We start from the raw sequence: 56,749 nt of genomic DNA, 5'->3' as shown, positions 1-56,749 counted from the left end.
ACCAGGCGCACCGGCTGAAGATGGGTAATCCGATCCTGGTGCGCGGCCGCGATGCGCCGATTGCCGAAAGCGAAGCCTATGCGACGGCACGCGGCAGGCTGATCGCGATCGGCGAAATCGGCCAGGGCGAGTTTCGACCGAAGCGGGTTTTCGCCTGAATCCGTACCACTGACGATTGTCAGGCGGTAGCGATACGATATCCTTGCCCTTGGGCCATGGTGGCTCGAGGGGAAAACCATGCGTAGAATCGCGAAAGTACTGACGTTCTTTTCGTTGTTCCTGATCGTTGCCGGCGCCCAAGCCACCGAACGATGGGCCGAGCTTCCCGCCTTTCCTTCAATGCCCACGCCGAAGACGAGCGGCATGGCTGATGTGAACGACATCAAGATGTATTACGCCGAATATGGTGAAGGCGATCCGATCCTCTTCATCCATGGCGGTCTTGGAAATGCCGACGTCTGGGGTCATCAGGTGGCGGAGTTTGCTCGGGATCATCTGGTCATCGTCGCCGACAGCCGCGGTCACGGCCGGTCGACACGTAGCCGGCAGGCTTTCGGCTACGATCTGATGACCTCGGACTACGTTGCCCTTCTCGACTATCTGAAGATCGACAAGGTGACGCTCGTGGGATGGTCGGACGGCGGCATCATCGGCATCGACATGGCGATGAACCATCCGGAAAAGCTGACCCGCGTTATCGCTCAGGCGGCCAACGTCACGACGGACGGCGTTAAGGGCGACGTTTTGGAGAACAAGACCTTCAGCCACTATATCGAGGTTGCCGGTGACCAGTACAGAAAGCTTTCGCCGACGCCGACCGAATACGAGGCCTTCGTCACCCAGATCTCTCAGATGTGGGCGACGCAGCCGAACTGGACGGCGGCGGACCTTGGAAAGATCACCGTACCCGTCACGCTTGCGATCGGCGATCACGATGAAGCCGTCAAGCTCGACCATACGGAGATGATGGCAAAGGAGATCCCGGGCGCAAAACTTGTCATCCTCAAGGATGCCAGCCATTTCGCCATGCTGCAGGATCCCGGCGGTTATGATGCGATGATCCGGGACGCCATGGCCGGCCGTTGAAAGCGGCTGCGGGAGCCCCCTCTTTCCATCGCTGCATATTTGGTTTATAGGCAGCGCCAGCGTCAGGTCCGCCTGCTCGCATTCACGGCCAAAGCTGGACGACATCCCGGCTTTTGGCGACGTCTTCTCCTCTCATAGAAAGGAACGTCCGATGTCGATCACTGCTGAGCGCAAGGCTGCGCTGATCAAGGAATACGCAACCGCCGAAGGCGATACCGGTTCTCCGGAAGTCCAGGTCGCGATCCTGACCGAGCGCATCAACAACCTGACCGAACACTTCAAAGACCACAAGAAGGATAACCATTCCCGCCGTGGCCTGCTGACGATGGTTTCGAGCCGCCGCTCGCTTCTTGATTATCTCAAGAAGAAGGATGAAGGCCGCTATTCCAAGCTGATCAACAGCCTGGGTATCCGCCGCTAAAATTATCCGGCGGGCGCTTTTAAGCGTCCGCCGGATCTGTTTCGGGACGACGCTCCCGATGAAATGTTCCGCCCGCGCCCTATCTCATGCGGTGGAACGACCGGCAGACCCGGATGGGCCGGTTCTGCCAAACCAACCGCTGACCTGTCATGGGGCAGGATTGCCGGATGCTTTCGGCCAAAGCTCTCCAAGGCTTTGGCCCAAGTTTCTCAGGAACTCTCACGTTCGAGAAACTGCCGATGAAAAGCCTCCCGTTGTCTTGCCCGTGATACGTCACATTGATTGCGGTCGACTGTGCGCTGCGCCCTGAAATCGGCGATGGCGCGTGCTCCCGCATTGAAGGACAAGATATGTTTGATACACACACAGTGGAAATCGAGTGGGCCGGCCGCCCGCTGAAGCTCGAAACCGGCAAGATCGCCCGTCAGGCCGACGGTGCGGTTCTCGCCACTTACGGCGAGACCGTCGTTCTTGCCACCGTCGTCTCTGCCAAGGCGCCGAAGCCCGGGCAGGACTTCTTTCCGCTCACCGTCAACTACCAGGAAAAGACCTATGCAGCCGGCAAGATCCCCGGCGGCTATTTCAAGCGTGAAGGCCGTCCGAGCGAAAACGAGACTCTCGTTTCCCGCCTGATCGACCGCCCGATCCGCCCGCTCTTCCCGGAAGGCTACAAGAACGACACCCAGGTCGTCGTCACCGTCGTCCAGCACGACCTTGAAAACAATCCTGACATCCTGTCCATGATCGCCTCTTCGGCGGCGCTGACGCTTTCCGGCGTTCCCTTCATGGGCCCGGTCGGCGGCGCGCGCGTCGGCTACATCAACGGCGAATATGTTCTCAACCCGCATCTCGACGAGATGGATGAGTCGAGCCTCGACCTCGTCGTCGCCGGCACCTACGACGCCGTGCTGATGGTCGAGTCCGAAGCCAAGGAACTGCCCGAAGACGTCATGCTCGGCGCCGTCATGTTCGGCCACAAAGGCTTCCAGCCGGTTCTCGACGCGATCATCAAGCTCGCCGAAGTCGCCGCCAAGGAGCCGCGCGACTTCCAACCGGAAGACTATTCCGAGCTCGAAGGCGAGATGCTGAAGCATTTCGAAGCAGAACTGCGCGAAGCTTACAAGATCACCCAGAAGGCTGACCGCTACGCCGCCGTCGACGCCGTCAAGGCAAAGGTCAAGGCGCATTTCCTCCCCGAGGAAGGCGAAGCCAAGTATACGGCCGAAGAAGTCGGCGCGATCTTCAAGCACCTGCAGGCCAAGATCGTCCGTTGGAACATCCTCGACACCAAGAGCCGCATCGACGGCCGCGACCTTGAAACCGTTCGTCCGATCGTTTCGGAAGTCGGCCTTCTGCCGCGCACGCATGGCTCGGCGCTCTTCACGCGCGGCGAAACGCAGGCGATCGTGGTTGCCACGCTCGGCACTGGAGAAGACGAGCAGTATGTCGACAGCCTGACCGGCATGTACAAGGAGCGCTTCCTGCTCCATTACAACTTCCCTCCCTTCTCGGTTGGTGAGACCGGCCGCATGGGGTCCCCGGGTCGCCGCGAGATCGGCCACGGCAAGCTCGCATGGCGTGCGATCCGTCCGATGCTGCCGTCGGCGGAGCAGTTCCCCTACACGCTGCGCGTCGTTTCCGAGATCACCGAATCCAACGGCTCGTCCTCGATGGCAACCGTCTGCGGCACGTCGCTGGCGTTGATGGATGCCGGTGTCCCGCTGGCGAAGCCGGTTGCTGGTATCGCCATGGGCCTGATCCTGGAAGGCGATCGCTTCGCCGTCCTCTCCGATATCCTCGGTGATGAAGATCATCTCGGCGACATGGACTTCAAGGTTGCCGGTACGGCCGATGGCATCACTTCGCTGCAGATGGACATCAAGATCGCCGGTATCACCGAGGAGATCATGAAGGTCGCTCTCGGCCAGGCCAAGGGCGGTCGCGCCCATATCCTCGGCGAAATGGCCAAGGCCATCACCGAAAGCCGCGGCCAGCTCGGCGAATTCGCTCCGCGCATCGAAGTGATGAACATCCCGGTCGACAAGATCCGCGAAGTCATCGGCTCCGGCGGCAAGGTCATCCGCGAAATCGTCGAAAAGACCGGCGCGAAGATCAACATCGAGGACGACGGCACCGTCAAGATCGCCTCCTCTTCCGGCAAGGAAATCGAAGCGGCGCGCAAGTGGATCCACTCGATCGTCGCCGAGCCTGAAATCGGCCAGATCTATGAGGGCACTGTCGTCAAGACCGCCGACTTCGGCGCCTTCGTCAACTTCTTCGGCGCCCGCGACGGCCTCGTTCATATTTCGCAGCTCGCTTCCGAGCGCGTCGCCAAGACGACTGACGTCGTCAAGGAAGGCGACAAGGTCTGGGTCAAGCTGCTCGGCTTCGACGAACGCGGCAAGGTTCGTCTGTCGATGAAGGTTGTCGACCAGGCCACCGGCCAGGAGATCCCGAACGAGAAGAAGAAGGAAGAAGCGGCCGAATAAGCCGCCTCCGCCAGCTTTAGAGCTTTTCCGGGCGCGGGGATCTTCCGCGCCCCTTTTCTATTCTAAATGAGACGAGACCGATGAGCCGCGAAACGTTGAAGACCCTATTCCATCCGTTTGCCAGCGGTACAATCCAGCCGCCCGGCGAAGGCGAGCGTGTGCTCTTTCTCGGCGCCGAAGCAGGCTTTGCGCTGCCGGAAGGTTTTGCCGCCTCGCTCAGCGCCATCCAGGGCTTCCGGCCGCTCTACCGCCAGCTGCTGGCGCAGCGGATCGAAGCCACACCTGAGATCGACGGCGAGGACTATGACGCAGCACTCGTGCTCTGCACCAAGCACAAAGGCGAGAACGAGGCCAACCTCGCCGCCGCGATCGCCCGCACGCGGGCCGGCGGGCTGATCGTCGTCGCCGGCGCCAAGGAAGACGGCGTCCAGCCGCTGCGCAAGCGGATGGAAGGTTTCGGCCTCGCCATCGACCACATGCCGAAATATCACGGCGTCGCCTTCTGGTTCGGACGGCCGGCCGAGGCCGGCGGCATCATCTCCAAACTGGCAAAGGCGCCGGTGCGCGTCGATAATCGCTTCCATGCGACAGCCGGCATGTTCTCGCATGATCGGATCGATGCCGGATCGGAACTGCTCGCCTCGCGCCTGCCGCAGGATTTTACCGGCGACGTCGCAGATTTCGGCGCCGGATGGGGCTATCTCTCGGTCGAGATGGCACAGAGATCGCGCGGGCTGGCCCGCCTTGACCTCTATGAGGCCAATCACGCGGCCCTGGAGGCCGCGCGGGGTAACCTGGCGGAGAACTGCCCGAACGCGCCAGCGCGCTTCTTCTGGCACGATCTGGCGGGCGAGCCGGTCAAGGACAAATACGACCTCGTCATCATGAACCCGCCCTTCCACGAGGGCCATGCCGCCGAGCCATCGCTCGGCCAGGCGATGATCAAGACAGCCGCCTCCGCCGTTCGCGGCGGCGGCAGGCTGATGCTGGTCGCCAATCGCGGCCTGCCTTATGAGCCTGTTCTGGCAGCGAACTTCAGGGAAAGCGGCGAAACCTGCCGCAATGCCCGCTTCAAGGTTCTGTGGGCGAAGAAATAAGGCTCAGGCCGCTTCGACCCCGAGTTCTTACCCGCAAAACAAAAGGCCGTGCGCAGAGGATGCGCACGGCCTTTGAATTTCAATCAGCGGCGTTTATTCGACGTCGGCGTTGCGCAGGGTCTCCAGCGTTGGCATCGAGGTGATGTTGAAGCCGGCATCGACGAAGTGGATTTCGCCGGTGACGCCGGCGGAGAGGTCGGAGAGCAGGTAGAGCGCCGAGCTGCCGACCTGATCGATGGTCACGGTCTTGCGCAGCGGCGCATTACGCTGGTTCCAGGAGAGGATCGCGCGCGCGTCCGAAATTCCGGCGCCGGCCAGCGTGCGGATCGGGCCGGCGGAAATGCCGTTGACGCGGATGCCGCGCGGGCCGTAATCGGCAGCGAGATAACGCACCGAAGCCTCGAGCGCCGCCTTGGCGACACCCATGACATTGTAATTCGGAATGACGCGCGTCGAGCCGTTATAGGTCAGTGTCAGCATCGCGCCACTGCCTTCCATCAGCGGAGCGCAGCGCTTGGCGATCTCGGTGAAGGAGAAGCAGGAGATGACCATGGTGCGGCTGAAATTCTCCCGCGTCGTATCGGCGTAGAGGCCCTTCAGCTCGTTCTTGTCCGAGAAGCCGATGGCATGGACGATAAAATCGAGCTTGCCCCAGCGCTCGCCGAGCGCGTCGACCACGGCATCGACGGAAGTGATGTCCTCGACGTCGCAAGGCAGCACGAAATCCGAGCCGACTTCGGCGGCCAGCGGCCGGACGCGCTTGCCGAGCGCATCGCCCTGATAGGTGAAGGCGAGGTCCGCCCCCTGTGCGGCGAGCGCTTTTGAAATCCCCCAGGCAATCGAATGGTTGTTTGCGACGCCCATGATGAGGCCGCGCTTACCCTGCATGATTCCAGTCATGTTGTTATCCGTTATAGCGCTGGAAGACGAGCGTGGCGTTCGTCCCGCCAAAGCCGAAGGAATTGGAGAGAGCGATATCGATCTTCGCATTGTCGATTCGCTTGCGCACAATCGGCACACCTTCGAATTCGGGATCGAGCTCGGCGATATGGGCGCTTTCGCCGATGAAACCTTGCTGCATCATCAGCAGGGAATAGATCGATTCCTGCACGCCGGCCGCACCGAGCGAATGGCCCGTCAGCGACTTGGTCGATTGGATATGCGGGATCTTGGTGCCGAACACCTCGCGGATGGCGCCGATTTCCTTGCTGTCGCCGACCGGCGTCGATGTGCCGTGGGTGTTGATATAGTCGACATCGCCTTTGACGGTGGAAAGCGCCTGGCGCATGCAGCGGACAGCGCCCTCGCCCGAGGGAGCGACCATGTCGTAACCATCAGAGGTGGCGCCGTAGCCGACGATTTCGGCGTAGATTTTGGCGCCGCGGGCCTTGGCGTGCTCCAGCTCCTCCAGCACCAGCACGCCGGCGCCGCCGGCGATGACGAAACCGTCGCGGTTGACGTCATAGGCGCGCGAGGCAGTATCGGGCGTGTCGTTATATTTGGAGGACATGGCCCCCATCGCGTCGAAGAGGTTGGACATCGTCCAGTCGAGATCTTCGTGGCCGCCGGCAAACATCATGTCCTGCTTGCCCCACTGGATCATTTCAGTGGCATTGCCGATGCAATGCGCCGAGGTCGAGCAGGCCGACGAGATCGAATAGTTGACGCCGTGGATCTTGAACCAGGTGGCGAGTGTGGCCGATGCGGTTGACGACATCGCCTTCGGCACGGCGAAGGGGCCGATGCGCTTCGGGCTGTGGTTCTTTACGGTGATCTCGGCCGCCTCGATGAGTGTGCGGGTGGACGGGCCACCGGATCCCATGATGATGCCGACGCGCTCGTTCTGTGCGTAGTCCGTCTCTTCCAGACCGGAATCGGCGATCGCCTGCTTCATGGCGACATGGTTCCAGGCGCCGCCCTGCGACAGGAAGCGCATGGCGCGGCGATCGACCAGTTCGCCAAGTTCCGCCTGGCCGAGCTTGGGGCTGCCCCAGACCTGGCACTTGAAGCCGTGTTCGGCGAAATCGTTGGAAAAGGAGATACCCGACTTTGCCTGGCGCAAGGATTCGGTGACTTCGGCCGCATCGCTTCCGATCGAGGAAACGATACCCAGACCCGTGACAACTACCCGTCTCATCTGATCAAACCTTTGTTGTTTTCGTCAGCCGCTCGAAATGCGGTTTCAGGCGGTCTTGTCTTTCGATAGACCGACGCGAAGGTCGGACGCCTGGTATATGGTCTCGCCATCCGCCTTCAGCCAGCCATCGGCCGTGCCGAGCACGAGGCGACCGCGCATGACGCGCTTGAAGTCGATGCCGTATTCGATCAGCTTCGTATGCGGCCGGACCATGCCCTTGAATTTCACTTCGCCGGTTGAAAGCGCCATGCCGCGACCTTCCTCGCCAAGCCAGCCCAGGAAGAAACCGGTCAGCTGCCACATGCCGTCGAGGCCGAGGCAGCCAGGCATGATCGGATTGCCTTCGAAATGGCAGGGAAAATACCAGTCGTCGGGGCGTACATCGTATTCGGCCCTGAGATAGCCCTTGTCGAAGGCGCCGCCCGTTTCGGAAATGTCCGTGATGCGGTGAACCATCAGCATGGGCGGCAGCGGCAGCTGCGCATTACCGGGTCCGAACAGCTCGCCATGGGCGCAAGCGATGAGTTCTTCATACGAGAAGCTGGACTGTCTGGTGGTCATAAAATTTCTTTTTCCCCCCGCGTGAAGCCGATGGATGTGAACGTGTAGTCCAAGTTCTTCAGAAAATGAAGCACAAGCAAGGCAGCTTCATTCATCGGTTTGGACCAGGCTTACGCCATTATTTGGTGGTCGCATACAGGAAGGCCAGAGCTGCGACCAGACCTATTTGCATCAAAAGCCCGTTTTTGCCGCGTTTGTCAGGCTCTTGTCCCCACTGAACTATTGAAAGGCTCCGATGCAAAAGTTATACCGCTTGAAGAAACATGATTGCTTTATGCAGGAATAATCGGAGTTGGTGTTGATGACGGGTGCACTCCCGATCGCAATAGAGGTAAGGCTGCGCCGCGCGGGCCTTCGCCCCACACGCCAGCGCGTCGCGCTCGGCGACCTCCTGTTTGCCAAGGGCGACCGGCATTTGACCGTCGAGGAACTGCATGAGGAGGCGGTTGCCGCCGGGGTGCCGGTTTCGCTGGCGACCGTCTATAACACGCTGCACCAGTTCACCGAAGCCGGTCTCATCCGCGTTCTCGCCGTCGAGAGCGCCAAGACCTATTTCGACACCAATGTTTCCGACCACCACCATTTCTTCATCGAAGGCCATAACGAGGTGCTCGACATTCCCGTCAGCAACCTGACGATCGGCAATCTGCCGGAGCCGCCCGAAGGTTTGGAGATCGCTCATGTCGACGTGGTGATCCGCCTGCGAGCCAAGCAAGGCTGACGGCGACCAAAAGGCTCACATCACATCGTCGGGATGCCGCCCGGGCTTGTGTTTGTAGATCGGGAAGGTCCAGCCGAACCAAAGGGCGCCGCCGCGAACGGCAAAGGCCGCCACAACGCCGCAGCCGGAGGCGAGATAGAGCGGCATTCCCAACGCATTGGCGAGCGTGAACACGCCGGCCCCGACCAGCGCCGCCGTCACATAGATTTCCGGCCGCAACAGCACCGAAGGCTCGTTTGCCATCAGATCGCGCAGGATGCCGCCGAAGGTCGCCGTCAGTGTGCCGGTGACGATCGCGATGGTCGGCGAGCCGGTAGCGGCAAGTCCCTTGGCGGCACCCAGAACGCAATAGGCGGCAAGGCCGATCGCATCCAGCCAGATCAGCAGGCGATAGCGCGATTCCAGCAGATGGGCGGTGAAGAAGACAATCACGCCCATGATGCAGCAGACGAGGATATAGGCAGGGTTCAGCACCCAGAAGACCGGTACACGGCCGAGCACGATGTCGCGCACGGTGCCGCCGCCGGTTCCCGTGACCATGGCAAAAAACAGAAAGCCGATCAGATCGAGCTGCTTGCGCGAGGCGGCGAGCGCGCCTGTCGCGGCAAACAGCGCAATGCCGGCATAATCGAGATAGACGAGCAAGGACATGCGGACCCCGGAGCCGGCGAACAGTTTCCGGAAAGAACCATGGCGGCAAGGGCGGCGCAAGGCGGCGCGGCGATAAAGCATCAGTCTTTATTCGATGTATGTCGTATCCCGAAACCGCTGCATGGTTTTAGGCGACATGCCTTGGCTTCAGAGCCTTTGTCCAAAAGAGGAAAGCCCGTGAAAACGCTGGTGCTCGCCGTTCTCAATATTGTCCTGCTGCTCGCCATGCCGGTAGCCGCGCTTGCCCAGCAATCGCTGATCTCCGACCCCGAAATCTACGAGAAGAAGCATTTCCAGGAACAGTGCAAAGCGGCCGAATTCGCCGACGGCTTCATCACCCGGCAGGACATCAACAATGACGGGCTGATCGACGCCGTGGTCAATGAGGGCGAGCTCACCTGCGACGGGCAGAAGGGGCCGCAATGCAACGACGACGGCTGCACCTATAATTTCTATCTGCAGGTCGCCGAAGGCGGTTATTTCATGATCGCGACGGCACAGATCTACGGCTACGACTTCGTCCAGCGCTTCGGCAACATGGTGCTGGCGATGAAGATGCATCCGCGTTTCTGCGACCGCACCGAAGGCGATCCCTGCATCGTGACCGCGCGTGTGCGCGGCACGAAATTCGTCACCATCTCGAAGAAATAAGCTTAGCGCGGATAAAGCTCCGACGTCCGGCCGGCGAGATAGTAGCCGACCAGGCCGTACCATTCGCGGACCGCAGTCGCCATATTCTGGGCGTTGAGGTTCGGCTGAGTGAAATCCAGGTTCAGCCGAACCTGCCCGTCGGTGCGATAGTCGGTCGGCCAGGGCACGATGTCGATGCCGAGCTTACGGAAGATGCCGACGGAACGCGGCATATGGAAGCCCGAGGTGATCAGCAGGCACTGGGAAAGGCCGTGGCCCGCGAGGACTTCTTTTGTATTGACGGCGTTTTCGAAGGTGGTGCGCGATTGCCGCTCCTCGATCAGGCGATCCTTGCTGACGCCGAAGAGCGGGAAGAAGCGCTCGGATGCCGCCGCATCGCCTTCGTAAATGCCCGAGAGTGAGCCGTCGCCGCCCGAGATCAGAATGCGCGACTGCGGAAACTTCTGCGCGAGCCGCAGCGCTTCGATGAAGCGGTCGGCGGCAGGATTGAATTCAATGCCGTGGCGCGCCGTATTCACCTCGTTTTCGAAGGCGCCGCCGAGCACGATCATGCATTGCAGGCTGTCGGGATCGGCGGCAGGTTTGGCGAAGCGCTGCTCGAGCCCCTGCATCAGAAGGTTGCCGGCCGTGGTGTAGAGCGTGATGAAGAGGATGAGGGCTGAAGCCATCGCGCCGAGGACGCTTGAGCTGTGCCAGCGCAGAAGTCCGGCGGCAAAGGCGAAGAAGACGAGAAGGAATGCCAGCGACAGCGGCTGGGCAAAAATCCAGACAAGCTTGGAAATGACGAACAAGACCTACTCCTTGAGGATGGGCGCGCGTCCTTCCTATCCGATTCGGCGGTAACAGGAATGCGAGGGTCCTATCGCTAGCGCAGGGCGCCCGTGTGATGCGGCGCGAGCTTCTGGTTGAAGCGCCGCTGAAGCGGCCGGGGAATGAACATGGCGACAAGCGCCAGCGCCATGGCAAAGATGGAGACCAGCCACAAGGCATGGGCGCCGGTCAACCGGGTCAGGACGGCACCGGCGATCGCGCCGAGCATCATGCCGCCCCAGGGGACGAGCTGGATCGTCCATTCGACACGGCGATCGCCGATAATCCAGCGGCCGATGCCGCGGCCGAAACGCGACAGTGCGCCTGTGACATAAGTCAGGCCGATCGGCAGGCCTTCGATATGTTCGACGGCGGCGTTCACCATGCCCATGGAACAAACGATCATGTAGAACCGCACCAACATCAGGCTCTCAGCCGTCGTCATCGAAGCAAGCGCCAGAACGGCCCCGACGCAGCCGAGAACGACGAAGATGCGCCGCTCGGAGACATGGGCGATGACGATACCGGTCGCATTGCCGAGCACGAAAACGAGAATGGCGGAGATCAGCACCGCCGCATGATAAAGATTGCCCTGGCCCAGCGCGAGTGCGGCCCGCGTCGTATTCCCCGTCATGAAGGAGACGAAATCGCCGGTCAGCAGCAGCCCGGTCGCATCGGTCATGCCGGCCAGAAATGAAATCGAACCGACGAGGGCGAGCCCGGTCAGGGTTCGTCGTGTACGAATGATACGGCGGCGTCTTGCTCTGGTCATTGGGGATCCTGAAGGCGAATCACTGAGATTCCTGCAGCAAGGATAAATCCTGTTCGTTGAGGAATTGGCAAAGAGGATTTGGCCGGGGCCACGCTTGCGCGAAAAGATTCTTTCGATCATAAAACGGCGTCGCTTCAGACCGAAGCTCCGTAAGCGTTTACGTCAATCAACGCGCAACCGCCGATCGGCGCTGCGCGATTGTTCGATCGGCATCTTACGGAGATCAAAATGCCCAAAGGCAAACTCCCCAAGCGCTACAATGCGATCGTCATGCCGCTCATCCTCTCGCTGCTAATGACATCAGTCGTCTCCGCAATCAGCATCGTCAGAGCGCAAGGCCTGACCGCAGTTGCACTTGCCATGTGGCCATCCGCTTGGGTCCTCTCCTGGGCCATCGCCTTTCCGGTGCTGTTATTGGTGCTGCCGGTGGTGAAACGGGTGACGGCAGCGATCGTGGAGATGTGAGGCGGAAGGCGCCGGCAGGCTGTGGGAACGGTCTGCCGGGGGTGGCGTGAGCGCGGCTAGAGTCTTTTCTTTGCGAATGCTCTGCCGGAAGCCGACTTCAAATACTTCTCAAAGGCAAAGGCCTGCGCTTCGTCGGAGAAGGCGAGATAGGTCTTGAGAGACCAAGGGGCGTATTTCGAGGTATGAGAAACTTCTCCGGCATTATGTTTTGCCAGACGCGACTTCAGGTCGCCCGTCACGCCAACGTAATAGCGATCCGGAAGTTCGACACTATTGAGAATGTAGACATATTTCATGGAAGGATCACAGCCCGCCTACGTTGCTTCGCAACTACGTCGCGGCAGCCTCCGCCTCCTTCTCGCCCTCGTTCCGTCAAGCCTTCCGGCTTGCCAAGCCGAAGCTCGAAGAGCGTAGGCTGGTGGAGCTAAGCGGGATCGAACCGCTGACCTCTTGCATGCCATGCAAGCGCTCTCCCAGCTGAGCTATAGCCCCATCAAGGCGGTCCGGCATGGCCGGTCCTGGGATGCTCCGGAGGGCGTTCCCTCTGGAGTGGCGGCTTCTTACTTGCGGTTTTCGCAGATAGCAAGCCCAAAAAAACCGACCCGGAATTTTTTTGTTGTCCGGGCCGGCATTTGTCCGATCAGACTTCGTCTTCGTCGCCGGTCACGCCGATAATGTCGCTCATGTCGTCATCGTCGTCGTCTTCGTCGGGCGTGAGGAAAGTGTCGTCATCGTCGTCGCCTTCGATTTCGACATCGTCGTCGCCCATGTCCGGAATGTCGTCGCCAGAGGCGCCGTCGTCGGCATCCTCAAGCGAAACCAGTTCGACTTCGGTGTTTTCGGTATCGACTTCCGCGACCTCGTCTTCTTCGGCAACCTCAGCGATCGCCGAGGTTTCCTCGAAGAAGGACAGGGGATAGGACTTGCCGGTATAAGGGGAAACGATCGGATCCCGGTTCAGATCATAAAACTTCTTGCCGGTTTCCGGATCGGTGCGCTTGGTTCCAAGTTCCGCTTTCGCCACTATAAGCCTCGTGAGAATGGCCGAATCCGCGATTCGGCAAAATGCCGTGCAAGCCGGCGTTCCATCGGAATTTATAAGCCGGTCCCCTTAATCGCTGTGGCTTCCCATGTCAAAGCCAAACTTTATCATCTCGGCGCGGGCGTTTTGGCCTGCAGACGGATGACCGCTCATGGTGTTTGTGGTAACGAGCCGCGGCAGTAGAAGAAGCGGGCGAAGGCAGCAGCCGGCCAGGCCGACGCTTCGGAAGAAATGTGCTGCAGTTACAGAGGATTACGGGATGCATGGCTCTGCGCCGCAGCCCACCGCCAGCTTCCAGCTGTTCCAGCCGCATCCGCGCAAGACGACCCCTTTGGCGCCATACGGCGCATCATTGCAGGATTGATCCCATGGCAACAAAGAGTTTCACCATCGCCATCGACGGCCCGGCGGCGGCCGGCAAGGGGACGCTTTCGCGTCTTATCGCTGAACGATACGGCTTTCACCATCTCGACACGGGGCTGACCTACCGCGCAACGGCCAAGGCGCTGCTCGATGCCGGCCTGCCGCTCGACGACGAGGCGGTGGCCGAAAAGATCGCGCGGGAGGTTGAACTCGCCGGACTGAATCGCGATATACTTTCCCGACACGAGATCGGTGAAGCTGCCTCGAAAATCGCCGTCATGCCGGCGGTGCGCCGGGCGCTGGTCGAGGCGCAGCGCCGGTTTGCGGCAAAGACGCCGGGCACGGTGCTCGATGGGCGCGATATCGGCACGGTCGTATGCCCGGATGCGCCGGTCAAGCTCTATGTGACGGCGTCGCCGGAGGTGCGCGCCAGACGCCGTTACGACGAGATCCTGGGCAAGGGGGCGACGGCGGATTTGGAGGCGATTTTCGAAGACGTCAAGCGGCGCGACGAACGCGACATGGGGCGGGCCGACAGCCCTTTGAAACCAGCTGATGATGCGCACTTGCTTGATACGTCGGAAATGAGTATAGAGGCCGCGTTTCAAGCCGCTCAATCGATCATCGATGCGGTCTTGAACCGAAATGCCTAAATTCAAGCGATTTTGCATGCTCAGACGCATGGATCGCTTTAATGCAGCCTGAAATTCCGTCCAAGCGCCGGATTGCCTTCGTCAGAGAAGGCGGACTGGGTTCAGGCCCATTCAACACGAACCAACCGGCGCATACGTGGGCCTTGACGCTATCGAAGGCCACGCAGGAGATTTTATGTCAGTAGCAACTCCCTCTCGCGAGGATTTCGCGGCCCTTCTCGAAGAGTCCTTTGCCAAAAACGATCTGGCTGAAGGCTATGTCACCAAGGGCATCGTCACGGGCATCGAAAAGGATGTCGCCGTTGTCGACGTCGGCCTCAAGGTCGAAGGCCGCATCGCGCTCAAGGAATTCGGCGCACGCGCCAAGGACGGTTCGCTGAAGGTCGGCGACGAAGTCGAAGTCTATGTCGAGCGCATCGAAAACGCGCTTGGTGAAGCCGTTCTGTCGCGCGAGAAGGCTCGCCGCGAAGAAAGCTGGATCAAGCTCGAAGCCAAGTTCGAAGCCGGCGAGCGCGTCGAAGGCGTGATCTTCAACCAGGTCAAGGGCGGCTTCACGGTCGACCTCGACGGTGCGATCGCCTTCCTGCCGCGTTCGCAGGTCGACATCCGCCCGATCCGCGACGTGACCCCGCTGATGCACAACCCGCAGCCCTTCGAAATCCTCAAGATGGACAAGCGCCGCGGCAACATCGTGGTTTCGCGCCGCACGGTCCTGGAAGAGTCCCGTGCCGAGCAGCGTTCTGAAATCGTTCAGAACCTCGAAGAAGGCCAGGTTGTCGACGGCGTCGTCAAGAACATCACCGATTACGGTGCGTTCGTCGACCTCGGCGGCATCGACGGCCTGCTGCACGTCACCGACATGGCATGGCGCCGTGTGAACCATCCGTCGGAAATCCTGAACATCGGCCAGCAGGTCAAGGTTCAGATCATCCGCATCAACCAGGAAACCCACCGCATCTCGCTCGGCATGAAGCAGCTCGAGTCCGATCCGTGGGATGGCATCCAGGCCAAGTATCCGGAAGGCAAGAAGATCTCCGGTACCGTTACGAACATCACCGACTACGGTGCGTTCGTCGAGCTGGAGCCGGGCATCGAAGGCCTGATCCACATCTCGGAAATGTCCTGGACCAAGAAGAACGTTCACCCCGGCAAGATCCTGTCCACGAGCCAGGAAGTCGAAGTCGTCGTTCTCGAAGTCGATCCGTCCAAGCGCCGTATCTCGCTCGGCCTCAAGCAGACGCTGGAAAACCCGTGGGCAGCATTCGCCCGCAGCCATCCGGCCGGCACTGAAGTTGAAGGCGAAGTCAAGAACAAGACCGAATTCGGCCTGTTCATCGGCCTCGACGGCGATGTCGACGGCATGGTGCACCTCTCCGACCTCGACTGGAACCGTCCGGGCGAACAGGTCATCGAGGAGTTCAACAAGGGTGACGTCGTCAAGGCCGTCGTTCTCGACGTCGATGTCGAGAAGGAACGCATCTCGCTCGGCATCAAGCAGCTCGGCAAGGATGCTGTTGGTGAAGCAGCAGCTTCCGGCGACCTGCGCAAGAACGCCGTTGTTTCCTGCGAAGTCATCGCCATCAACGATGGCGGCATTGAAGTGAAGCTCGTCAACCACGAGGACATCACGTCCTTCATCCGTCGCGCCGATCTCGCCCGCGACCGCGACGAGCAGCGTCCTGAGCGTTTCTCGGTCGGCCAGGTCGTCGACGCCCGCGTCACCAACTTCTCCAAGAAGGACCGCAAGATCATGCTGTCCATCAAGGCCCTGGAGATTGCGGAAGAGAAGGAAGCCGTCGCTCAGTTCGGTTCGTCCGACTCGGGCGCTTCGCTCGGCGACATCCTGGGCGCAGCCCTGAAGAACCGCGGCGGCGAATAAGCCTCGCAGTCACGTCTGAAATGCGGAACCCGCCGGAGCGATCCGGCGGGTTCTTCATTTTCAGGTGATGAAAGCCGCTATTCCCAGCCGGCCATGCGCTGATAAAGCGCGTAGACCGGATCGGCTGCAGTGTCGGGCCGATATGCCGACGGCTCGGTATCGATCATCCTCGGCGTCCTGCGCTCGGGTGCCGCCTCCGCCCCTTCAGCATCGGGTTCGGCATCCTCGCCGCCGGATTGCGCCTGCTGCTCGTCCTGCGGCGCACCGTCCTGGTGATGGTGATGCTGGTGGCTCGTTTCACCGGCCTTTTCGTTCGACGGCGTATCCTTGGCGAACTGATAAGGCAGCTGAGCATAGGCAAAGCCCTCCGCCACCTTGGCCGCGAGCGGCACATAAGAGGCCTCCGCCATGTCGGGCAGCGGCATCGGTTGCGGCTGTGCGGCAATTTCTTTCGGCTGGCGGGCAGCCGCAGCCGTGGCCCCGGGTTCCATCTGAGACAGGTGGGGCATTGGGGACTGTCGAGCATCGGCAGCGGCCAGATCTGCCGGCTGTCTCGTCAAGGTCTCCTTCGCTTCGCTGATGACGGCCTCGTCGAGAATGGCATCGACCTCCACCGCCGCCTCGACGGGACCATCCTCCTGCACCGTTTCGACGTCCTGCTCACGGATGATGGTTACGATCATCTCGGAGACCGCTTCGGTCATGGAGGCGAGGATTCCCGTCCAGTTCCGGGGAATGAGAGGATCGGCTTTTTCCGACGTTGCGAGAGGCTGAATGACCGGCGGCTCCGTCACCTCGGCCGTGTCGTCACCCGCACGCGGCTCTGCCGGCACTGATTGCCGGGCTTCGACCTTCGGGGCAAGCTCTGCTTTTGTCACCGAAGCGGAGCGAATCCAGTTTTCAGACTGCGAAATTTCAGGATCCGCGGCTTCCACGGCTAAGGCGCTCACCGCTTCCTCGCTTGCCGCAAGCAGGGCGGTCTCGATCAATTTGCCGGCTGGTTCAGATTGCGTTTCCGCCGGCTGGCGGATCGCGGCGAGCAGGCTGGCTTCATGCAGCTGGATCTCGGGCCGGGCTTCGGCGCGCATCGGCGAAGCATCGTTCTGACCATAGGATCGGACGACGGCGCGGGCAGCGAGATCACGGTCCTTGTAGCGCACGATTTCCAGATAGGCGATGATACGCGCCGCCTCAGGCCCTGTCGGATTCTTCAAGGCTTCCGCGATCGTCCGAAGCGGCAGACTGTGCCCCTGCGCGCTCAGCTGGCCTTCGACCTCATCGATCCTGGCGGTCGGCAGCCCGCGGATGGCATCGGCGAGCCGGGAGGCGAAGGCGGAATTGCTCTCGTCCTCGCCGCGATCGAGCGAGATCGAGCGGCCAGCCGCATCGATGACATCGAAAAGGGCTTCAACCATGCGCTCGCGCGCCGCAAGGAGCAGGATATTGAGCTTGCCGGCAATGGCGGAATTCAGCTCAGTGGCCTCGATCGCGTTGACGGGCGCGGGGGCAATCACCGAACGGTCAGGACTGCCGGCCACGATCGCCGCAGTCTGGCCCTGGGATGAAAAGCTTGCATTGGACGCTGCACGAACGGGGGTCAGCATGGCATGCCCTTTCGTAAAGTGACGATGAAAGCAGGCTCCATGAAAGGACCGCGCTCATCCGGTCCCTTGCATCCCGAGCAGATCCTCCTGTCCGCATGACGCAAGCGGCGCCATCGAATGCCTAAAAATTAAATCGAATATTAAGAAACAGAGATTAACGAATCGCTAACGTCGGCGGATCAGTTCACCCGCGACCGCAGACAGTGAAGATTGACGGCAATTCGCTCAGCTGTGAGCGAAGATATCGGCCTCTTCCCAGCCGAGCAGGTCGAGCTTGGCGCGGGTCGGCAGGAATGCGAAGCAGGCCGTGGCATGATCGAACCGGCCGTCGCGGATCAGGCGGGCCGTCAGCTTGTCGCGAAGCGCGTGCAAGTAAAGCACGTCGGAAGCGGCATATTCGAGCTGGGCCGGCGACAGCGTCTCGGCCGCCCAATCGGACGATTGCTGCGCCTTGGAGACATCGACGTCGAGCATTTCCTTGAGATTGTCCTTGAGGCCGTGGCGATCGGTGTAGGTGCGGCAGAGGCGCGAGGCGATCTTGGTGCAGAATACCGGGTTCGTCGTGACGCCGAAGGTATGGAAGAGCACGGCAATATCGAAGCGGCCGTAATGAAAGATCTTCTGGTGCGTGGGATCTTCGAGCAGAGCGACGAGATTGGGGGCCTCTTTCTGGCCGGCCGCGATGCGGATGATGTCGGCGGTGCCGTCACCCGGAGAAAGCTGGACGACGCAGAGACGATCCCGCCGCGGCACCAGGCCCAGCGTCTCGGTATCGATCGCGATCGCGCCGGTGTAGCGGGCCGCGTCGGCCGCGGAAATATCGCCTTCGTGATAACGGATGGTGGCGGCCATGAGACTGTCTTTCGTTCGGATATTCTCCACTCGCGCTATAGCGCAAAGGCACACATTGCGAAACTGCTTCCTGCTGCGGCTGGTTCAGAATGTCGGCGGCGTGTTGATCCAGAGAAGCACGGTTTCGCCATCGTGGCGGTTGCGCCAGGAATGGTAGCGGCGGCTTTCGAAATACAGTGAATCGCCCGGGCCGAGATCGAAGAACTGATCGCTGTCGAGCACCAGTTCCAGCCGGCCGGACAGGACATGCATGAATTCCTCGCCTTCGTGGCGATAGGCGCCCTCGCTGGCAGCGCCCGGCGCCAGCACGAAACGATGGCAATCCATCATCCTGCGGCCTTCGGCAAGCAACTGCACCGTAACCCCGGGGGTCGTTTCCGGCCAGGTGCGCCACTCGCCGGCGCGTATCACTGCCGGCACCTCCACGCTTTCCTCGCCGGAGAGGCGGGAGACGGTGGTGGCGTAATATTCGGCGAGGTCGTGCAGCGTCTTGAATCCGACGCCTTGCGAGGTGCGCTCCAGCGTCGAGAGCGTCGACGCGGTGATGCCAATATCACCGGCCACCTGATCGAGCGTCTTGCCTGCGGCGTGGCGGAGGCTCCGCAGTTTCCGGCCGAGGCCGGAATCCTGGCCGGGTTCGGCACTGTCCGCGGAGGGTTCCTCGCTCTCCAGCGCCTCTCGGATTGCTGCCGGATTGAGACCGCGCTCGACCCGGTACCAGGAGATGCGCTTCAGCCGCGCCACGTCGTCGGCGCTATATTGCCGATGGCCGGTTTCGGAGCGGCCGGGAACGACCAGGCCCTGGCTTTCCCAGAGGCGCAGCGTCGAGGCGGAGACCCCCGCCAGCCGCGCGGCCTCCGCTACCTTGTAGCGCACAGGCCCGTTGTCACTCATCAGCCAATACCCCGATTCTCGTTGCGCGAGCATTCATCAAATCGCGTGATGTTTGAAGCAAAAAATGCCGCTTGTTTTCTTGCAGAAAAAATGTAGGAATTTCCAGAGAATCTTACAGAACTTATGCAAGATAATTCCAAAAACCTTCAACACGGGAGCAGATCGATGACCGCGACAAGCCTTACCGACCGGAAGAACGCCGCGATTTCACGCGGCGTCGGCATGACTACCCAGATCTATGCGGATCGCGCAGAGAATGCCGAAATCTGGGACAAGGAGGGCCGCCGCTATATCGATTTCGCCGCCGGCATCGCCGTGCTCAACACCGGCCACCGCCACCCCAAGGTCATTGCGGCGGTCAAGGATCAGCTCGACCGCTTCACCCATACCTGCCACCAGGTGGTGCCCTACGAGAACTACGTCAGCCTCGCCGAGCGGCTGAACGCCCTGGTGCCCGGCAATTTCCAGAAAAAGACCATCTTCGTCACCACTGGCGCCGAGGCGGTCGAGAACGCCGTCAAGATCGCCCGTGCCGCGACCGGCCGCTCGGCCGTCATCGCCTTCGGCGGCGGCTTCCACGGCCGCACCTTCATGGGCATGGCGCTGACCGGCAAGGTCGTGCCCTACAAGGTCGGCTTCGGCGCGATGCCCGGCGATGTCTTCCATGTTCCTTTCCCCGTCGAACTGCATGGCGTCTCCGTCGATCAGTCGCTTGCGGCGCTGAAGAAACTCTTCGCCGCCGATGTCGATCCGCAGCGTGTCGCAGCCATCATCCTCGAGCCGGTGCAGGGTGAAGGCGGCTTCTATCCGGCGCCCGCAGCCTTCATGAAAGCCCTGCGCGAACTTTGCGACCAGCATGGCATCCTGCTGATCGCCGATGAGGTGCAGACCGGTTTTGCCCGCACCGGCAAGATGTTCGCGATGGATCACCACGAGGTGGCCGCCGACCTGACGACGATGGCGAAAAGCCTCGCCGGCGGCTTCCCACTTGCTGCCGTCACCGGCCGCGCCGAAATCATGGACGCGCCGGGGCCGGGCGGGCTCGGCGGCACCTATGGCGGCAATCCGCTCGGTATCGCCGCTGCCCATGCCGTCCTCGACGTCATCAAGGAGGAGGATCTCTGCAACCGAGCGAACCTGCTCGGCGGGCGGCTGAAGCAGCGGCTGGAATCCTTGCGTGAAAAGGTGCCGGAGATCGCCGATATTCGCGGACCGGGCTTCATGAACGCCGTCGAATTCAATGACCGGAGGACGGGATTGCCGAGTGCTGATTTCGCCAACAAGGTGCGGCTGACAGCGCTCGACAAGGGGCTGATCCTGCTCACCTGCGGCGTCCATGGAAACGTCATCCGCTTCCTCGCGCCGATCACCATCCAGGACGAGGTCTTCGGCGAGGCGCTCGACATTCTCGAGACCTCGATGCTGGAGGCGAGTGCCGCCAGCTAGCGCCGATCGAACCCGGATTTCAATGGCGCCGGCGATCGGCAGCCGCTCCCAAGGAGATATGATATGGCTTTCACTACCGCACTGACCAGGCACATTGCCTTTTCCTCGCCGCTGTTGCGCGATGCCGGCTATATCAACGGCGTCTGGACGTCGGGCGACGCCGCAAAGACCTTCGACGTTCTGAACCCGGCAACCGGCGAGCTGCTCGCCTCCCTCCCCGATATGGGCGCAGCCGAAACGCGGGCGGCGATCGATGCGGCCTATGCTGCCCAGCCGGCCTGGGCTGCCCGCCCCGCCAAGGAACGCAGCCAGATCCTGCGCAAATGGTTCGACCTGATCGTCGCCAATGCCGACGCGCTCGCGGCGATCCTGACGGCCGAAATGGGCAAGCCCTTCCCCGAAGCGCGCGGTGAGATCCTTTATGCCGCCGCCTATATCGAATGGTATGCGGAAGAGGCCAAGCGCATCTACGGCGAGACGATCCCGGCGCCTTCCCAGGATAAGCGCATGATCGTCATCAAGCAGCCGGTCGGCGTCGTCGGCACGATCACACCGTGGAATTTCCCGGCGGCGATGATTGCCCGCAAGATCGCCCCGGCGCTTGCCGTCGGCTGCACTGTCGTCTCGAAGCCGGCCGAGCAGACTCCGCTGACTGCGATTGCCCTCGCCGTGCTCGCCGAACAGGCCGGCATTCCCGCCGGCGTCTTCAATCTGATCGTCGGGCTCGACGGGCCGGCAATCGGCCGAGAGCTCTGCGGCAATGAGAAAGTGCGCAAGATCAGCTTCACCGGCTCGACGGAAGTCGGCCGCATCCTGATGCGGCAATGCGCTGACCAGATCAAGAAGGTGAGCCTGGAGCTCGGTGGCAACGCGCCGTTCATTGTCTTCGACGATGCCGATCTCGACGCCGCCGTCGAGGGCGCGATCGCCTCCAAATATCGCAATGCCGGCCAGACCTGCGTTTGCGCCAACCGCCTCTATATCCAGTCCAGCGTCTATGACGCCTTTGCCGCGAAGCTTGCCGCCAAGGTCGCCGAGTTGTCGGTCGGGGACGGGTTCAAGCCCGGTGTCGAGATCGGGCCGCTGATCGACGAGCAGGGTCTTGCCAAGGTGGAGGACCATGTCGGCGACGCGCTGGCCAAGGGCGCCAAGGTTCTGACCGGCGGCAAGCGCATCGACGGCGCCGGCACCTTCTTTGCGCCGACGGTGCTGACCGGCGTGACCCGCGGCATGACGGTGGCGCGCGAGGAAACCTTCGGGCCGGTGGCGCCGCTCTTCCGCTTCGAGACGGCCGAGGACGTCATCGCTCAGGCCAACGACACCGAATTCGGCCTGGCCGCCTACTTCTATGCCGGTGACCTGAAGAAGGTCTGGCGGGTGGCGGAGGCGCTGGAATACGGCATGATCGGCATCAATACCGGGCTGATGTCATCCGAGACGGCGCCCTTCGGCGGCATCAAGCAATCCGGTCTCGGCCGCGAGGGCTCCCGCCATGGCGCCGACGATTATCTAGAGATGAAATATCTCTGCATTGGCGGCGTCTGATCGGCCCCCGTACCGAGAGCACGCGGCATTCCGCCGCGTGTTTTCAATAATGCGGCGGACGAGTGATGGCCGGCGCGTCCAGCGACTGCTCCTCCAGCGACAGGAAGCGTTCTGTCAACCGTTCGAGCTTGGTGCGCATCTGCTCCACGCTCTTCCATTGTTCGGCGAGCTGATCGGAAAGCTCCTCGATCGTCTTTGCCTGATGGGCCAGCATTTCCTCCAGCCGGGTGATGCGGTTGGTCTCGTCGGACATCGATCCTCCTTTGCCGACACCGGCAGAACAGATGGTTCTCCCAAACCGGAAATAGGCCGCCGCGTCAATGTTTTCGATCCCCGGCGCGGCCATGCGCAAAACTGAACCGTTTGGTTACTAAAAGACCTTGCCGTGCCCGATGTAGTGGGGTAGGCCCTAATCCATCAGGGAGGAATACTGATGGATGCAGGCAACGGCTTTCTTCATCCGGACCGGCTCTTTCCGGCCGACCCGGCGACACGGACCATCGCGCGAGACCTCTACGAGACGGTGCGCAATCTTCCGATCGTCAGCCCGCATGGGCACACCGAACCGTCCTGGTTCGCCGACAATAAGCCTTTTGAAGACGCCGCTTCGCTGCTGGTCATTCCCGATCACTATCTTTTCCGCATGCTGCACAGCGTCGGCGTCACCTTGGACGAGCTCGGTGTTCCCAGGCTCGACGGCAAGCCGGTGGCTGAGGGGCGGGCGATCTGGCGGACCTTTGCCAAGCATTACCATCTCTTCCGCGGAACGCCCTCGAGCCTCTGGGTTGATCATGCAATGTCGGCCGTGCTCGGCTGCACCGAACCGCTGACGGCGGATAATGCCGATGCGCTTTACGATCACATCAATGCCCAGCTCGCCCGTCCCGAATTCCGCCCGCGGGCGCTGCATCAGCGATTCGGCATCGAAACGATCGCGACGACCGAAGGTGCGCTCGACCCGCTTGTCCATCACCAGAAGATGGCGGCGGAGGGCTGGATCGGTAAGGTGCGCACCACCTACCGGCCGGACAGCGTCACCGATCCTGATGCCGTCGGTTTCCGCGACAATCTCCTCAAGTTCGGAGAAATCACCGGCGCCGACGTGACGAACTGGGACGGCCTGATCGAGGCGCATCGGCGCCGGCGCGCCTATTTCCGCAAGTTCGGCGCGACTGCCACCGATCACGGCGTGCCGACAGCCTTCACCGCTGATCTGCCGCTGGCCGAAAAGCAGGCGTTGCTCGACAAGGCATTGAAGGGCCCGCTTTCGGCTGTTGAGGCCGAGCTTTTCCGCGGCCAGATGATGACCGAGATGGCCGGTCTCTCGGCCGAGGACGGCATGGTGATGCAGATCCATGCCGGCTCGCGACGCAATACCGACAGCGGACTCTTTGCCACCCGCGGCCCCAATATGGGCGCCGATATCCCGACACGCACGGACTGGGTCGGCGGCTTGAATGCGCTGCTTTCCAAATATGGCCATGCGCCGGGCCTGCGCATCCTGCTTTTCACGCTCGACGAGACGACCTATGCGCGAGAGCTGGCGCCGATGGCCGGCCATTGGGCCTGCCTGATGGTGGGCCCGCCCTGGTGGTTCCATGACAGCCCGCTCGGCATCCGTCGCTATCTCGACCAGGTGGTAGAGACGGCCGGTTTCGCCAATATGGCAGGTTTCAACGATGACACGCGGGCGCTGCTGTCGATCCCGGCCCGCCACGACGTCTGGCGCCGTGAAGTCTGCCGCTTCCTCGCTCAACTCGCAGCCGAGCACCGGATTTCCGGGAAGGAAGCCGAGATCGTGGCGCGCGAACTCTCCTATGACAATGCAAAGAAGGCCTACAAGCTGTGAGCGACAGACTGCAGAACGTGACCGGCCTTGCGCCGACGGCGAAGCTTCCCGCCTATAACAGGAATGCGCTGAAGGCTGGCATCCTGCATCTCGGCCCGGGCGCCTTCTTCCGCGCCCATTTCGCGCCCTTCACGGATGCTGCACTCGCAGCAGCCGGCGGCGACTGGGGCATTGAGGTGGCGAGCCTGCGCACGCCCGATGTCGCGGACAATCTCTCCGCCCAGAACGGGCTTTATACGATGCTGATCCGCGATACATCAGGCACGACGGCCGAAGTGATCGGCTCGATCCTGAAGGCGCATGTGGCGCCACGCGATCCGGCCGGCCTGCTGGCGCGGCTCGAGGACCCTGCCATCCGCATCGTCAGTATGACGGTCACGGAAAAGGCCTATGGCTTCGATCCCGCAACCGGCGGCCTCGACCTCAAGCATCCCGATGTCGTTGCCGACCTCGCCAATCGGCATGCGCCGCGCGGCGTCATCGGCTATCTCGTCGAAGGACTGGCGCGCCGACGGCAGAAGGGCATCGCCCCCTTTACGCCGCTCAGCTGCGACAATCTGCCGAGCAACGGCGCCGTGCTGAAACGCCTCGTGCTGGAATTCACTTCGCGCATCGATGCCGACCTGCATCGCTGGATCGAAGCGAATGTGCCCTTCCCCTCGACGATGGTCGACCGCATCACGCCGGCAAGCACCGAAGCGACCTATGCCGATGCCGAGCGGCTGACGGGCCGCACCGACATGGCGGCGGTCGAGACGGAACCCTTTACGCAATGGGTCATCGAAGACCATTTCGCCAATGGCCGTCCGGCCTGGGAAAAGGTACGCGGCGCGCTGATGGTCGAGGAAGTCTCGGCTTACGAAAAAATGAAGCTCAGGATGCTGAACGGAGCCCATTCGCTGCTCGCCTATCTCGGTTATATCGGCGGCTATGAATTCATCCGAGACGTTATGGATGATGCCGGCCTGGCGGCGCTTGCCTACCGCCACATGCACGCGGCGGCGCGCACACTGGACGCGGTGCCGGGCATCGATCTCGATGACTACGCCAATGAATTGATAGCACGCTTTGCAAATAAGGCGATCGCGCACCGCACCTATCAAATCGCCATGGACGGCACGCAGAAACTGCCACAGCGGCTGCTGGAGCCGGCATGCGAGGCGCTTGCCCTTGGCGACCGGGCGGAGACCTACGCGATCGCCGTCGCGGCGTGGATGCGTTATGCGACCGGCGAACATGGCAATGGCGAGCGCTATGAGCTGCGCGATCCCCGCGCTGCTGAGATCGCCGCGCTGATTGCCGACGTCCCGCGCACCGGCCCGGCGATTTCGGCGGCGCTCTTCACCCTCCCCGGCCTTTTCCCGGCGGCTTTGACCGGACATCGGGCCTGGACGCAGGATGTCTCGGACAAGTTGGAGATCCTAATCCAGGACGACCGGCTGCCGCTGTTTTAAGAAGTGTGAGTCTTTTCGGCAAAAGAGAGGGTGTGCCACACGGCATACCCTCTCCTCCGTCATCGCTGTGCTCGTCACAGGGATCCAGTGCGCCCAAGTCCCTGGGCGCGGGGAACTCTATTCAGGCCGTAGGAATCCAGCCACCGCGCAGACGCGCGGTGGCTGGATTCCTGCGACGAGCACAGGAAGTTCAGGGTTGCTCTTTCTTCTCCGCCATACCGCATGGTCAAGCCTTCACCCGCGTCATATCGGGATCGTAGAGCGGCGCCAGCGACACCTTGCAGGGAATGCGCTCCCTGGCGACATCGAGTTCATAAGTGCCGGCGAGAACGAAATCCTCCGTCACGCCCTCCGGGTCGCGGACATAGCCGTAGCCGATCGCCTTCCCAAGCGTATAACCGAAGCCGCCGCTCGAGAGCCAGCCGACACGTTTGCCGTTGCGATAGATGGTTTCACGGCCGAGCAGCACGGTATCGGGATCGTCGGGAACGAAGCAGGCGAGGCGCTTCTTGACGCCGTCTGCAAGCTGCCGCTCGATCGCCTCGCGGCCGCGGAACGGAATGTTCTTCCTGATCTTCACCGCCCAGCCGAGGCCGGCTTCAACCGGCGTGTGGTCGGGGCCGATATCGGAGCCCCAGGCGCGATAGCCCTTTTCCAGGCGGCAGCTCTCGATGGCGCGATAGCCGGCATTGACGAGGCCGAATTCGCCGCCTGATGCCATCAGCACGTCATAGACCGTGGTCGCATATTCAATGGGAACATGCAGTTCGTAGCCGAGCTCGCCGACATAGGTGATGCGCAATGCTCGCACCGGGCAGCCCGATATGCCGATGGTTCTGACCTGACCGAAGGGGAAGGCGGCATTCGAGACATCGCTGCCTGTCACCTTTTCCAGCACCGCGCGTGCATTCGGTCCCATCAGCGACAGCACGGAATAGGCCGAGGTGACCTCGACCAGCTCGGCATGCATCTCCGCCGGAATATTGCGGGCGATCCAATTGAAGTCGTGGGTGGCGAAACCGGTGCCGGTGACGATGTAATATTCGTCCTCGGCGATGCGGGCGACGGTCAGATCGCATTCGATTCCGCCCTTGTCGTTCAGCATCTGCGTGTAGATGAGCGATCCCACGGGCCTTGCAACATCGTTGGCGGCAATCCAGGAGAGTGCCGCCTCGGCATCCCTGCCCTTCAGCACGAATTTGGCGAAGGAGGTCTGGTCGAAGATGACGGCCGCCTCGCGCACCGCCTTATGCTCGCGACCGACGGCATCGAACCAGTTCTGCCTGCCGTAGCTGTAGATATCCTTCGGCTCCTCATTGGCGAAGAGATCGGCAAACCAATTCGGCCGCTCCCAGCCGAGCTTTTCGCCGAAACAGGCGCCTTGCGCCTTCAGCCGGTCATAGAGCGGCGATTTGCGGCAGGGGCGGCCGCTCGAATGCTCCTCGAAAGGCCAGGCCATGGTGTAGTGCTTGCCATAGGCTTCGAGCGTGCGGGTGCGCACCCAGTCGGTATCGAAGTGCGGGCGACCGAAGCGGCGGATGTCGACCGGCCAGAGATCATAGGGCGGCTCGCCCTTCGTCACCCATTCGGCGAGCGCCATGCCGGCGCCGCCGGCCGAGGCAATGCCGAAGGCGTTGAAACCGGCGCCGACGAAGAAGTTCTTCAGCTCCGGCGCCTCACCGAGAATGAAGTTTCCGTCAGGCGTAAAACTTTCCGGGCCGCTCAGCAACTGCTTGACGCCGACATCCTCCAGCGCCGGAACGCGGCCGAGCGCTTGTTCCATGATCTGCTCGAAATGGTCGAAATTGCTATCCAGCAGCGTGTAATGGAAACCCTCCGGGATGCCCTGCTTCGCCCAGGGAATGGGATTGGGCTCATAGCCGCCCATGATGATGCCGCCGACCTCCTCCTTGTAATAGGTCAGGCGATCGGGATCGCGCAGCGTCGGCAGGTTGGAGGGCACGCCGAAGGATTCGGTGATGATATATTGGTGCTCGACCGAGACCAGCGGCACGTTGACGCCGAAACGCTGGCCAAAGGCGCGCGTCCATTGGCCGGCGCAGACGACGACGCGCTCGCATTCGATACGTCCCTCGGCGGTCACAACGGCGCGGATTCGTCCCTTGTCGATCTCGAGGTCGAGGACTTCGGTATCCTCGAAGATCGAAACGCCTGCTATGCGGGCGCCTTTCGCCAGCGCCTGGGTGATATCGGAAGGATTGGCCTGACCGTCCGTCGGAAGGAAGGCGGCGCCGACGAGATCGTCAATCGTCATCAGCGGCCAGAGATCGAAAGCCTCCTGCGGCGTCAGCAACTGCATTTCGAGGCCGAAGGACTGGGCGGTGGTCGCCTGGCGCTTGACCTCCGTCCAGCGCTCCTCGTTGCAGGCAAGGCGCAGGCCGCCGTTCATCTTCCAGCCGGTGCCGAGGCCCGTTTCCTCTTCCAGCCGCTTGTAGAGATCGACGGAGTAGCCGAGCAACTGGGTGATGTTGGCGCTGGTGCGCAGCTGGCCGACGAGTCCGGCGGCATGAAAGGTGGTGCCCGAGGTCAGCTTCTTGCGTTCGAGCAGGACGGTATCGGTCCAGCCGAGCTTGCCGAGATGATAGGCTGTCGAGCAGCCGATGATGCCGCCGCCGATGACCACGGCCTTTGCCGTCTTCGGTAATTGTCTCGTCATTTATGGATCCTGTTCAAAGGCTTGATAGGCGCGCTCGAAGCGCGCCAGATTCTCGGCCGTATAGGCGGCATAGTCGAAATCGATGGTGGAGTGGATTTCCGAAATCATGCTCCAGAGCGTCTCGCGCAGCAGCGAGGCGCATTTCATCGCGCCGTAGCGGCGGCTCAGCTCATCGGTCAGCGGCCGGTCGAAATAGCTCTCGAGCATCATCTGCTCGGCGGCTTGCGAGAACTCGTTGTTGGAGGCCAATCCGCCGAGATCGAACAGCGGCGTGTTGAAGCCGGCATAATCCCAGTCGATCAGCCAGAGCCGCTTGCCGTCATCGAGAAAATTGGCGGCCAGCAAATCGTTATGGCCGAAGGCGATCTCGAACGGCCCTGCCGCTGCTTCCAGCATCTCGGCCTTGCCGATCAACGCCGGCAGCAGCGGAAGGTGGAGGCTGCCCGATTCCTTCAGGCTGGCGGCGTAATCGCGGATGACGTGGAAGACCCAGAAGATCATCGCCGGGCCGCGGAAATGCCGCGCGATGTCATGGTGGCAGGCGCGCAGCAGCGGCACGACCCGGGCCAGCATGTCAGGTGCCCTGATATCCTCGGGCGACAGCGCCCGCGCCTCGACATAGTCGAGCACCAGCACCCCGGGCGAATGGTGGATGACGGCAGGCGACAGGCCGGCGGCATGCGCCGCGCGGCTTGCGGCAAGCTCGTTCTGCCTGATGATGTGGTGGATCGGAATATCGGCGCCGAGTCTCACCACGCAGCGCACGACGGCATCGCTAACCAGATAGTTCCTGTTGGTGATGCCGCCGGATATTGGCGAAATTTCAATCGGACCCTGCCAGATGCCAAGCGCATGAATCCTATCCTCAGGCGTCATGCTATCCCCCTTGCGGCGCTTGCAAAATGATGGGGCAGAGCGGGATAGGCTGTCAAGCCGCGGCGCGCGTCCTTCCGGACGCGCGAAGGGGCTATAGGGTCAGATCGTCTTGCCGGCAGCGTCGAAGACGTGGCAGCGGGCCGGATCGAAGAAGGCCTGCACATTGGTGCCACGCTCGACCTTCTGCTGACCGTCGAGGGCAATCGTCAGGAGCTGTCCGTCCGGCGTCGTCGTATAGAGCATGGTGGCGCCGCCGAGATTTTCGACGAGATCGACATTGACGGTCGAAAGCGTGATGGTGCCCTGCGTGAGGGACAGATGCTCGGGGCGGATGCCGAAGGTGACGGCCTCGCCGGCCCCGCCCCTCAGCCGGCGCGGCAGGCGGACGGAATTGCCGCAGACATGAATACTGGTTTCGGCCTCGCCGACCTCTTCGATGCGCGCCTGCAAAAAGTTCATCTTCGGGCTGCCGATAAAGCCGGCGACGAAGCGGTTGGCCGGGTTGTTGTAGAGATCGAGCGGCGCGCCGACCTGCTCGATGCGGCCGGAATTCAAGACGACGATCTTGTCGGCCATCGTCATCGCCTCGACCTGGTCATGGGTGACGTAGATCATGGTGTTGCCGAGCTGCCGGTGCAGGCGGGAGATCTCGACACGCATCTGCACACGCAGTTCGGCATCGAGGTTCGACAGCGGTTCGTCGAACAGGAAGATGCGTGGCTCGCGCACGATGGCGCGGCCGATCGCCACGCGCTGGCGTTGGCCGCCGGAGAGCGCCTTCGGCTTGCGCTCCAGCAGCTTCTCGATCTGCAGGATTTCGGCGGCGCGCTTCACCTTCGGCTGGATCTCGGCCTTCTTGTAACCGGCCGTCTCCAGGCCGAAAGCGAGGTTCTTGTAAACCGACATGTGGGGATAGAGCGCATAGGACTGGAAGACCATGGCGATGCCGCGCTTGGCCGGCGCCACCTCGTTCATGCGCTCGCTGTCGAGCAGCAGCGCCCCACCGGTGATCTCCTCGAGGCCGGCGATCATGCGCAGAAGGGTCGATTTCCCACAGCCCGAGGGGCCGACGAAAACGACGAATTCGCCGGGATCGATCGCCAGGTCGATGCCATGGATCACATCCAGCGAGCCGTAGCGCTTCTCGACCTTCTGAAGAACGACACTGGTTGCCATCGTCTCAAAACCCTCTCTTTTGCAGGTTACTTCGTTCTTGCGCGCCAATCGGCGTATTTGGGACTGTCGGGACCGACCGGCAGCGGCACTTCGGCGCCGCTGTCCGATGACTGGTAGATGGCGGTGACGAGTTCCAGCGCGCGGCGCGCATCCTTCGATGTCACCGGCAACGGCCCCTGGCCGCTGAGGAAGGCATGGAACTGGCCCATCTGTGTGGTGAAACGCGGCGCGACGGGCTGCCAGTCGCCGACCACCCGATCGATCTTTTCGCGGACGTCATCGTTGGCGGCGATGATTTTCCAGGGATCCTTGCCTGGCGTGTAGGGTTCGTGCGTGCTTTCGAAGGTGACGTTTTCAAAATGCAGTCTCAGCCGGCTGATCTGTTCCTGCGAACCGAGCGTGCAGGACAGCGAGACGAAGGCGCCGTTTTCCATCAGCAGGCTGGCGGAGGCGCAGTCCTCGACCTCGATATCGTTGACACGGGTGGCCACCCGGCCGAAAACCCTTGCCGCCGGGCCCATCAAATGCATCAGCATATCATGCAGATGCAAGGCATGGGTGACGAGCACGCCGCCAAGCTCCGTCGCCCATTTGCCGCGCCAGGGCACGGCGTAATATTCGGGCTTGCGCAGCCAGAAGGTTTCGACAGATGCCGTATAGGGCTTGCCGGCAATGCCGGCATCGATGATCCGCTTGGCCTTCTGGATGCCGTCGCCGTAGCGGTACTGGAAGATCGGCATCAGCACGCCTTTGGCGGTTTTTTCCGCCTCCATGATGGTATCGACCCCGGCAAGGGAGCCCGTCAGCGGCTTTTCGCAGACGACGTGCTTGCCGGCCGCCAGGGCCGCGACCACCTGTTCCAGATGGATGCCGGGAGGGGTGCAGATATCGATGATGTCGATCGTGTCGTCGGCCAGCAGCGCCTGGAAAGAGGTGGTGCGGCGTTCGATGCCGAACTCGTCGCCGACGGCCGCCAGGCGTTCTTCGTTCAGATCGCAGATCGCCGTCACCTTGAACTTGTCGGAATGCGGCAGATAGCCTTCGACAATATGCGAACGGCCGATGCCGCAGCCGACGATCGCGACGGTCTTGATGCTCATGTCACTCTTTTCCACTACTGCCATCAGCGTTTCATGCCGGTCGTGGCGATGCCTTCGATCAGCAGGCGTTGGAAGAACAGGAAGAAGAAGAACACCGGCACCAGCGTCAGGGTCGACATGGCGAAGAGACCACCCCAATCCGACGCGCTGGTGGAATCCACGAAGGTGCGCAGGCCGAGCTGGATCGTGTAGGTGTTCATGTCGTTCAGGTAGATCAGTGGTCCGAAGAAATCGTCCCAGGTCCAGATGAAGGAGAAGATGGCGGCCGTTGCCAGCACCGGCAGCGACAGCGGCAGCATGATCTTCCAATAGATCCGCCAGGCGCTGCAGCCATCCATCATCGCCGCCTCGTCGAGTTCACGCGGGATGCCGCGGAAGAACTGCACCATCAGAAAGATGAAGAAGGCGTCGCTTGCCAGGAACTTCGGCACGACGAGCGGCAGGATGGTATTGACCCAGCCAAGGTTGAGGAAGAGCACATATTGCGGGATCAGCGTCACGTGATAGGGGATCATCAGCGTGCCGAGCATGATCGCGAACCAGAAATTCCGGCCGGCAAAACGCAGCCGCGCAAAGGCGAAGGCCGTCAGCGAACAGGCAATGACATTGCCGGTCACCACCAGCAGCGAGATGACGAGCGAATTCCAGAAGAACCGGCCGAAGCTGACATCGAGGCCGACCCAACCGCGCGCATAGGACGAGAAATCGATCGAGGACGGAATGAGCGAGGTCGACGAAAAGATCTCGGTTTCCGGCCTGACCGATGCCGAGACCATCCACAACAGCGGATAGAGCATCAGAAGCGAGGCGGCGATCAGCAGGGCGTGGATCATGAGTGACCCGGGCAGGCTGCGTTTCGTGATGTCCGATGGCGGCCTGGCCGCGGTGACGGGAGCGGTCATCTCAGTCATCGTAATGCACCCAATAACGCGAGGTCAGGAAGGAGAAGGCGGTGAAGATCGCGATGATCACCACCAGGATCCAGGCGAGCGCCGAGGCGTAGCCCATGCGGAAATTGCCGAAGGCTTCCTGATAGAGGTAGAGCGTGTAGAATAGCGTCGAATTGATCGGCCCACCCGTGCCGCCCGATATGATGAAGGCCGGCGTGAAGGCCTTGAAGGCTTCGATCGTCTGGACGACGGCGTTGAAGAAGATCACCGGCGTCAGAAGCGGCAGCGTGATCTTGTAGAATTGACGGAATTTCGAGGCGCCGTCGAGACTTGCCGCCTCATACATATCCTGCGGGATCTGGCGCAGGCCGGCGAGGAAGATGATCATCGGCGAACCGAACTGCCAGACGGACAGCGCCACCAGCGTATAGATCGAATAGTTCGGATGCGAGATCCAGCTTGGTCCTTCGATGCCGATCTGGGCGAGCGCGGCGTTGACGAGGCCGTCGCTGGCGAAAAGCTGGCGCCAGAGCACGGCGATCGCCACGCTGCCGCCGAGCAGTGACGGCAGGTAGAAGATGGCGCGATAAAAGGTCAGCCCGCGCAGGCCGCGGTTTAGCGCCATGGCGACCAGCAAGGCAAAGGTCAGCTTGAACGGCACCGAGAAGACGACATAAGTCAGGGTGACGTGCATGGCGGCGGAAAATTTCGGATCCGCCGTGGCGATGCGCACGTAATTCGCAATTCCCACCCACCGCGGCGACTGCAGCATGTCGAAGTCGGTGAAGGAGAGGTAGAGCGAAATCAGGGCCGGCCCGAGCGTCAGCCCGAAAAAGCCGATAAGCCACGGAAGGAGGAAGAGATAGCCGGGCGCGTTGGCGTTCCAGAGACGCCTGAAGCGTCCCTCGGCCACTGCGCCTTGATATCTTTCCACTGGTATGGCCCCTGCGGGCGTGCGCATCGCATTGCTCATACGGGATCAGCCTCGTGCGAGAATCTGCGTGATTTCATCAACAAGTTGTTTGCCGCCATCGGCGGGAGATAACTGCCCGAACCCGACCTGTTCGGCGATGTTGCGCAGCATGAGTTCGCCTTCACCGGCACCGGCCGGCGGGGGCGGCGGCAATTTGCCGGCGAGGTCGCCAAGGCCGCTGACATATTCCAGCGGGACCTTGCCATTCTCGTCGAGCTTAGCTGCTACGACCTCGCGCATGGCAGCGGATTCCGGGATGCCGCGTTCGACGTCGAGCAGAACCGCTGCCTCGGGATTCTTGACGAAGAAATTGACGTAATCGACTGCCAGGTCCACGGATTTCGACTGGGCCGAAACCGAGAAGAACATCGACGGCTTGCGATAGTGGCCGCCCTTCGAATCCGGCTTGATGCGCATGTAGTTGGTCAGTGCCAGCTTATCCTTGTTCATTGCCTGATAGGCGACGAACTGGTTGGAATGGGCAAAACCGGCCGCAGCCTTGCCAAGCGACACCGTGTTGGTTTCGATATCGTTTTTGTCGAGAGCCTGGATATCTGCCGGAACGCAGGCGCCGGACGCACGGAACTTGGCCCACATGTCGTACCATTCCGAGGCGTCATCCACGTCGAATCCGATCTTGCCGTCGGCGGTATAAAGCGCCTTGCCGCGCTGGCGCAGCCAGTTTTCGAACAGTGGTTCGCCGCCGCTGCCGTCGGCGATGCCGAACATGCCCTTGCGCTTGCCTGCCTTGGTAATCTCAGCACCCATGCGACCAAATTCCTCCCAGGTGGTCGCCTGGGTCGGCAGATCGACGCCGGCCTCCTTGAAGGCAGTGGTGTTCAGCACCGTCGCAGCCGAGTTCGCGCCCAGGCTGACGCCGTAGAGATGGCCGTCGACGCTGCCGCCTTCAATTTGCGCCTTGTCGAAATCCCCGAGATCGAGCTTGGCAGGCATATAGGATTCAAGCGGGGCGAGCGCGCCGCGCCGTGCATATTGGACGATGTAACGGTAATCCATCTGGATGACGTCCGGCGCGTTGCGGCCCGCGACCTGGGTCGCAAGGCGCGGCCAGTAGTCGCCCCAGCCCAGGAACTCGCCGGTGATCGACGTCCCCGGATTCTTGGTCTGATAGAGCTGCGATACCTTGTTGGTGCGGTCGGCGCGCGGCTGCGAGCCCCACCACAGGAGACGCAGGCGCTTTTCCTGTGCCAAGGCGCTGGTTCCGAGCGCCGAGAGCGACAGAAGCGCGGCGCTTCCCGCAACGAAATTACGCCTGCTTACACGTAGAGTCATTTCTTTCCTCCTCCAAAGGGAAGCGCCTCCACACGCTTCCAAACTAGTTTCGCTTGCGCAAATAACTAATTGGTTACAAGCTACGTGCAAAGCGGCAAGGCTGTCAAGCGGTGTTGGCCAAAGCATGATGCCGAACGTGTAAGCGAGCGGACGACATCCTGCTCTCACTGCTTAAGTGGGAGCAGGATGATTTTGGGGGCTAACAGGCCTCATCATCCTGTTTCAGCAGGGGCCTTTCCAAATTCGGTTTTTACAATTTCGCACCGAAGGCTTATGAGCGCAACATGTGACGACAGGGGTGGAGCGATGAACGATAGCGGGGGAAATAACGGAAAGAAGCAAGCCCGGCGACCGTCGATGGAACGGACGGCCCAACGCGATCCGGAGCGGACACGCGCGGCAATCCTCGATGCGGCAACCCGGGAATTCGCCGAAAACGGCATGGGCGGCGCCCGCGTCGACGCCATCGCCGAACGGGCCGGCACCAACAAGCGCATGCTCTACCACTATTTCGGCGACAAGGAGCAGCTCTACCTCAAGGTGCTCGAAGAGGCCTATGTCGGCATCCGCACGGCCGAACGCGCGCTGCATATCGGCGACCGCAGCCCCGAGGAAGGCATCGGCGAACTGGCGCTCTTCACCTGGCGTTATTTCCTCGAGCATCCCGAATTCCTGAGCCTGCTCGGCACCGAAAACCTGCATCGCGCCCGGTGGCTGCGCCAGTCCGTCCGGCTCAAGGAACTGCATTCGCATCTGATCGGCGAGCTGTCGCAGGTGCTCGAGCAGGGCAAGAAACAGGGTGTCTTCATCGAGACCGCCGATCCCCTGCACGTCTATCTGACGATCGCCTCGCTCGGCTATTTCTATCTTTCCAACCAGTACACGCTTTCGACGATCTTCGGCCGCGACCTGATCGAGCCGGCCAATCTCAGTGCCTGGGAAAGGCATATCGTCCACGTCACCCTCGCCTCGATCAAGCGCTGAACACTGAAAGCAGGATTTGGCTATTGACAGGCTCGCCGCTCTTCTGCCATCAAGTAACCGTTTAGTTACCGGCTTGGGAGGGCCGGGCGAGGACGCCCGCTCCCACCGCAAAAGATTGCAGGGAGGAAAATATGGCACGCTTGGGGATCATCTTGCACGGCGTCACCGGCCGCATGGGTTACAACCAGCACCTGGTGCGCTCTATCCTGGCCTTCCGCGACCAGGGCGGCATCACGCTGAAATCGGGCGAGAAACTCGAGATCGACCCGATCATCGTCGGCCGCAACGGCGCCAAGATGGAAGAGCTGGCGAAAAAGCACACCATCAAGCGCTGGTCGACCGATCTCGATGCTGCGCTGGCCAATCCCGACGACACGATCTTCTTCGATGCCGGCACGACGCTGATGCGCGCCGAGCTTCTGTCCAAGGCGCTCGACGCCGGCAAGCACGTCTATTGCGAAAAGCCGATTTCCGACGATCTGCAGGTTGCGATCGATCTCGCCCGCAAGGCACGGCGCTCCGGCCTCAAGCACGGCGTCGTGCAGGACAAGCTCTTCCTGCCCGGCCTGCGAAAGCTGGCGCTGCTGAAGGATTCCGGCTTCTTCGGCAAGATCCACTCGGTGCGCGGCGAATTCGGCTACTGGGTCTTCGAAGGCGATTGGGGCGTGCCCGCCCAGCGCCCTTCCTGGAACTACCGCAAGGCCGACGGCGGCGGCATCATCCTCGATATGCTCTGCCACTGGCGCTACGTGCTGGACAACCTGTTCGGCGAGGTCAAGGCCGTCTCCTGCCTCGGCGCCACGCATATTCCGCGGCGCATCGACGAGCAGGGCAAGCCGTATGATTGCGACACCGACGATGCGGCCTATGCGACCTTCGAGCTCGACGGCGGGGCGATCGCCCAGATCAACTCCTCCTGGGCCGTTCGCGTGCGCCGCGACGACCTCGTCACCTTCCAGGTCGACGGCACGCATGGCTCGGCCGTCGCCGGCCTGACGAAATGCTGGAGCCAGCACCGTGTCAACACGCCGAAGCCGGTCTGGAATCCCGACCAGCCGCAGACGATCGACTTCTACAAGACCTGGGATGAGGTTCCGGATACCCAGGCCTTCGACAATGGTTTCAAGGCGCAGTGGGAAATGTTCATCCGCCACGTGGTCGAAGACGCGCCGTGGCCCTACGGGCTGGAAGCCGGCGCCAAGGGCGTGCAGCTCGCCGAACTCGGGCTGAAATCCTGGGCCGAGCGCCGCTGGCTCGACGTCCCCGCACTGGAGTTCTGAGCCGTGAGCACGATCAACCTTCCCCTCGACGGCAAGATCGTTCCCTACGCGCTCGCCGGCACGCCGATCGAACTCAAAAAACGCGATGCCAAGAGCTTTCCGCGCATCGCCTTTGCCGCTGCCCATGTGGTCGCCGATCCGCTTGCCGACAACGATCCCTGGCTGACGCCGGCGATTGATTGGGAGCGGACGCTCGCCTTCCGGCACCGGCTCTGGGATCTCGGCCTCGGCGTCGCCGAAGCGATGGATACGGCACAGCGCGGCATGGGCCTCGGCTGGCCGGAAGCCCGCGACCTCATCCGCCGGGCGCTTGCCGAGGCGGCCGGCCGCAAGGACGCGCTGATCGCCTGCGGCGCCGGCACCGATCATCTGTCACCCGGTCCGGACGTGACCATCGACACGATCATCAGGGCCTATGAAGAGCAGATCGAAACGGTGGAGGCGGCCGGCGGCCGCATCATCCTGATGGCAAGTCGGGCGCTTGCCGTCGCGGCCAAGGGGCCGGACGACTATATCAGGGTCTATGACCGCATCCTTCGCCAGGTCAAGGAACCCGTCATCATCCACTGGCTGGGAGAAATGTTCGACCCGGCGCTCGAGGGATACTGGGGCAATGGCGATCACCTGAAGGCAATGGAAACGTGTCTGCAGGTGATCGAAGCCAATGCTGCAAAGGTCGACGGCATCAAGATCTCGCTGCTTTCCAAGGAGAAGGAAGTGACCATGCGCCGGCAACTGCCGAGATCCGTGCGCATGTATACCGGCGACGATTTCAACTATGCGGAATTGATCGCCGGCGACGAAGAGGGCCATTCCGACGCGCTGCTCGGCATTTTCGACGCCATCGCCCCGGCAGCTTCGGCTGCGCTCGACGCGCTCGGCCGCAAGAGCAACCACGAATTCTTCGACCTTCTCGAGCCGACCGTTCCGCTATCGCGCCACATCTTCAAGACGCCGACCCGCTTCTACAAGACCGGCGTCGTCTTCCTCGCCTATCTCAACGGTCTGCAAGATCATTTCGTCATGGTCGGCGGCCAGCAGAGCACCCGCTCGCTGGCGCATCTGGCCGAACTCTTCCGACTGGCCGACAAGGCGCGGGTTCTTGCTGATCCCGAACTCGCCGCAAGCCGCATGCGCCAGGTGCTCGCGGTCCACGGCGTCAACTGACGCCGCTATACCTGACGGAAGGAGAATGACATGCAGGTCGAAGGACTTTCGATCAATCTGGCGACGATCCGTGAGCAATGCGGCTTTGCCGAAGCCGTCGATACCTGCCTGAAACACGGCATCACCTCGATCGCGCCCTGGCGCGACCAGGTCGCCAAGGTCGGCCTCGACGAGGCGGTGCGGATCGTTAAATCGAACGGTATCAAGCTGACCGGCCTTTGCCGCGGCGGCTTCTTTCCGGCGGCAAACGAGGCCGACTGGCAGAAGAATCTCGACGACAACAGACGGGCCATCGACGAGGCGGCCGCCTTTTCCGCCGATTGCCTCGTGCTCGTCGTCGGTGGTTTGCCGGGTGCATCGAAAGATATCGTCGCGGCTCGTCAGATGGTACTCGACGGCATTGCCGCCGTGCTGCCGCATGCGCAGGCTGCCGGCGTGAAACTTGCAATCGAGCCGCTGCACCCGATGTATGCCGCCGACCGGGCCTGCGTGAACACGCTCGGCCAGGCGCTCGACATGTGCGAGCCGCTCGGCGAGGATGTCGGCGTGGCGATTGACGTCTACCATGTCTGGTGGGATCCCGATCTTGCCAACCAGATTGCTCGCGCCGGACGCATGAACCGTATCTTCGCCCATCACATCTGCGACTGGCTGGCGCCGACGAAGGACATGCTGCTTGACCGCGGCATGATGGGCGATGGCGTCATCGACCTGAAGGGCATAAGACGGATGATCGAAGCCGCCGGTTTCTTCGGCGCACAGGAAGTGGAGATCTTCTCGGCCGAAAACTGGTGGAAGCGTCCGGCCGACGAGGTGATCGCCACCTGCGTCGAGCGGTTCCGGAGCTGCTGCCAGATGTGATTCTTGAGCATTTCCGTTTTTCTTCGAAACACGAAAATGCTCTATCTCTTTGTTTTTACGCAATTCCGGACGCAAAAACCGCTGCACACTTTTGCTGGAATTGCTCTGAAATCCCATTGTTTCATCACGTATGAAAGAGGAGTCATTCGATGGAGAAACGCCGTTTTGCCCTGATCGGCACCGGTAACCGTGGCACCACCATGTGGGGCAAAGACCTGCTTGCCGGCTGGCGCGAACATGTCGATCTCACAGCCATCGTCGAAAAGAACGCGCTACGCGGCGAGCGCGCCCGCAACATGATCGGCAGCAATGCGCCGCTCTATGACAACATCGAATCCATGCTCGCCGAGCAGAAGCCGGATCTTGCCATCGTCTGCACGCCCGACCATACGCATGACGATATCATCGTGCGGGCGCTGGAATCCGGCATCGATGTCATCACCGAAAAGCCGATGACCACTTCGATCGAGAAAATTCGCCGGATTCTCGACGCCGAAAACCGCTCCGGCCGCCGGGTCGACGTCTCCTTCAACTATCGCTATGCGCCGACAGCCGCGAAGATCAAAGAGCTCCTGAACGCCGGTGAGATCGGCCGCGTGACCTCGGTTGATTTTCACTGGTACCTCAACACCAAGCACGGCGCTGATTATTTCCGCCGCTGGCATGCCTATACGGAAAATTCCGGCAGCCTGTTCGTCCACAAGGCCACCCACCATTTCGATCTGCTGAACTGGTATCTCGACAGCGATCCGGAAGCCGTCACCTCGTTTGCCGACCTGCAGAACTACGGCCGCAGGGGCCCGTTCCGCGGCCCCCGCTGCAAGCTCTGTCCGCACGCGCAGGAATGCGACTATTATCTCGATATCGAAAAGGATCCCTTTCTCGATCAGCTTTACGAGGATCCTTCGAAGATCGACGGCTATTTCCGAGACGGCTGCGTCTTCCGCGAAGATATCGACATTCCCGACACGATGGTCGTGTCCATCCGCTACCGCAACAACGTCCATGTCTCCTATTCGCTGAACACCTTCCAGCCGATCGAAGGCCATCACCTCGCCTTCAACGGTACCAAGGGACGTATCGAGCTTCGCCAGTATGAGGCTCAGCCCTGGGAGGTGCCGAAGGAAGACACGATCCTTCTCATTCGCAATTTCCCGAATGGGAAGGAGGCGGTGGAGCGCATCGTCGTGCCGCATTTCACCGGCGGCCATTACGGCGGCGACGATCGGATGCGCAACATGATCTTCAAGCCCGGCATGGAAGATCGGCTCGGCCAGCGCGCCGGCACACGGGCGGGCGCCATGTCCGTGCTCTGCGGCATTGCGGCGCTGACGAGCTCGCGCACCGGCAAGGTGGTCGATATCGCCGAGTTGATGCCCGAGCTTGCCAATGACGGCTCGCCCAATTCCTTGAGATCACCACGCTGACGCGTGTCCCTGACGGGATGCGTCAGGCGATATTTTCGAGATCCTGCCGGCTGATCTGGTAGAGCAGCGGCCGGCCCGTTGTAAAACGCTCGACCTCGTCCGCCGCCATCGCACCGAGACGCGCCCGTTCCAGGCCGATGGCGCCGGCGATGTGCGGCGTCAGGAAGACATTGGGCAGATCGTAGAATGCCGAACCCACTTCCGGAATTTCCGGATCGGTGACGTCGATCACCGCGTCGATGCGGCCGGTCTTCAGCTCCGAAAGCAGGGCTGCCTCATCAATGAGGATTCCGCGCGCGGTGTTGATCAGCGTTGCCCCGTCCTTCATCAGCGACAGTCTTCGCGCATCGATCATATGCTGCGTCGATGGCAGCGACGGCGCGTGCAGGGAAACAATATCGGCTTGCCGCATCAATTCGTCGAGATCGACCTTTTCAGCTCCGAGACCGGCTGCTTCGGCGGCATCGAGCATGGGATCGAACAGCAGCAGCCTGTAGTCGAAAGGTTTCAGGAGTTCGATCACCCGCCTGCCGATGCGCGAGGCGCCGACGATGCCGAGGGTTCGGCCATAATTGCCGATCGCTTCGCGCTGCATCGGATAAGTCCGATCGCGATTGCGGTCGCCGACGTAAAGCTCGCGGAAGCGGAAGGCGCGTTTGCCGGCAAAAAGGATCGCGGCGAGCGTGAATTCGGCAACCGGCACGGCATTGGCCTCGGCCGCGTGGCTGACCGCGATGCCGGCTTCGAAGATGGCGTCATCGATGATGCCCTTGACCGTACCGGCCGCATGGACGACGAGGCGCAGCCGCGGCGCGGCAGCAGGGATCTCAGGCCCGACACAGGGCGCACCCCAGCCGGTGATCAGGATTTCCGCTCGGGAAAGCAGGCGTCTCGCCCGCGCGTCGTCCAGCCGCTGCAGCGGCTCGGGATCAAGCAGGCGGCCGATCGCATCGAGCCGGCGCAGGATCTCATCGGGCAGGACATGCTCCGTGCGGGACGGCTCCATGGCAAGGACGATGGCCGGTCGCCTCATGGCATCTGACCCGGTGCTTCGATGGCGCTGACGGTCACGCCCTTTTCCTGCACCAGCGCCTGCAGCGCCGCAATATCGGGCGCTTTCGGCGGCTGCGTCCAGGCCGACGAGACGGCGGCGGGATCGTCGAGCGCCAGCACCGCCGTCACCAGGATGGTCTCGCCGGCCGGAATCTGACCGCGCAGTTGTGGCACGATGGTCTTGGCGACGATCACATTGGTGTTGGGTTGGGCCTTCTGCGCGAGCCCGACACGTTTGATCGAAGAGCCGAGATCGAGAATGCCGGTGAAATCGGCTTCACCGATCGCATAGGCTGCCCCCTCCGAGGCCGACAGCCGATCCTGCTCGAAGTCGCGGCGGCCGGTGGCAAAGCCGCCTTCGGCAATCCGCAGCGGCCGGCCCGACCTGATCCGGTGGAGGCGGATATGCCAGGGGGCGGCGGGCACGAGCCAGGTTTCGACTTCGGCATCGGGGAAGGGCGACCATCTCGAATGAAGCACATCACCCGCGAGCCGGGCTTCCTCATTCGTTTCACGCACGCGGTAGTGCAGGCCGTCATCGCTGAAGGCCAGCATCGAATCGAAGGCGGCCAGCGCAAAGCCGCGTTCATCGGACTCGACGCTGAAGCCGTACCGGGCCGAATATGCGAATTTCGCGTATTTCTCAGTGCCAAAACGCATCTGCAGGTTTTCCTGGCCAGAAGACAGCGCCACGACATCGCCGCCTGCCCGCATCAGAACCATGCCGGGATGACGCTGGGGAACGACCTCGGGCGCCGGCTCCGGCGCCTTCTCGCTGGCGGTCCAGAAGGGATGATCCCCAGCGATTGCGAGCGGCAGAAAGGCCTTCAAGGCCCAATAGGGCGAGCCGGCGGAGTTGTAGCTCTCCGACATCAGCAGGTTCGGGTAGCCGAAACCGATCGACAGAACGCCGTCACGATCGGCAATCGGCTTGTCCCTCCACCAGCGCAGATGCTGCAGGCAGAGATGCTTGACCTCGCCCCAGGGCAAAGCCTCGAGATCGGCAAAGGCGAGCGCCGACCAGAAGCCAGCGCAGGCAAACCGATAGGTCAGGCTGCGGCCGAAGGGGATCGTCGCGCCGTCGGCGGCAAACCAGTGGCGGAAATCTCGGGCGAAGAAGATGGCGCGCTCGCGATAGCGTTTCGCATAATCGTCATCGACGAGCTTCGAATAGATCAGCCCGTAAAAATGCATGGCGAAGGGAATGTAGTGGTCGATGCGGCGCACGTTTCCGTCGCGATACCAGCCGTCGCCGATATAGAAGCCTTCGAGCTCCTGCAGATATTGCCGCGTCAGGCTGCGGTCGAAATCAACGCCGAGACGATCGAGGGCGATATCAACGAAGATGCGGAAAAATTTCCAGTTGTTGTCGGCATAGTCGAACTGCCTGGCATGTTTGAGATAGGCGACGATATTACCACGGGCGCGCGCATCAAGCGGCTCCCAGATCTTTTCCGGCACCAGCGCCAGGGCAAAGCCGAGGGCAGCAAGCTCGACCATCCGCTGATCCCGGCCGTTGACTGTTCCCCAATATTCGGGATGGGCGGGGTCGGTGCCGTTTGCGAGGCCTTCGGCAAAACGATGCCAATGGGCGAATTCTCCACCACCGGCGCCAAAAGGGGCCAATCCCCAGAGCGGGCGGGCGAAACCCTCGAGATCGGCGGCCGCCCGATCGAAATGGGCGGCGAGACCACTGAGCCTGACGCGGGCATTGCCCTTGGAAAAACAGGGAAGCAGCGGATCGAAGAGCGCGAGCAGAGCGCGGCTCATATCGGCGCGGCTTTCCAGCGGATTGCCGGCAAGCGGATTGGCGCTGGCGGGATCATAGGTCATCGGCACCTCACGGGTTCTCGGCATTGGCAACGGTCCCTCCCGGAACGGGAACGACCGCCTGGCAGATGTGGCGCGCAGCCGCTGTTCGGTTGCGGAACCGGGTGAGCATCATCGACACAGCCTCGCGCCCGAGGGCAGCCCGATCGACCCGCATGGTGGAAAGCCGCGGATTGGTCATCAATGCGCAGGGCAGATCATCAAAGCCGACAATCGCGAAATCGTCCGGCACTCGCAGGCCGGCTTCGGTGACCGCCTCCAATACGCCGACGGCAATGAAATCATTCATGCAGAACGCCGCGGTGAAGCCGGCATTCTCGGCAAGAACTGCCGCGGTGCGTTCATGAGCCTCGCGGCTTGCGCTACCCTGCAGCGCCAGCGAAACGAATCGTCCTTCGGCGCCGGGGACGGCGGAGATCGCCGCCTCGAAGCCACGAATGCGCTCCCGAATCGTATGGCGGTGAGAGCCGCTCAGATGCAGGATACGGCGATGGCCAGCCCTCGTCAGCCGGCTGGCCGCCTCGTAGGCCCCAAAGAAATTAGCCGGCGAAACACCGTCGAACTGCATCCTGGGATCAGTGCCATTGACAAGCACGGTCGGCGTCATGGTGGCCCGCAGCCAATCACGCAGAGTGTCGTTGGGATCGATGCCGACGAGAAAAAGACCCTGGGCACCCGCCGCCTGCATATAGTCGCGCAGGGCATCCGGCGTGATTCGATCCTCGCGGACCATGCGAATTTCGAAGGGCATGCCCGCTTCGGCGGCTCCGGTACGCAAGCCGTCGACGATCGCTTCGTAGAAGACGCTGAGCCCGCCGGTGACGCCGTCGCTGGCAATTAGCGCCAGCCCGCCGGCAACGGCTTCGGCAGCAGGTTTGACCGGATAACCGTGTTCGGCGGCCACCTTCAATATCTGCCGCCGGACGGTTTCGCTGATCCCAGGTTCGTTGGCGAGCACGCGCGACACGGTCGAAACGGAGACGCCGGCCAATGTGGCTATGTCGGCCTGTCGCAGCCGTCTGACTTTTTCATCGCTCATAGGCAAACTTTATGCAAATATTGCAAATTTGCAATACCAGAGTTATTTCTTGCAATAAATTCTATTTTGCGTAACCTGTCTCACGAAAATGCCGGACGACGCCATGGAGGATGGCAGCGGACATATTGGGACAAGGGAGGATACCGATGCAGGTCAATCGCCGTTCATTTCTGATGGGTTCAGCCGGTGCATTCGCCGGCCTTGCCTTTGGCGCCGGAAGCGCCGTCCCGGCCTTTGCCGAAGACACGCAGCTGCGAGCCATGTGGTGGGGGTCGAACGACCGCGCCAAGCGGACGCTCGACGTCGCCAAACTCTACCAGTCGAAAACGCCCGGCGTGACGATCATCGGTGAATCGCTTTCGGGCGACGGCTACTGGACAAAGCTCGCCACGCAGATGGCCGGCCGCTCGATCGCTGACGTCTTTCAGCTCGAGCCCGGAACCATCTCCGATTATTCCAAGCGCGGCGCCTGCATGCCGCTCGACGAATTCGTCCCCTCGACGTTGAAGGTTCAGTCCTTCGGTGCCGACGTGCTGAAACTGACCACCATCGACGGGAAACTCTACGGTGTCGGCCTCGGCCTCAACTCTTTCTCAATGTTCTTCGACACGGTGGAATTCGAAAAGGCAGGCATTCCGGTGCCGACACCCGACCTGACGTGGGATGAATATGCCAAGCTCGCGGTGGAACTCGGCAAGTCCTCGGGCAAGGCAGGCGGCCCTTATGCGGCCCGCTACGCCTATGTCTTCGATGCCTGGCTGCGCCAGCGCGGCAAAAGCCTCTTTGCTAAGGAAACGGTCGGTCTCGGTTTCACGGCCGACGATGCCACGGAGTGGTTCGACTATTGGGAGAAGCTGCGCAAGGCAGGAGGCACCGTTGCTGCCGACGTCCAGACGCTCGATCAGAACACCATCGACACCAACGCCCTCGGTCTCGGCAAATCGGTGATCGGCATGGCCTATTCCAACCAGATGATCGGCTATCAGCTGATCATCAAGAACAAAATCGGCATCACCATGCTGCCGCGGGAAAGGAAGGGCGGGCCGTCGGGCCACTATTACCGCCCTGCGCTGATCTGGAGTGTCGGCGCCACGACAAGGAATGGCGAAGCGGCCGCGAAATTTATCGACTTCTTCGTCAACGACATCGAAGCCGGCAAGATTCTCGGCGTCGAGCGCGGCGTGCCGATGTCGCCGGCCGTGCGTGAAGCCATTCTACCGCAGCTGAACCCGACTGAGCAGGAAACGGTCAAATACGTCAATATGCTCAAGGATCAGGTCGGCGAATATCCGCCGCCGGTGCCGATGGGTGCAACGCAATTCGACCAGCGCGTGCTGCGCCCGATCTGCGACGAACTCGCCTTCGAACGGACCTCGCCCGCCGATGCGGCGACCCGGCTCGTCGAAGAGGGTAAGGCAACGCTCAAGGGATGATCGCCTGCCTGATATGAAAGGAGAGGGCCGCAAACCCCGGCGGGCCTCTCCCTCGCAACATCAGTTGGCCGCCAAGCTCTCGACCACGCGCCAGTCAGGCCGGCCGAGATTGAACGGCCAGGCGTTCACGTCCCGGTCATTGAAATAGACCACTTCCCGAAGGTTCGGGAAGGCGCCCTGCTTCAGAGTCGCGGTGTCGATCCAGGGCCTCATATAGGCGTCGCCGCCTTCGTAGCCGAGCTCTGCGACCCAGATGGGCTTTCCGTAGCCGGCGACGAGATCATACCCCTGCTTCAGCGCCTCCGAAAAGGTCCGGTGCGTGTTGTAAGCAAGTTCATCATAGCGCTCCAGCCCGAAGACCGACAATCCGACGAGATCGACATAATCGTCGCCGGGATAGTAGTCCTGCAGGCCCGGCAGGCCCTTCGGCGACCACATTATTTCGGTGCCGGGCGCCTCCTCGCGGAGGATGTCCATCATTCTTTTGTAGGCGGTGATATAGTCTTGCGGGTCCCAGCCGGCCCACGAAAACCGCCCGGATTTGTCTTCCATCTCCTGTCCCCAGCGGAGGATCACGGGGCTTTTCAGCTGGGATATCATTTGCGCGATCGCCCGCATGTTGACATCGTAGTCGCCGCGCAGAACCTTTGCGCGAAGCTCGCCCGAGGTCAGCCGCCAATCGACATCCCAGGACCAAGGCTCCACCGTTATCAGCAGGTTGCGGCCCCTGGCCAGCGCATAGGCATCCGCGATGCGCAGCGTCTCCAGGTCAACGTCTTCCCACGGCAAGAACAGAGCTTCGGTCGAAACGTTGGCCTGAGCGCCGAAATCCCCATGCGGGTCGTAGGCGCCGAACTTGATGCCATCGGCATGAACGACCGGGCGTTTGTCGATGATCGTCCGCGCGCTCGCCGCCGGGTTCGACGCAATGCCCGCATATTGCACCTCACTTCGGCCCGGCAGTTCCGCGACGCACAACAGCAGCAGCGCGATGGCGGCGGTGGAGAGGTGATTTTTCGTCAGCTTCTTCATGGCTCACCCTCCTTTTCGGGCTATTTCCTGATGCAGCAGGAGCTGCTTCAGGTCATACGCCTTGGCGCTGACGGTATCCGTGGAGACGAGCTTGCGGAATTCGTCATCCTGGCGCACCGAAGAATGGCGGAAGACGTACCAATCGCCGTCGGGCTGACGGCGCTGGTAGATCGTGTTGCCGATCTTGCGGTGACCGAAACAGGTGCTGGCACGCGCTGCTCCCTCGGCATTCGTCCAGGTCGCGCGCATGCAGAGCTGGCCGAGATCGTCGACCACCCATTTGCCTTCGGCGAAGGACTGCTTGCCCTTGTCGTTGGTCCAGGCCACGAACCGCCGGCCCTCATCGAAGAAACGGCCGCCGCCGGTGCCCCAGGTCCAGGTCTTGTCACCGTAGATACGATAGAGTTCATAGGCGCTGAGCGGTGTCGGCGGCTTCTTAGCGGCCTCGGCAGCTTGCGCCACCACAGGCAGGCACAGGCTGAGAGCCAGGGCTATGCCATACAGTCTCGATCCGATGCTCATTGTATACTCCTCTCGACACATGCCGGTTGGCCGGTTCAAACACCCTGTTGGTCCCGTCCCGTGCTTCCGAATCCATTCCACCTGAGGCGAAACTTCACGGTCCTGGTCTTGCCGAGCCCGGCCCCGGCGACGGCAAATTGCGATTGGCTGAAACTGACAAGCGTCTGGCCATGAGAAAGGGCTTCGAGGCCGCGCAGACCGTGATTGCCCGCCTGCATGCCGCCGGTGACACAGATCGCCAAACCCATTGCCGTCGCGAACCAAAGGCCGCGCGATTGCGGCAGCAGCGGCAGGCCGTTCTCGATCGCATGGCGAATGACGATCAGCACCGTCAACGACAGATAGATCGCGAGGTTCATCGCGGCGAAAAGATAGAAGCCCTGAGCGGCGGCCTCGCCGGCGAGCGCCATGGCCGCGGCGCAAAGCCCCGCGAGAGCAAGATAGGGCGCAACGACACGCAGCGGCAAAGACTGCTGCTGCTGCTTTCCCTTCGGGGTGATGCGAAAGTCGACGAAAGAACCGGAGACATGGTCGCGAATGGCGGCCAGGCTGCCGGCCAGCGACCATGGCCAGCGCAGAAAGATGAAGGCGAGCCCTTCCCAGCCAAACAGTTTCGCATCGCACGGCCGGAAAGTTCCCGTGGCCCGCCAGAAGAAAGCAAAGAGCGCCAGCACGATCGATATCGGCGCGAAATGCAGCAGAAAATCCGGATAGGTCACGTTGACGAAGACCTGGCCCGTCAGCAAGGCGGCCACCGGCAGCAGGAACGTCACTGCCATGACGGTGGAGAAGAGCGGATACCACAGCTGCGAAAAGACGAACTGGAATTTCAGCCGCCAGGGCAGATGGATGACATAGCGGCGGGAATATTGCAGCAGGATGGTGACGAGGCTGCGCGACCACTGGAATTCCTGCACGGCGAGATCGACGAAATTCGCCGGGCCGTCGCCATGAGCGATCGCATCGATCGCGTGGACGCCGCGCCAGCCGCCGGCGTTCATCATCAGCGTGGTCGAATGATCTTCGGCAAGCTCGGGCCCAAGGCCCCCGATCTGGCGAAGGGCTGATGTGCGGACCGCATAGTGGGAGCCGATGCAAAGGGGCGCCCAGCCATTGTTGTAACCGGTCTGCAGCGAGCCGTGCAGACTTGCCTCTGCGTAGAGCCTGCCGCGCGCGACCCAACTCGCCGCGGCATTCGCATCACAGATGCTGGGAGCGGAAACATAGCCGACGCCAGGATCGGCGAAGGGGCGCAGGACTTCACGGAGATAAGTCGGTGTCGGCACATGATCGGCATCGAACTGGGCGACGAAATCGTAACGCGCATAACCGAAATGGTCGTAGAAATAAGCAAGATTGCCTTCCTTGCACCGCGTCCGGCGCGGCCAGGTCGTGCGGTGATACTCCGCCACGCCCTTTCGCGTCGAGATCAGCACGCCGTGCTCGGCGCACCAGCGTCTGGTTTCCGCGGAAGGATCCTCGTCGGCCAGCCAGACATCGAAGTCGACACCGGTCTGATCGAGCATCGCCTGAAGCGTGGCGCGGACGACGGCAAAGGGCTCGGACGGCGCCTTGGTGACGACCATCGCCACGCGTCCTTCCGGCAGCCGGGCGCGCGAACTGATCGCTCTCGCATCGAGGAAGATCAGGATGAAATAGGCAGGCACAAGCGTGATCCAGGCAAGCACGACGGTGACGAGCACGAAGGCTGACCAGGAGATGATATGGGCGGACTGACACCACCAGATCCAGAAATAGCCGAGTGCCGCCAGCCAGCAGAAGATGCCGAAACCATAGGCGACACGCTTCCGACCGGTGAAAACCGGGTTGAATGCATCAGCGGCGGCTTTCGCCGTCCTGATCCGGTGATCGATCTCCGAAACCAGGCTCATGCCGTCACCTCCAGCCCGAAGGTGGGTCCGGCCGTGCGGATGATGGTGTCGAGATCCGAAAGAGCCGGCACGAAGCCGAGCTCTGCTTTGGCCCGAGCCGTATTGGCAAAGAGGATCGGCGGATCGCCGGGGCGGCGAGCGCGATAACGGACGGGGACTTCGCGGCCGCTGGCGCGATAGACCGCGTCGAGGATCTCGCGCACTGACGTGCCGCGGCCGGAACCGAGATTGACGCTGAGCGAGGCGCCGTCTGCGATCAGGTGGTTGACGGCGGCCAAATGCGCCTGCGCAAGATCGCTGACATGGATATAGTCGCGAACACAGGTTCCGTCCTCGGTCGAATAGTCGGTGCCGAAGATATCGAGCCGCTCCAGCCTGCCGGCGGCAGCCAGGAGGGCGCGAGGAATGAGATGTGTCTCGGGCTCGTGACGCTCAGAAAGCTCGCCCTCCGGGTCGGCGCCGGCCGCGTTGAAATAACGCAGGGCGGCGAAGCGGATGCCGTAGGCGGCAGCAAAATCCTCGAGCGCCATCTCGAAGATCAGCTTGGTGCGGCCATATGGATTGACCGGTTGCTGCAGGCTTTCCTCCCGTACCGGCAACGAGGCGGGAACGCCATAGGTGGCGCAGCTGCTCGAAAAGACGATCTTGTCGATGTCCTGGTCGAGACAGGCCTCGAGCAGCGTGAGACTGCCGACGACATTGTTGCGGTAATATTTCCTCGGCATGTCGACGGATTCGCCGACATAGGCGTTGGCGCCGCAATGGATGACGCAATCCGGCGAAAATTCAGCCATCGTCTGGCGTAGCGCGGCTGCGTCGCCGAGCTCACCGCGGACGAGCGGGCCCCAGCGGACACTGTCGGCATGTCCGGTCGAGAGGTTGTCGTAGGTAACCGGAATCATCCCGACGCGCGACAGCGCTTTGCAGATGTGACTTCCTATGAAACCGGCGCCGCCGGTGACGAGAATATAGCGGGGCATCTCATACAGCCTCCGCCTGCTTCGTCCCGGCTAGCAGGCCGTCGAAATATTCGACCGTGCGCGCCAAGCCGGCTTCGAGCTCGATATGAGGCTGCCATGCCAGCTCCGTCTTCGCCCGGGAGATGTCCGGCCGCCGCTGGCGGGGATCGTCGACGACAGCAGGCAGGTGAACGATGCGGGAACGCGAATTCGTGAGGTCCCGGATGATCTCCGCCAAGCGTCGGACGGTGAACTCGCCCGGGTTGCCGAGATTGATCGGGCCGTGGCATGCACTGCCGGAGGCCGAGAAACGCAGAAAACCTTCGACAAGATCATCGACATAACAGAAAGAGCGGGTCTGCTGGCCGTCGCCGTAGATGGTCAGGTCGGCGTTGCGCAGGGCCTGCACGATGAAGTTGGAGACCACCCGGCCGTCATCCAGGCGCATGCGCGGGCCGTAGGTGTTGAAGATGCGGCCGACCTTGATATCGACGCCGTAGGTCCTGTGGTAGTCGAAGAACAGGGTTTCGGCGCTGCGTTTTCCCTCGTCGTAACAGGCGCGCGGTCCGATGGAGTTGACATTGCCGCAATAGGATTCGCGCTGCGGGCTCTGGGTCGGGTCGCCATAGACTTCCGAGGTCGACGACTGAACGACGATCGCGCCCGTCTTTCGCGCGCAGTCCAATGTGTTGACGGCGCCAAGTACGTTGGTGAGCAGGGTACCCACCGGGTCCCGTTGGTAGTCGGGCGGAGAGGCCGGCGAGGCGAAGTTGAAGATCAGCGACGCTTCGATATCGAAGGGCTGACGGACATCGTGCTCGATGATGCGAAAGCGGGGGTTCGACGCGAGATGCTCGACATTCGCACGGCGGCCGGTCGAAAAATTGTCAAGGCATATGACGCTGTGGCCGCCCAGCAGAAGCCTTTCACAGAGATGCGAGCCAAGAAAGCCGGCTCCGCCATTTACAAGAGCGGTGCCCATATACTTGAGCACCGCCATGTTCTTTACTTCAGAGCCTTCGCCGGGAACGAAACTACGCATTACAAACTCCTCCCCACGGTTTAGTCTTTGTTTTATGGATACGCTTCACACCCCCTTACCCGGATGGATATTCACGCAACTAAGCACAAATACATGAATAAACCTCGAGGTTATTCTTCAGTTAGCTCATTTACTATTGAAATGATAGGGAGATTGTTACCGTGGTCAACTTTAAAAGCGCAGAATATCCCAAATAATTACATAGTTGTTCTTTAGAATAACAAATGATTAATCATTTTACTTGTTTTCTCACGTAAAACGGGAATCGTGCCGCTGCTCAAGCTTTGCTCAATAAATACGAGATAGAAGAGGGGAGAGGTCGGTCGCGCAGAACTGCACGACCGGTCTTGCATCCGGAAGCGTCATATGCGAGGGATCTGGTCATGTTTAAAAATCGGGCCGCAGCCCAGCCGAAAGGCTGGCGTCCATTTCATTTTGCGATGCTTGCCGGGGGAGCGACGCTTCTTGCGATCGGAGCGACGGCTTGTGCGGTTGACGACGACATGGCGGTCATCGCGAAAAAGAATGTTGTCGTCGTCGAGACGCCGTCCGTGTCGAAGGCCTATACCTACCCGGAAAAACGAACTGCTCGGCCGACTGCGGCACGAGCCCACATCGTCGCCTATCACGGGTCCGCGCGCTATATCTGCTCTCCAAGCGGCTTCGGGCAGAAGTCGCGCTGCTTTGCGCGTCCCTCGATCTGAAGCAAAAGCGCCGCTGCATATTCCTTAAATCGGAATCGATTTAAGGATAGAACTAGGCTCAACGCAAAAGTGAGACAACGCTCGTTGCGCGCATGAAAAGCGCGCGGCGCAATCGATCAGTTGCGCCACCGGCTGGACATGTCGTCATCGCCGACCGGATGGTCGTTGAAGAAGCGGGACGCTGCTTCCGTGCGGTTTCGGACGTTCATCTTCTTATAGATGTTGCGGACGTGAACCTTCACCGTGTTTTCGGAAAGATGCAGCTTGTCGGCAATAATCTTGTTCTGCGTCCCCTTGCAGATGAGGTCCAGGATCTGAACCTCCCGGGTCGTCAAGGCGGAGATGCTGTCGCGTCTCAGCTTGAGCGCATTGTTGCGGGCGGCATCAACCGATTTGGTCTGATAAAGTGAGGGCTCCAGCTGGGCCCCCTTATTGGTGAGGCGGTTGAGAAGCGCGGAGGGAAAATGCTCCCCGCCTTTCATCAGCAGATCCACTGCGGCCATGAAGACATCAAGTCGAAGATTAAGCGGCAGGACGCCGTCGATGATCCTTGCCTCCACCAAACGGCTGACATAAGGTTCCATCATGTCGATGGCCTCGACGACAAGCCCGATCGAGGTTTCCGGGTGATTTTCTCTGACCGCCTGCAGCGCGTCTTGCAGCTCAGGCGCAGGTATATGGTAAAATAAGACGAGCTTTATATCGCTGGTATCCTTTTCCAGCATCGGATTTGCGTTCGTTATGCTTGGCACATCGCAATTGGGAAATTTCTTTGCCAGCGCTTCCACCATGCATTCTGAAAACAGATCAGCCTTGGCTACTACAAGGATAGTATCTCCGGATGGGCTAGACTTTCTTGCCTGGTCCGCATTCTCCATTCCTGAGCCTGTCATGAACATATACGCCTCCCCTAGCGGTACACTTTACTCAAACATGAAGCGATGGCAGGTATAAGATAGTATGAAATGCCGGTCCTATTGTGACATCGCCTTCTTCTTTAGACATTTCTTAATTATGTTAATACGGATTGAGAAGGAAGGAAATGGCCCAAAGTGATTAGTTTTAGGGAGCGAGAAACAATAAGATACTGCGTATCGGTTGTATTTTTATCCATCCTTATACTTCGAGGTTATATTTGCCCCCACTATAGATAATTCAGTGGATGTAATGTTTCAGTACAAATTGTAATATTTTTGCGATCTGCCCCTGAAGATTACGAGACAAGCGAAACGCTCGCAAGTTGGCGCTCAACCCGGTGATGCCTGGCAGAAGCCTCGCATTCCGGCTGCATCGCAGGGCTGATATCGTGCCGGAGACCCTCGTGGGCTGGAACAGGGGGCGCCTGCAAGGTGAAGAAAGGCGGCCGCGTCTGCACTGGCACGCTTGCGCGGCTGTTGAAATGCACCCGACCGGGCGCATCATCACCATGCTCTTTGATTTTGAGCTGCAATCGCTGCTAAAAGAGGCGTGAGCCTATTTTGCACTCCTCAGTGAGACGTCATGCAGATTGATGCGGACAGGGCGGAACGGGAACGGCTTCTGGCCATTCTCGATTTCTGGCATAAAATCGAGTTTTTCATACCTTATGATCTCTCCAGTCGCCTCGCCTCCGGCGAAGGACGGACCGTTTTCTGGCTACATGCAGAGACGCTCTTGCAGGACAGCGCTGCACTCAGCCGTCCTGTCATACCCGAGGAGAAGCAGATCACCGGCTTTACCCTGTTCCTCGGCGTTTTCAGCAAATCCGAGATTGCCGAGATCCGCAGGCACTTCGACAGCGCTGCGGTCGACATTGCCGAGTATGAGGATGCCGAACGCGGCGATCTCGATGGCGATACCTGCTTTGCCAGCCTGCAGCTTACTCCGCTCGGACAGCCGATGTTCGAAACATTTTCCGTCTCGACGCTTCCGTGGGCCCTCGGACGGGTACGGAAAACCGGTCTCTCCTCGCTCAGCCATGAGGCATTTGCAGACGGCAAGCGGCAGCTGTCGGAATTACTTCAGAACTTTCAGGCGCAGCGACAGCTGGGATCTTCATCCTTCGAGGCTGCCGCCGATCAGCCGATCGATGCCGTCGAAATCCTGGCGCTGCACGAATTGCTCTGCGATTGGGCGGGTTTTGCCTCGCGCCAGGAAAAGCCCATCGCCGCCGTTGAAATCCGCTACCGCGACAGGGCGGAAAGACCCGAGCTGATCTCGTTGCCGCCTCAACAGGAGGACCATGCATCCAATGCCGACGAGGAAGACGAAAGTGCAAGCCTTGATGAAGACATTGGCATTCTGAACAGCTTCTTCATCGAGGATATCGAACGGGCGATGATCTGCGTCAAGCAGGGCAATATCCCGGAGCCGCTCCGGCGGTACCTCAACCCGCCGGCAGGTGAAAATCGGGTCGACCTTTATTCGGAGGAAGGGCGCCGGTCGATCATTCGGGCGCTGCATCCCGGCAATCTCAACCGTGGACGCTGGCTGAGCGAGCCTCACCTTGCAATGAGCCTCATGCAACAGTTCGCGATCAATTCGGCGATCGGCGGCCTGTCGGAAACGGGATTGTTCTCAGTCAACGGCCCGCCGGGCACCGGAAAGACGACCCTGCTGCGGGACATGTTCGCCGACAATATCGTTCGGCGCGCCCGGGTGCTCTCCTCCTTGACGATGGCGCGCGACGCCTTTGACGGAACGCTGCGCCGTGTCGGTTTTGCGGATCGGAGCACCGCCTCCATATCCGCGCTGATCCCGGCTCTTGCCGGGTTCGAAATGGTCGTCGCCTCCTCCAACAATGCCGCCGTGGAGAATATTTCGCGCGACCTTCCCAAGCAGAGCTCGATCGCAAGGACATCTTCATTTCAATATCTGCAGACGGTCGCGCACAAGATCGCCTGCCAGAAAGACAATGGAGCGGTCATCAAGCTCTCCGACGGCGATCGCCCGTGGGGGTTGATCGCCTGTGCGCTCGGCAACTCCAGAAACCGCCGAGCCTTCAAGGAACGTTTCGCCTTCATGGAAATCGCCGAAAGGCCGAAGCCCGGCTGGTCGGGCGCCGCAAAGCCGCAGACCATCTGGGAATGGTTGAAGAGCTATGAGGGGCCAAGCTTTGCCGAAGCGGCATCGGCTTTTCATGCCGCCGACGAGATGGTTCGCGAAAAGATCGGCCAATATGCGCGTTATGCCGATCTCCGCGATGAAATAGCACCCGTTTCGCAGGATGCATTCTGCCGCGAGGCGCTTGAGAGGGTGGCCGCCGCCGCGGACGAAGTTTTGCATGCGCAGAACCGATGCGAGATGCTGGCGACCGAAATGCGCCGCATCGCCGACGGTTTGGCTTATCTGAAGGAGGAGCAACAGTTGCTCGACCGCAGCGCTCCTGCACGATGGAAGAGGGTGCTCTCGACCAACCCGGCCCGGCAGCATCGGCAAGACGTCATCGGCAATGCGCGGAAGCAGCTGGAACTGCGTAAAGCGCTGGCCGAATGCGAAGATCGGCTTGCAAAAACCGAAAGACCCGCGCTGGAACTGGCTTTGCGAGCGCATGACCGGGCCGAACGGTCCCTGCGGTCACGACGAAAAATCTGGTCTGCGAAAAAGGAGGAACTCGAGCGGCTGGGGGAAATTCTCGATCGTCCCACCGCACCGGAGCGTCTCACCGATCTCGATAAGGATCAGGTGCAGATCGACGGTCTCTGGCATCAGGACGAACTGGCGGCTCTGCGTTCGGCATTGCTGGAAGCAGCGCTGACGCTGCATGAAGCTTGGTTGGCCGATGTCGGCAGGAAGGGCGGAGGTTTTGGCGGAAATATCGTTGCCATCACCAAGCTGCTTTCCAACAACAATCCCGTCGATGACAAACACATCGCATCGATCTGGCAGAGCCTTTTCATGATCGTTCCGATCGTCTCCACGACGTTCGCGTCCTTTGCCAAGCAGTTCCGCGGGCTCAAGCCCGGCTCGATCGGCTGGGTCTTCATCGATGAAGCCGGCCAAGCGGTGCCGCAGGCGGCGGTCGGGGCTTTGTTGCGGGCGCGCCGCGTCATGGTGATCGGCGATCCCTTGCAGATCGAACCGGTTTTCACGCTTCCGAGCGCGCTGATTTCAGGCGCCTCGGCTCTTTCACCCCACACGGCGGCAGGTCAATATTCGCCGAACAGGGCGTCGGTGCAGATGCTGGCCGATGCCGCCAATCGCTACGGAACGACGCTTCAGGGCGAAGAGGCAGATCGGCTCTGGATCGGCAGCCCACTCAGGGTGCATCGACGCTGCATCGATCCGATGTTCAGCCTTGCCAATCAGATCGCCTATCAGAACAAGATGATCTTCGGGCTGCACGAGCGCCGACCGGCCGGCGACGCATCGCCCTTTTATGGCGACAGCGCCTGGATCGACATCAAGGGCAAGGTATCGGGCAAACAGGCCGTTGCCGAGCAGACCGACTTCATCGTCGACCTCCTCGCCTCGACTTATCGCCGAGACGGTGCATTGCCGGACATCTACCTCATCTCCCCGTTCAAGGAGATCAAGACCAGTTTGAGACGGGCTCTTTTCCATGCGGTCTGGATCGACCAAGACGGATATGCGCGCGGATCTCCAGCGAAACTGCAGAAATGGCTTCAGGAACGGGTCGGCACGGTTCACACCTTCCAGGGCAAGGAAGAAGATATCGTTTTCATGGTCCTCGGCGCCGATGCCGAGCATCGCGGAGCGGCCGGCTGGGCCGCATCCAAGCCAAACCTGTTGAACGTGGCGCTGACGCGCGCCAAGCGTCGTTTCTACATCGTCGGCGACCGCACGCTCTGGCAAACGCTCCCCTATTTCAGAGAAGCAGCAAATGCATTGCAGACGATCCGGCCCGCGGAATTCCTGGCCCGCAACGAGCTGAACGTGAGAGATCGGACTCCGGCGCCGTTCGCTGAACGCATGCTTTGACGTTTCCCGGAAACACAGAAAGCCCGCACGAGGCGGGCTTTTTGGGAAGATTGGTTGCGGGGGCAGGATTTGAACCTGCGGCCTTCAGGTTATGAGCCTGACGAGCTACCGGGCTGCTCCACCCCGCGATATTTCATTCCGGACGTTATGCCCGGGAGCGATGTCAGGCGTAGCCTG

The 56,749-nt window shown here is 61.3% G+C and carries 51 protein-coding genes and 2 tRNA genes (1 of these 53 cut by a window edge); 23 read left to right on the top strand and 30 right to left on the bottom strand.

The annotated features are described in order from the left end of the window. From truB to HJC04_RS28735, 5 genes are all read left to right on the top strand, one after another. On the top strand, window positions 1–158 hold the 3' end of the coding sequence (truB, locus tag HJC04_RS28755; RefSeq protein ID WP_221147660.1) for a tRNA pseudouridine(55) synthase TruB. The gene continues 775 nt to the left of window position 1, outside the view; 158 of the gene's 933 nt are visible here — the last part of the coding sequence; its start codon lies off the left edge, out of view; the stop codon is at window positions 156–158. A 79-nt stretch (window positions 159–237) separates the two neighbouring features. Then, window positions 238–1,086, top strand: coding sequence for an alpha/beta fold hydrolase (locus HJC04_RS28750; protein WP_221147659.1), 849 nt, complete (start codon window positions 238–240; stop codon window positions 1,084–1,086). Window positions 1,087–1,237: 151 nt separating this feature from the next. Continuing rightward, the gene (gene rpsO / locus HJC04_RS28745) at window positions 1,238–1,507 is read left to right on the top strand and encodes a 30S ribosomal protein S15 (RefSeq protein WP_009997779.1); all 270 of its coding nucleotides are present in this window, start codon (window positions 1,238–1,240) and stop codon (window positions 1,505–1,507) included. 350 nt (window positions 1,508–1,857) lie between these two features. Beyond that, window positions 1,858–3,996, top strand: a complete 2,139-nt coding sequence (pnp, locus tag HJC04_RS28740; RefSeq protein ID WP_011423507.1) for a polyribonucleotide nucleotidyltransferase — start codon at window positions 1,858–1,860, stop codon at window positions 3,994–3,996. 80 nt (window positions 3,997–4,076) lie between these two features. Next, window positions 4,077–5,093: a class I SAM-dependent methyltransferase gene (locus tag HJC04_RS28735; protein ID WP_221147658.1), complete on the top strand. Its 1,017-nt coding sequence runs from the start codon at window positions 4,077–4,079 to the stop codon at window positions 5,091–5,093. A gap of 93 nt (window positions 5,094–5,186) precedes the next feature. On the opposite strand, the gene fabI is transcribed toward HJC04_RS28735, so the two are convergent. From fabI to fabA, 3 genes are read right to left on the bottom strand one after another with little or no spacing between them, the layout of a single operon-like run. Beyond that, a complete protein-coding gene (fabI, locus tag HJC04_RS28730) occupies window positions 5,187–5,993 on the bottom strand; it encodes an enoyl-ACP reductase FabI (RefSeq protein ID WP_210629660.1) in 807 nt (268 codons plus the stop codon). 4 nt (window positions 5,994–5,997) lie between these two features. Beyond that, window positions 5,998–7,230, bottom strand: coding sequence for a beta-ketoacyl-ACP synthase I (gene fabB, locus HJC04_RS28725; protein WP_221147657.1), 1,233 nt, complete (start codon window positions 7,228–7,230; stop codon window positions 5,998–6,000). Window positions 7,231–7,275: 45 nt separating this feature from the next. Beyond that, window positions 7,276–7,791: a 3-hydroxyacyl-[acyl-carrier-protein] dehydratase FabA gene (gene fabA / locus HJC04_RS28720; protein WP_020920068.1), complete on the bottom strand. Its 516-nt coding sequence runs from the start codon at window positions 7,789–7,791 to the stop codon at window positions 7,276–7,278. A 301-nt stretch (window positions 7,792–8,092) separates the two neighbouring features. Between fabA and irrA the strand changes: the two genes are divergently transcribed. After that, window positions 8,093–8,512 carry an iron response transcriptional regulator IrrA gene (irrA, locus tag HJC04_RS28715; RefSeq protein ID WP_210629662.1) on the top strand — a complete coding sequence of 140 codons (420 nt, stop codon included), beginning with the start codon at window positions 8,093–8,095 and terminating at the stop codon, window positions 8,510–8,512. Between the two features lie 15 nt (window positions 8,513–8,527). On the opposite strand, the gene HJC04_RS28710 is transcribed toward irrA, so the two are convergent. After that, entirely contained in the window at window positions 8,528–9,163 is a 636-nt protein-coding gene (locus tag HJC04_RS28710; protein WP_210629663.1) for a trimeric intracellular cation channel family protein, read from the bottom strand. A 177-nt stretch (window positions 9,164–9,340) separates the two neighbouring features. On the opposite strand from HJC04_RS28710, the gene HJC04_RS28705 reads away from it, so the two are divergent. Continuing rightward, window positions 9,341–9,814, top strand: coding sequence for a hypothetical protein (locus HJC04_RS28705; protein WP_210629664.1), 474 nt, complete (start codon window positions 9,341–9,343; stop codon window positions 9,812–9,814). Window positions 9,815–9,816: 2 nt separating this feature from the next. Here the strand turns inward: HJC04_RS28705 and HJC04_RS28700 are convergent, their stop codons facing one another. Both HJC04_RS28700 and HJC04_RS28695 read right to left on the bottom strand, forming a co-directional pair. After that, window positions 9,817–10,605 carry a YdcF family protein gene (locus tag HJC04_RS28700; RefSeq protein WP_210629665.1) on the bottom strand — a complete coding sequence of 263 codons (789 nt, stop codon included), beginning with the start codon at window positions 10,603–10,605 and terminating at the stop codon, window positions 9,817–9,819. A 74-nt stretch (window positions 10,606–10,679) separates the two neighbouring features. Beyond that, window positions 10,680–11,396 carry a YoaK family protein gene (locus tag HJC04_RS28695; protein WP_210629666.1) on the bottom strand — a complete coding sequence of 239 codons (717 nt, stop codon included), beginning with the start codon at window positions 11,394–11,396 and terminating at the stop codon, window positions 10,680–10,682. Window positions 11,397–11,624: 228 nt separating this feature from the next. On the opposite strand from HJC04_RS28695, the gene HJC04_RS28690 reads away from it, so the two are divergent. After that, the gene (locus HJC04_RS28690; RefSeq protein WP_221147656.1) at window positions 11,625–11,861 is read left to right on the top strand and encodes a DUF2798 domain-containing protein; all 237 of its coding nucleotides are present in this window, start codon (window positions 11,625–11,627) and stop codon (window positions 11,859–11,861) included. Window positions 11,862–11,917: 56 nt separating this feature from the next. On the opposite strand, the gene HJC04_RS28685 is transcribed toward HJC04_RS28690, so the two are convergent. The 3 genes from HJC04_RS28685 to HJC04_RS28675 form a co-directional block, all read right to left on the bottom strand. Next, window positions 11,918–12,157: a GIY-YIG nuclease family protein gene (locus HJC04_RS28685; protein WP_210629668.1), complete on the bottom strand. Its 240-nt coding sequence runs from the start codon at window positions 12,155–12,157 to the stop codon at window positions 11,918–11,920. A 120-nt stretch (window positions 12,158–12,277) separates the two neighbouring features. Beyond that, a tRNA-Ala gene (locus HJC04_RS28680) sits at window positions 12,278–12,353 on the bottom strand. A gap of 148 nt (window positions 12,354–12,501) precedes the next feature. Continuing rightward, complete coding sequence (locus HJC04_RS28675) at window positions 12,502–12,885, bottom strand: TIGR02300 family protein (RefSeq protein ID WP_210629669.1); 384 nt, start codon at window positions 12,883–12,885, stop codon at window positions 12,502–12,504. Between the two features lie 386 nt (window positions 12,886–13,271). Between HJC04_RS28675 and cmk the strand changes: the two genes are divergently transcribed. Further along, window positions 13,272–13,919: a (d)CMP kinase gene (cmk, locus tag HJC04_RS28670; RefSeq protein ID WP_210629670.1), complete on the top strand. Its 648-nt coding sequence runs from the start codon at window positions 13,272–13,274 to the stop codon at window positions 13,917–13,919. 175 nt (window positions 13,920–14,094) lie between these two features. Next, window positions 14,095–15,798, top strand: coding sequence for a 30S ribosomal protein S1 (gene rpsA, locus HJC04_RS28665; protein ID WP_210629671.1), 1,704 nt, complete (start codon window positions 14,095–14,097; stop codon window positions 15,796–15,798). A 77-nt stretch (window positions 15,799–15,875) separates the two neighbouring features. On the opposite strand, the gene HJC04_RS28660 is transcribed toward rpsA, so the two are convergent. The 3 genes from HJC04_RS28660 to HJC04_RS28650 form a co-directional block, all read right to left on the bottom strand. Continuing rightward, entirely contained in the window at window positions 15,876–17,402 is a 1,527-nt protein-coding gene (locus HJC04_RS28660; RefSeq protein WP_221147655.1) for a hypothetical protein, read from the bottom strand. Window positions 17,403–17,627: 225 nt separating this feature from the next. Beyond that, a complete protein-coding gene (locus HJC04_RS28655) occupies window positions 17,628–18,254 on the bottom strand; it encodes a ribonuclease D (protein WP_064800202.1) in 627 nt (208 codons plus the stop codon). 84 nt (window positions 18,255–18,338) lie between these two features. Further along, window positions 18,339–19,148: a MerR family transcriptional regulator gene (locus HJC04_RS28650; protein ID WP_210629673.1), complete on the bottom strand. Its 810-nt coding sequence runs from the start codon at window positions 19,146–19,148 to the stop codon at window positions 18,339–18,341. Between the two features lie 165 nt (window positions 19,149–19,313). On the opposite strand from HJC04_RS28650, the gene HJC04_RS28645 reads away from it, so the two are divergent. Both HJC04_RS28645 and HJC04_RS28640 read left to right on the top strand, forming a co-directional pair. Beyond that, a complete protein-coding gene (locus tag HJC04_RS28645) occupies window positions 19,314–20,594 on the top strand; it encodes a 4-aminobutyrate--2-oxoglutarate transaminase (protein WP_210629674.1) in 1,281 nt (426 codons plus the stop codon). A gap of 63 nt (window positions 20,595–20,657) precedes the next feature. After that, on the top strand, window positions 20,658–22,139 hold the full coding sequence (locus tag HJC04_RS28640; RefSeq protein ID WP_210629675.1) for an NAD-dependent succinate-semialdehyde dehydrogenase: 1,482 nt from the start codon (window positions 20,658–20,660) through the stop codon (window positions 22,137–22,139). 43 nt (window positions 22,140–22,182) lie between these two features. On the opposite strand, the gene HJC04_RS28635 is transcribed toward HJC04_RS28640, so the two are convergent. Then, window positions 22,183–22,392, bottom strand: a complete 210-nt coding sequence (locus HJC04_RS28635; RefSeq protein ID WP_210629676.1) for a SlyX family protein — start codon at window positions 22,390–22,392, stop codon at window positions 22,183–22,185. A gap of 180 nt (window positions 22,393–22,572) precedes the next feature. On the opposite strand from HJC04_RS28635, the gene uxaC reads away from it, so the two are divergent. Continuing rightward, window positions 22,573–23,988: a glucuronate isomerase gene (gene uxaC / locus HJC04_RS28630; RefSeq protein WP_221147654.1), complete on the top strand. Its 1,416-nt coding sequence runs from the start codon at window positions 22,573–22,575 to the stop codon at window positions 23,986–23,988. Continuing rightward, the gene (locus tag HJC04_RS28625; RefSeq protein ID WP_221147653.1) at window positions 23,985–25,442 is read left to right on the top strand and encodes a mannitol dehydrogenase family protein; all 1,458 of its coding nucleotides are present in this window, start codon (window positions 23,985–23,987) and stop codon (window positions 25,440–25,442) included. The genes uxaC and HJC04_RS28625 overlap by 4 nt, the downstream gene beginning before the upstream one ends. 226 nt (window positions 25,443–25,668) lie before the next feature. On the opposite strand, the gene HJC04_RS28620 is transcribed toward HJC04_RS28625, so the two are convergent. The 7 genes from HJC04_RS28620 to HJC04_RS28590 form a co-directional block, all read right to left on the bottom strand. Then, window positions 25,669–28,119 (bottom strand): FAD-dependent oxidoreductase, encoded by a 2,451-nt coding sequence (locus HJC04_RS28620; RefSeq protein WP_221147652.1) that lies wholly within the window; start codon window positions 28,117–28,119, stop codon window positions 25,669–25,671. Beyond that, the gene (locus HJC04_RS28615) at window positions 28,120–28,995 is read right to left on the bottom strand and encodes a phosphotransferase (protein WP_221147651.1); all 876 of its coding nucleotides are present in this window, start codon (window positions 28,993–28,995) and stop codon (window positions 28,120–28,122) included. Window positions 28,996–29,094: 99 nt separating this feature from the next. Then, window positions 29,095–30,171, bottom strand: coding sequence for an ABC transporter ATP-binding protein (locus HJC04_RS28610; RefSeq protein WP_221147650.1), 1,077 nt, complete (start codon window positions 30,169–30,171; stop codon window positions 29,095–29,097). A gap of 26 nt (window positions 30,172–30,197) precedes the next feature. Continuing rightward, on the bottom strand, window positions 30,198–31,295 hold the full coding sequence (locus HJC04_RS28605; protein ID WP_210629682.1) for a Gfo/Idh/MocA family protein: 1,098 nt from the start codon (window positions 31,293–31,295) through the stop codon (window positions 30,198–30,200). Further along, entirely contained in the window at window positions 31,295–32,182 is an 888-nt protein-coding gene (locus HJC04_RS28600; RefSeq protein WP_405047683.1) for a carbohydrate ABC transporter permease, read from the bottom strand. The genes HJC04_RS28605 and HJC04_RS28600 overlap by 1 nt, the downstream gene beginning before the upstream one ends. Then, on the bottom strand, window positions 32,175–33,134 hold the full coding sequence (locus tag HJC04_RS28595; protein ID WP_210629683.1) for a carbohydrate ABC transporter permease: 960 nt from the start codon (window positions 33,132–33,134) through the stop codon (window positions 32,175–32,177). The genes HJC04_RS28600 and HJC04_RS28595 overlap by 8 nt, the downstream gene beginning before the upstream one ends. Window positions 33,135–33,140: 6 nt before the next feature. Then, window positions 33,141–34,427 (bottom strand): ABC transporter substrate-binding protein, encoded by a 1,287-nt coding sequence (locus HJC04_RS28590; RefSeq protein ID WP_210629684.1) that lies wholly within the window; start codon window positions 34,425–34,427, stop codon window positions 33,141–33,143. Window positions 34,428–34,733: 306 nt separating this feature from the next. Between HJC04_RS28590 and HJC04_RS28585 the strand changes: the two genes are divergently transcribed. From HJC04_RS28585 to HJC04_RS28565, 5 genes are all read left to right on the top strand, one after another. Next, window positions 34,734–35,411 (top strand): TetR/AcrR family transcriptional regulator, encoded by a 678-nt coding sequence (locus tag HJC04_RS28585; protein ID WP_210629685.1) that lies wholly within the window; start codon window positions 34,734–34,736, stop codon window positions 35,409–35,411. A 131-nt stretch (window positions 35,412–35,542) separates the two neighbouring features. Beyond that, the gene (locus tag HJC04_RS28580) at window positions 35,543–36,691 is read left to right on the top strand and encodes a Gfo/Idh/MocA family protein (RefSeq protein ID WP_221147649.1); all 1,149 of its coding nucleotides are present in this window, start codon (window positions 35,543–35,545) and stop codon (window positions 36,689–36,691) included. 3 nt (window positions 36,692–36,694) lie between these two features. After that, on the top strand, window positions 36,695–37,858 hold the full coding sequence (locus HJC04_RS28575; protein WP_210629687.1) for a dihydrodipicolinate synthase family protein: 1,164 nt from the start codon (window positions 36,695–36,697) through the stop codon (window positions 37,856–37,858). 30 nt (window positions 37,859–37,888) lie between these two features. After that, on the top strand, window positions 37,889–38,719 hold the full coding sequence (locus tag HJC04_RS28570) for a sugar phosphate isomerase/epimerase (RefSeq protein WP_221147648.1): 831 nt from the start codon (window positions 37,889–37,891) through the stop codon (window positions 38,717–38,719). Window positions 38,720–38,868: 149 nt separating this feature from the next. Then, window positions 38,869–40,146 (top strand): Gfo/Idh/MocA family protein, encoded by a 1,278-nt coding sequence (locus HJC04_RS28565; protein ID WP_221147647.1) that lies wholly within the window; start codon window positions 38,869–38,871, stop codon window positions 40,144–40,146. 22 nt (window positions 40,147–40,168) lie between these two features. On the opposite strand, the gene HJC04_RS28560 is transcribed toward HJC04_RS28565, so the two are convergent. Genes HJC04_RS28560 through HJC04_RS28550 form a run of 3 tightly spaced genes read right to left on the bottom strand, consistent with a single transcriptional unit; the run spans window position 40,169 to window position 44,068 of the window. Then, window positions 40,169–41,179: a hydroxyacid dehydrogenase gene (locus HJC04_RS28560; RefSeq protein WP_221147646.1), complete on the bottom strand. Its 1,011-nt coding sequence runs from the start codon at window positions 41,177–41,179 to the stop codon at window positions 40,169–40,171. After that, on the bottom strand, window positions 41,176–43,032 hold the full coding sequence (locus HJC04_RS28555) for a DUF2264 domain-containing protein (RefSeq protein ID WP_221147688.1): 1,857 nt from the start codon (window positions 43,030–43,032) through the stop codon (window positions 41,176–41,178). Before HJC04_RS28555 ends, HJC04_RS28560 begins: the two co-directional genes overlap by 4 nt. Window positions 43,033–43,039: 7 nt before the next feature. After that, window positions 43,040–44,068, bottom strand: a complete 1,029-nt coding sequence (locus HJC04_RS28550; protein ID WP_210629691.1) for a LacI family DNA-binding transcriptional regulator — start codon at window positions 44,066–44,068, stop codon at window positions 43,040–43,042. Between the two features lie 146 nt (window positions 44,069–44,214). On the opposite strand from HJC04_RS28550, the gene HJC04_RS28545 reads away from it, so the two are divergent. After that, window positions 44,215–45,501 carry an ABC transporter substrate-binding protein gene (locus HJC04_RS28545; RefSeq protein ID WP_210629692.1) on the top strand — a complete coding sequence of 429 codons (1,287 nt, stop codon included), beginning with the start codon at window positions 44,215–44,217 and terminating at the stop codon, window positions 45,499–45,501. A gap of 60 nt (window positions 45,502–45,561) precedes the next feature. Here the strand turns inward: HJC04_RS28545 and HJC04_RS28540 are convergent, their stop codons facing one another. From HJC04_RS28540 to HJC04_RS28520, 5 genes are read right to left on the bottom strand one after another with little or no spacing between them, the layout of a single operon-like run. Further along, on the bottom strand, window positions 45,562–46,533 hold the full coding sequence (locus tag HJC04_RS28540) for a glycoside hydrolase family 26 protein (protein WP_210629693.1): 972 nt from the start codon (window positions 46,531–46,533) through the stop codon (window positions 45,562–45,564). 3 nt (window positions 46,534–46,536) lie between these two features. Next, window positions 46,537–47,055 carry a DUF995 domain-containing protein gene (locus HJC04_RS28535; protein ID WP_221147645.1) on the bottom strand — a complete coding sequence of 173 codons (519 nt, stop codon included), beginning with the start codon at window positions 47,053–47,055 and terminating at the stop codon, window positions 46,537–46,539. Between the two features lie 35 nt (window positions 47,056–47,090). Then, complete coding sequence (locus HJC04_RS28530; protein ID WP_210629695.1) at window positions 47,091–48,947, bottom strand: glycosyltransferase family 2 protein; 1,857 nt, start codon at window positions 48,945–48,947, stop codon at window positions 47,091–47,093. Then, on the bottom strand, window positions 48,944–49,927 hold the full coding sequence (gene galE, locus HJC04_RS28525; RefSeq protein WP_210629696.1) for a UDP-glucose 4-epimerase GalE: 984 nt from the start codon (window positions 49,925–49,927) through the stop codon (window positions 48,944–48,946). The genes HJC04_RS28530 and galE overlap by 4 nt, the downstream gene beginning before the upstream one ends. Window position 49,928: 1 nt before the next feature. Continuing rightward, on the bottom strand, window positions 49,929–50,948 hold the full coding sequence (locus tag HJC04_RS28520) for a UDP-glucuronic acid decarboxylase family protein (protein ID WP_210629697.1): 1,020 nt from the start codon (window positions 50,946–50,948) through the stop codon (window positions 49,929–49,931). Between the two features lie 383 nt (window positions 50,949–51,331). Here HJC04_RS28520 and HJC04_RS28515 point away from each other — a divergent pair, with 383 nt between their 5' ends. Next, window positions 51,332–51,652: a hypothetical protein gene (locus HJC04_RS28515; RefSeq protein ID WP_210629698.1), complete on the top strand. Its 321-nt coding sequence runs from the start codon at window positions 51,332–51,334 to the stop codon at window positions 51,650–51,652. A gap of 116 nt (window positions 51,653–51,768) precedes the next feature. On the opposite strand, the gene HJC04_RS28510 is transcribed toward HJC04_RS28515, so the two are convergent. Beyond that, window positions 51,769–52,551, bottom strand: a complete 783-nt coding sequence (locus HJC04_RS28510) for a response regulator transcription factor (protein ID WP_210629699.1) — start codon at window positions 52,549–52,551, stop codon at window positions 51,769–51,771. Between the two features lie 422 nt (window positions 52,552–52,973). On the opposite strand from HJC04_RS28510, the gene HJC04_RS28505 reads away from it, so the two are divergent. Together HJC04_RS28505 and HJC04_RS28500 are read left to right on the top strand one after the other, a co-directional pair. Further along, window positions 52,974–53,123, top strand: a complete 150-nt coding sequence (locus HJC04_RS28505) for a hypothetical protein (protein WP_221147644.1) — start codon at window positions 52,974–52,976, stop codon at window positions 53,121–53,123. 29 nt (window positions 53,124–53,152) lie between these two features. Beyond that, window positions 53,153–56,572, top strand: coding sequence for a DEAD/DEAH box helicase (locus HJC04_RS28500; RefSeq protein WP_221147643.1), 3,420 nt, complete (start codon window positions 53,153–53,155; stop codon window positions 56,570–56,572). Window positions 56,573–56,623: 51 nt separating this feature from the next. Here the strand turns inward: HJC04_RS28500 and HJC04_RS28495 are convergent. Further along, a tRNA-Met gene (locus HJC04_RS28495) sits at window positions 56,624–56,700 on the bottom strand. Window positions 56,701–56,749: the final 49 nt, after the last annotated feature.

The organism is Rhizobium sp. NLR8a, from assembly GCF_019685235.1.
Taxonomy (GTDB): domain Bacteria; phylum Pseudomonadota; class Alphaproteobacteria; order Rhizobiales; family Rhizobiaceae; genus Rhizobium.
Note: the sequence above shows the minus strand (reverse complement) of the source record. Positions and strands in the feature narration are given on the sequence as shown.

What these genes read in the sequence shown, in the direction of transcription:
- HJC04_RS28560 (WP_221147646.1), bottom strand. Translation starts at nt 41,179, where the DNA reads ATGAGGCGACCGGCCATCGTCCTTGCCATGGAGCCGTCCCGCACGGAG.
- HJC04_RS28620 (WP_221147652.1), bottom strand. Translation starts at nt 28,119, where the DNA reads ATGACGAGACAATTACCGAAGACGGCAAAGGCCGTGGTCATCGGCGGC.
- HJC04_RS28610 (WP_221147650.1), bottom strand. Translation starts at nt 30,171, where the DNA reads ATGGCAACCAGTGTCGTTCTTCAGAAGGTCGAGAAGCGCTACGGCTCG.
- HJC04_RS28660 (WP_221147655.1), bottom strand. Translation starts at nt 17,402, where the DNA reads ATGCTGACCCCCGTTCGTGCAGCGTCCAATGCAAGCTTTTCATCCCAG.
- HJC04_RS28595 (WP_210629683.1), bottom strand. Translation starts at nt 33,134, where the DNA reads ATGAGCAATGCGATGCGCACGCCCGCAGGGGCCATACCAGTGGAAAGA.
- HJC04_RS28735 (WP_221147658.1), top strand. Translation starts at nt 4,077, where the DNA reads ATGAGCCGCGAAACGTTGAAGACCCTATTCCATCCGTTTGCCAGCGGT.
- HJC04_RS28690 (WP_221147656.1), top strand. Translation starts at nt 11,625, where the DNA reads ATGCCCAAAGGCAAACTCCCCAAGCGCTACAATGCGATCGTCATGCCG.
- uxaC (WP_221147654.1), top strand. Translation starts at nt 22,573, where the DNA reads ATGGATGCAGGCAACGGCTTTCTTCATCCGGACCGGCTCTTTCCGGCC.
- cmk (WP_210629670.1), top strand. Translation starts at nt 13,272, where the DNA reads ATGGCAACAAAGAGTTTCACCATCGCCATCGACGGCCCGGCGGCGGCC.
- HJC04_RS28500 (WP_221147643.1), top strand. Translation starts at nt 53,153, where the DNA reads ATGCAGATTGATGCGGACAGGGCGGAACGGGAACGGCTTCTGGCCATT.
- HJC04_RS28600 (WP_405047683.1), bottom strand. Translation starts at nt 32,182, where the DNA reads ATGACTGAGATGACCGCTCCCGTCACCGCGGCCAGGCCGCCATCGGAC.
- HJC04_RS28605 (WP_210629682.1), bottom strand. Translation starts at nt 31,295, where the DNA reads ATGGCAGTAGTGGAAAAGAGTGACATGAGCATCAAGACCGTCGCGATC.
- HJC04_RS28555 (WP_221147688.1), bottom strand. Translation starts at nt 43,032, where the DNA reads ATGACCTATGATCCCGCCAGCGCCAATCCGCTTGCCGGCAATCCGCTG.
- HJC04_RS28645 (WP_210629674.1), top strand. Translation starts at nt 19,314, where the DNA reads ATGACCGCGACAAGCCTTACCGACCGGAAGAACGCCGCGATTTCACGC.
- irrA (WP_210629662.1), top strand. Translation starts at nt 8,093, where the DNA reads ATGACGGGTGCACTCCCGATCGCAATAGAGGTAAGGCTGCGCCGCGCG.
- fabB (WP_221147657.1), bottom strand. Translation starts at nt 7,230, where the DNA reads ATGAGACGGGTAGTTGTCACGGGTCTGGGTATCGTTTCCTCGATCGGA.
- HJC04_RS28650 (WP_210629673.1), bottom strand. Translation starts at nt 19,148, where the DNA reads ATGAGTGACAACGGGCCTGTGCGCTACAAGGTAGCGGAGGCCGCGCGG.
- HJC04_RS28615 (WP_221147651.1), bottom strand. Translation starts at nt 28,995, where the DNA reads ATGACGCCTGAGGATAGGATTCATGCGCTTGGCATCTGGCAGGGTCCG.
- pnp (WP_011423507.1), top strand. Translation starts at nt 1,858, where the DNA reads ATGTTTGATACACACACAGTGGAAATCGAGTGGGCCGGCCGCCCGCTG.
- HJC04_RS28535 (WP_221147645.1), bottom strand. Translation starts at nt 47,055, where the DNA reads ATGAGCATCGGATCGAGACTGTATGGCATAGCCCTGGCTCTCAGCCTG.
- HJC04_RS28655 (WP_064800202.1), bottom strand. Translation starts at nt 18,254, where the DNA reads ATGGCCGCCACCATCCGTTATCACGAAGGCGATATTTCCGCGGCCGAC.
- HJC04_RS28545 (WP_210629692.1), top strand. Translation starts at nt 44,215, where the DNA reads ATGCAGGTCAATCGCCGTTCATTTCTGATGGGTTCAGCCGGTGCATTC.
- HJC04_RS28565 (WP_221147647.1), top strand. Translation starts at nt 38,869, where the DNA reads ATGGAGAAACGCCGTTTTGCCCTGATCGGCACCGGTAACCGTGGCACC.
- HJC04_RS28590 (WP_210629684.1), bottom strand. Translation starts at nt 34,427, where the DNA reads ATGACTCTACGTGTAAGCAGGCGTAATTTCGTTGCGGGAAGCGCCGCG.
- HJC04_RS28520 (WP_210629697.1), bottom strand. Translation starts at nt 50,948, where the DNA reads ATGCGTAGTTTCGTTCCCGGCGAAGGCTCTGAAGTAAAGAACATGGCG.
- rpsA (WP_210629671.1), top strand. Translation starts at nt 14,095, where the DNA reads ATGTCAGTAGCAACTCCCTCTCGCGAGGATTTCGCGGCCCTTCTCGAA.
- HJC04_RS28570 (WP_221147648.1), top strand. Translation starts at nt 37,889, where the DNA reads ATGCAGGTCGAAGGACTTTCGATCAATCTGGCGACGATCCGTGAGCAA.
- HJC04_RS28540 (WP_210629693.1), bottom strand. Translation starts at nt 46,533, where the DNA reads ATGAAGAAGCTGACGAAAAATCACCTCTCCACCGCCGCCATCGCGCTG.
- HJC04_RS28515 (WP_210629698.1), top strand. Translation starts at nt 51,332, where the DNA reads ATGTTTAAAAATCGGGCCGCAGCCCAGCCGAAAGGCTGGCGTCCATTT.
- rpsO (WP_009997779.1), top strand. Translation starts at nt 1,238, where the DNA reads ATGTCGATCACTGCTGAGCGCAAGGCTGCGCTGATCAAGGAATACGCA.
- HJC04_RS28685 (WP_210629668.1), bottom strand. Translation starts at nt 12,157, where the DNA reads ATGAAATATGTCTACATTCTCAATAGTGTCGAACTTCCGGATCGCTAT.
- fabA (WP_020920068.1), bottom strand. Translation starts at nt 7,791, where the DNA reads ATGACCACCAGACAGTCCAGCTTCTCGTATGAAGAACTCATCGCTTGC.
- galE (WP_210629696.1), bottom strand. Translation starts at nt 49,927, where the DNA reads ATGCCCCGCTATATTCTCGTCACCGGCGGCGCCGGTTTCATAGGAAGT.
- HJC04_RS28585 (WP_210629685.1), top strand. Translation starts at nt 34,734, where the DNA reads ATGAACGATAGCGGGGGAAATAACGGAAAGAAGCAAGCCCGGCGACCG.
- HJC04_RS28580 (WP_221147649.1), top strand. Translation starts at nt 35,543, where the DNA reads ATGGCACGCTTGGGGATCATCTTGCACGGCGTCACCGGCCGCATGGGT.
- HJC04_RS28530 (WP_210629695.1), bottom strand. Translation starts at nt 48,947, where the DNA reads ATGAGCCTGGTTTCGGAGATCGATCACCGGATCAGGACGGCGAAAGCC.
- HJC04_RS28695 (WP_210629666.1), bottom strand. Translation starts at nt 11,396, where the DNA reads ATGACCAGAGCAAGACGCCGCCGTATCATTCGTACACGACGAACCCTG.
- HJC04_RS28635 (WP_210629676.1), bottom strand. Translation starts at nt 22,392, where the DNA reads ATGTCCGACGAGACCAACCGCATCACCCGGCTGGAGGAAATGCTGGCC.
- HJC04_RS28640 (WP_210629675.1), top strand. Translation starts at nt 20,658, where the DNA reads ATGGCTTTCACTACCGCACTGACCAGGCACATTGCCTTTTCCTCGCCG.
- fabI (WP_210629660.1), bottom strand. Translation starts at nt 5,993, where the DNA reads ATGACTGGAATCATGCAGGGTAAGCGCGGCCTCATCATGGGCGTCGCA.
- HJC04_RS28750 (WP_221147659.1), top strand. Translation starts at nt 238, where the DNA reads ATGCGTAGAATCGCGAAAGTACTGACGTTCTTTTCGTTGTTCCTGATC.
- HJC04_RS28510 (WP_210629699.1), bottom strand. Translation starts at nt 52,551, where the DNA reads ATGTTCATGACAGGCTCAGGAATGGAGAATGCGGACCAGGCAAGAAAG.
- HJC04_RS28710 (WP_210629663.1), bottom strand. Translation starts at nt 9,163, where the DNA reads ATGTCCTTGCTCGTCTATCTCGATTATGCCGGCATTGCGCTGTTTGCC.
- HJC04_RS28550 (WP_210629691.1), bottom strand. Translation starts at nt 44,068, where the DNA reads ATGAGCGATGAAAAAGTCAGACGGCTGCGACAGGCCGACATAGCCACA.